57 protein-coding genes (1 of these 57 cut by a window edge) are annotated in these 57,671 nt (G+C 34.8%); 23 read left to right on the top strand and 34 right to left on the bottom strand.

What is annotated here, in order from left to right:
* The 11 genes from MKY81_RS11360 to MKY81_RS11310 form a co-directional block, all read right to left on the bottom strand.
* Positions 1 to 120: the 5' end (the start) of a hypothetical protein gene (locus tag MKY81_RS11360; RefSeq protein WP_107921366.1), read on the bottom strand. The gene continues 654 nt to the left of window position 1, outside the view; the window shows 120 of its 774 coding nt (coding positions 1–120); it begins with the start codon at positions 118 to 120; the stop codon falls past the left edge of the window.
* Positions 120 to 1,724 (bottom strand): T7SS effector LXG polymorphic toxin, encoded by a 1,605-nt coding sequence (locus tag MKY81_RS11355; protein ID WP_341117840.1) that lies wholly within the window; start codon positions 1,722 to 1,724, stop codon positions 120 to 122. The genes MKY81_RS11360 and MKY81_RS11355 overlap by 1 nt, the downstream gene beginning before the upstream one ends.
* Before the next feature lie 22 nt (positions 1,725 to 1,746).
* The gene (locus MKY81_RS11350) at positions 1,747 to 2,022 is read right to left on the bottom strand and encodes a TIGR04197 family type VII secretion effector (protein WP_108071840.1); all 276 of its coding nucleotides are present in this window, start codon (positions 2,020 to 2,022) and stop codon (positions 1,747 to 1,749) included.
* A 7-nt stretch (positions 2,023 to 2,029) separates the two neighbouring features.
* Positions 2,030 to 2,440 (bottom strand): DUF5082 domain-containing protein, encoded by a 411-nt coding sequence (locus MKY81_RS11345; RefSeq protein WP_066234216.1) that lies wholly within the window; start codon positions 2,438 to 2,440, stop codon positions 2,030 to 2,032.
* 250 nt (positions 2,441 to 2,690) lie between these two features.
* The gene (locus MKY81_RS11340) at positions 2,691 to 3,950 is read right to left on the bottom strand and encodes a M48 family metallopeptidase (RefSeq protein WP_341117838.1); all 1,260 of its coding nucleotides are present in this window, start codon (positions 3,948 to 3,950) and stop codon (positions 2,691 to 2,693) included.
* Between the two features lie 168 nt (positions 3,951 to 4,118).
* On the bottom strand, positions 4,119 to 4,757 hold the full coding sequence (locus tag MKY81_RS11335; RefSeq protein ID WP_181294648.1) for a GDSL-type esterase/lipase family protein: 639 nt from the start codon (positions 4,755 to 4,757) through the stop codon (positions 4,119 to 4,121).
* Between the two features lie 91 nt (positions 4,758 to 4,848).
* The gene (locus tag MKY81_RS11330) at positions 4,849 to 5,625 is read right to left on the bottom strand and encodes an enoyl-CoA hydratase-related protein (protein WP_108071845.1); all 777 of its coding nucleotides are present in this window, start codon (positions 5,623 to 5,625) and stop codon (positions 4,849 to 4,851) included.
* A gap of 132 nt (positions 5,626 to 5,757) precedes the next feature.
* Entirely contained in the window at positions 5,758 to 7,296 is a 1,539-nt protein-coding gene (locus MKY81_RS11325; protein ID WP_108071847.1) for a fatty acid--CoA ligase family protein, read from the bottom strand.
* 308 nt (positions 7,297 to 7,604) lie between these two features.
* A complete protein-coding gene (locus tag MKY81_RS11320) occupies positions 7,605 to 8,594 on the bottom strand; it encodes a lipoate--protein ligase (RefSeq protein WP_066233968.1) in 990 nt (329 codons plus the stop codon).
* 35 nt (positions 8,595 to 8,629) lie between these two features.
* The gene (locus tag MKY81_RS11315) at positions 8,630 to 9,367 is read right to left on the bottom strand and encodes an MBL fold metallo-hydrolase (protein ID WP_108071849.1); all 738 of its coding nucleotides are present in this window, start codon (positions 9,365 to 9,367) and stop codon (positions 8,630 to 8,632) included.
* A gap of 119 nt (positions 9,368 to 9,486) precedes the next feature.
* Positions 9,487 to 10,230: a FixH family protein gene (locus MKY81_RS11310; protein WP_341117835.1), complete on the bottom strand. Its 744-nt coding sequence runs from the start codon at positions 10,228 to 10,230 to the stop codon at positions 9,487 to 9,489.
* A gap of 213 nt (positions 10,231 to 10,443) precedes the next feature.
* Between MKY81_RS11310 and MKY81_RS11305 the strand changes: the two genes are divergently transcribed.
* The gene (locus tag MKY81_RS11305) at positions 10,444 to 11,019 is read left to right on the top strand and encodes an SCO family protein (protein ID WP_066233957.1); all 576 of its coding nucleotides are present in this window, start codon (positions 10,444 to 10,446) and stop codon (positions 11,017 to 11,019) included.
* Positions 11,020 to 11,057: 38 nt separating this feature from the next.
* Here MKY81_RS11305 and MKY81_RS11300 read toward each other — a convergent pair whose 3' ends face one another.
* The 5 genes from MKY81_RS11300 to hemE all read right to left on the bottom strand — a co-directional run bounded on the left by MKY81_RS11300 (position 11,058) and on the right by hemE (position 17,728).
* Positions 11,058 to 13,433: a YhgE/Pip domain-containing protein gene (locus MKY81_RS11300; protein WP_341117832.1), complete on the bottom strand. Its 2,376-nt coding sequence runs from the start codon at positions 13,431 to 13,433 to the stop codon at positions 11,058 to 11,060.
* Between the two features lie 72 nt (positions 13,434 to 13,505).
* Positions 13,506 to 14,078, bottom strand: coding sequence for a TetR/AcrR family transcriptional regulator (locus tag MKY81_RS11295; RefSeq protein WP_341117830.1), 573 nt, complete (start codon positions 14,076 to 14,078; stop codon positions 13,506 to 13,508).
* 114 nt (positions 14,079 to 14,192) lie between these two features.
* Positions 14,193 to 15,614 (bottom strand): protoporphyrinogen oxidase, encoded by a 1,422-nt coding sequence (gene hemY, locus MKY81_RS11290; RefSeq protein WP_341117829.1) that lies wholly within the window; start codon positions 15,612 to 15,614, stop codon positions 14,193 to 14,195.
* 94 nt (positions 15,615 to 15,708) lie between these two features.
* A complete protein-coding gene (gene hemH, locus MKY81_RS11285) occupies positions 15,709 to 16,647 on the bottom strand; it encodes a ferrochelatase (protein WP_066233945.1) in 939 nt (312 codons plus the stop codon).
* 46 nt (positions 16,648 to 16,693) lie between these two features.
* Positions 16,694 to 17,728, bottom strand: coding sequence for a uroporphyrinogen decarboxylase (hemE, locus tag MKY81_RS11280; protein ID WP_108071857.1), 1,035 nt, complete (start codon positions 17,726 to 17,728; stop codon positions 16,694 to 16,696).
* Between the two features lie 280 nt (positions 17,729 to 18,008).
* Between hemE and MKY81_RS11275 the strand changes: the two genes are divergently transcribed.
* Positions 18,009 to 18,521 carry an antibiotic biosynthesis monooxygenase family protein gene (locus tag MKY81_RS11275; RefSeq protein ID WP_341117827.1) on the top strand — a complete coding sequence of 171 codons (513 nt, stop codon included), beginning with the start codon at positions 18,009 to 18,011 and terminating at the stop codon, positions 18,519 to 18,521.
* A 117-nt stretch (positions 18,522 to 18,638) separates the two neighbouring features.
* Here the strand turns inward: MKY81_RS11275 and MKY81_RS11270 are convergent, their stop codons facing one another.
* Positions 18,639 to 20,033, bottom strand: a complete 1,395-nt coding sequence (locus tag MKY81_RS11270; protein ID WP_341117826.1) for a hypothetical protein — start codon at positions 20,031 to 20,033, stop codon at positions 18,639 to 18,641.
* A 256-nt stretch (positions 20,034 to 20,289) separates the two neighbouring features.
* Here MKY81_RS11270 and MKY81_RS11265 point away from each other — a divergent pair, with 256 nt between their 5' ends.
* Positions 20,290 to 21,492, top strand: a complete 1,203-nt coding sequence (locus tag MKY81_RS11265) for a M20 family metallopeptidase (protein ID WP_341117825.1) — start codon at positions 20,290 to 20,292, stop codon at positions 21,490 to 21,492.
* Positions 21,493 to 21,601: 109 nt separating this feature from the next.
* Here the strand turns inward: MKY81_RS11265 and MKY81_RS11260 are convergent, their stop codons facing one another.
* The gene (locus tag MKY81_RS11260) at positions 21,602 to 22,828 is read right to left on the bottom strand and encodes an ABC transporter permease (RefSeq protein WP_341117824.1); all 1,227 of its coding nucleotides are present in this window, start codon (positions 22,826 to 22,828) and stop codon (positions 21,602 to 21,604) included.
* Positions 22,815 to 23,561 carry an ABC transporter ATP-binding protein gene (locus MKY81_RS11255; protein WP_341117823.1) on the bottom strand — a complete coding sequence of 249 codons (747 nt, stop codon included), beginning with the start codon at positions 23,559 to 23,561 and terminating at the stop codon, positions 22,815 to 22,817. The genes MKY81_RS11260 and MKY81_RS11255 overlap by 14 nt, the downstream gene beginning before the upstream one ends.
* Before the next feature lie 510 nt (positions 23,562 to 24,071).
* Between MKY81_RS11255 and MKY81_RS11250 the strand changes: the two genes are divergently transcribed.
* From MKY81_RS11250 to MKY81_RS11240, 3 genes are all read left to right on the top strand, one after another.
* Positions 24,072 to 24,494: an HIT family protein gene (locus tag MKY81_RS11250; protein WP_341117822.1), complete on the top strand. Its 423-nt coding sequence runs from the start codon at positions 24,072 to 24,074 to the stop codon at positions 24,492 to 24,494.
* Positions 24,495 to 25,003: 509 nt separating this feature from the next.
* The gene (locus tag MKY81_RS11245) at positions 25,004 to 25,372 is read left to right on the top strand and encodes a YtxH domain-containing protein (RefSeq protein ID WP_341117821.1); all 369 of its coding nucleotides are present in this window, start codon (positions 25,004 to 25,006) and stop codon (positions 25,370 to 25,372) included.
* Between the two features lie 116 nt (positions 25,373 to 25,488).
* Positions 25,489 to 26,070, top strand: coding sequence for an HTH-type transcriptional regulator Hpr (locus MKY81_RS11240; protein ID WP_341117819.1), 582 nt, complete (start codon positions 25,489 to 25,491; stop codon positions 26,068 to 26,070).
* Here MKY81_RS11240 and MKY81_RS11235 read toward each other — a convergent pair.
* The gene (locus MKY81_RS11235; RefSeq protein WP_341117818.1) at positions 26,067 to 26,399 is read right to left on the bottom strand and encodes a DUF1878 family protein; all 333 of its coding nucleotides are present in this window, start codon (positions 26,397 to 26,399) and stop codon (positions 26,067 to 26,069) included. The two genes, MKY81_RS11240 and MKY81_RS11235, sit on opposite strands and share 4 nt — an antisense overlap.
* A 295-nt stretch (positions 26,400 to 26,694) precedes the next feature.
* Between MKY81_RS11235 and MKY81_RS11230 the strand changes: the two genes are divergently transcribed.
* The 3 genes from MKY81_RS11230 to MKY81_RS11220 all read left to right on the top strand — a co-directional run bounded on the left by MKY81_RS11230 (position 26,695) and on the right by MKY81_RS11220 (position 29,795).
* On the top strand, positions 26,695 to 26,874 hold the full coding sequence (locus MKY81_RS11230; protein ID WP_328018889.1) for a hypothetical protein: 180 nt from the start codon (positions 26,695 to 26,697) through the stop codon (positions 26,872 to 26,874).
* A gap of 192 nt (positions 26,875 to 27,066) precedes the next feature.
* Positions 27,067 to 28,479: an FAD-binding oxidoreductase gene (locus MKY81_RS11225; RefSeq protein ID WP_341117817.1), complete on the top strand. Its 1,413-nt coding sequence runs from the start codon at positions 27,067 to 27,069 to the stop codon at positions 28,477 to 28,479.
* The gene (locus tag MKY81_RS11220; protein WP_341117816.1) at positions 28,476 to 29,795 is read left to right on the top strand and encodes a (Fe-S)-binding protein; all 1,320 of its coding nucleotides are present in this window, start codon (positions 28,476 to 28,478) and stop codon (positions 29,793 to 29,795) included. Before MKY81_RS11225 ends, MKY81_RS11220 begins: the two co-directional genes overlap by 4 nt.
* A gap of 76 nt (positions 29,796 to 29,871) precedes the next feature.
* On the opposite strand, the gene MKY81_RS11215 is transcribed toward MKY81_RS11220, so the two are convergent.
* Positions 29,872 to 29,961: a YjcZ family sporulation protein gene (locus tag MKY81_RS11215; RefSeq protein WP_341117814.1), complete on the bottom strand. Its 90-nt coding sequence runs from the start codon at positions 29,959 to 29,961 to the stop codon at positions 29,872 to 29,874.
* Between the two features lie 74 nt (positions 29,962 to 30,035).
* Entirely contained in the window at positions 30,036 to 30,122 is an 87-nt protein-coding gene (locus MKY81_RS11210; RefSeq protein ID WP_066233910.1) for a YjcZ family sporulation protein, read from the bottom strand.
* A gap of 242 nt (positions 30,123 to 30,364) precedes the next feature.
* Here MKY81_RS11210 and MKY81_RS11205 point away from each other — a divergent pair, with 242 nt between their 5' ends.
* Complete coding sequence (locus MKY81_RS11205) at positions 30,365 to 31,249, top strand: peptidylprolyl isomerase (protein WP_341117812.1); 885 nt, start codon at positions 30,365 to 30,367, stop codon at positions 31,247 to 31,249.
* 53 nt (positions 31,250 to 31,302) lie between these two features.
* Here MKY81_RS11205 and MKY81_RS11200 read toward each other — a convergent pair whose 3' ends face one another.
* The 6 genes from MKY81_RS11200 to MKY81_RS11175 form a co-directional block, all read right to left on the bottom strand.
* A complete protein-coding gene (locus MKY81_RS11200) occupies positions 31,303 to 31,488 on the bottom strand; it encodes a sporulation YhaL family protein (RefSeq protein WP_066233904.1) in 186 nt (61 codons plus the stop codon).
* 130 nt (positions 31,489 to 31,618) lie between these two features.
* A complete protein-coding gene (gene yhaM, locus MKY81_RS11195) occupies positions 31,619 to 32,563 on the bottom strand; it encodes a 3'-5' exoribonuclease YhaM (protein ID WP_341117811.1) in 945 nt (314 codons plus the stop codon).
* A gap of 80 nt (positions 32,564 to 32,643) precedes the next feature.
* Complete coding sequence (locus tag MKY81_RS11190) at positions 32,644 to 35,583, bottom strand: ATP-binding protein (RefSeq protein WP_341117810.1); 2,940 nt, start codon at positions 35,581 to 35,583, stop codon at positions 32,644 to 32,646.
* A gap of 134 nt (positions 35,584 to 35,717) precedes the next feature.
* The gene (locus MKY81_RS11185; protein ID WP_107920822.1) at positions 35,718 to 36,950 is read right to left on the bottom strand and encodes a metallophosphoesterase family protein; all 1,233 of its coding nucleotides are present in this window, start codon (positions 36,948 to 36,950) and stop codon (positions 35,718 to 35,720) included.
* A gap of 104 nt (positions 36,951 to 37,054) precedes the next feature.
* Positions 37,055 to 38,308, bottom strand: a complete 1,254-nt coding sequence (locus MKY81_RS11180) for an ABC transporter permease (RefSeq protein WP_066233892.1) — start codon at positions 38,306 to 38,308, stop codon at positions 37,055 to 37,057.
* Positions 38,301 to 39,200 (bottom strand): ABC transporter ATP-binding protein, encoded by a 900-nt coding sequence (locus tag MKY81_RS11175; RefSeq protein ID WP_066233889.1) that lies wholly within the window; start codon positions 39,198 to 39,200, stop codon positions 38,301 to 38,303. Before MKY81_RS11175 ends, MKY81_RS11180 begins: the two co-directional genes overlap by 8 nt.
* 185 nt (positions 39,201 to 39,385) lie before the next feature.
* On the opposite strand from MKY81_RS11175, the gene MKY81_RS11170 reads away from it, so the two are divergent.
* Both MKY81_RS11170 and MKY81_RS11165 read left to right on the top strand, forming a co-directional pair.
* A complete protein-coding gene (locus MKY81_RS11170; protein WP_107920820.1) occupies positions 39,386 to 40,108 on the top strand; it encodes a TerC family protein in 723 nt (240 codons plus the stop codon).
* 26 nt (positions 40,109 to 40,134) lie between these two features.
* On the top strand, positions 40,135 to 40,320 hold the full coding sequence (locus MKY81_RS11165) for a YhzD family protein (protein ID WP_066233883.1): 186 nt from the start codon (positions 40,135 to 40,137) through the stop codon (positions 40,318 to 40,320).
* 118 nt (positions 40,321 to 40,438) lie between these two features.
* Here MKY81_RS11165 and MKY81_RS11160 read toward each other — a convergent pair whose 3' ends face one another.
* Positions 40,439 to 41,218, bottom strand: a complete 780-nt coding sequence (locus MKY81_RS11160) for an enoyl-CoA hydratase (RefSeq protein ID WP_066233880.1) — start codon at positions 41,216 to 41,218, stop codon at positions 40,439 to 40,441.
* 234 nt (positions 41,219 to 41,452) lie between these two features.
* Between MKY81_RS11160 and MKY81_RS11155 the strand changes: the two genes are divergently transcribed.
* Positions 41,453 to 42,034: a TetR/AcrR family transcriptional regulator gene (locus MKY81_RS11155; protein ID WP_066233877.1), complete on the top strand. Its 582-nt coding sequence runs from the start codon at positions 41,453 to 41,455 to the stop codon at positions 42,032 to 42,034.
* Between the two features lie 28 nt (positions 42,035 to 42,062).
* Positions 42,063 to 43,265: an MFS transporter gene (locus tag MKY81_RS11150; RefSeq protein ID WP_108071869.1), complete on the top strand. Its 1,203-nt coding sequence runs from the start codon at positions 42,063 to 42,065 to the stop codon at positions 43,263 to 43,265.
* A 53-nt stretch (positions 43,266 to 43,318) separates the two neighbouring features.
* On the opposite strand, the gene MKY81_RS11145 is transcribed toward MKY81_RS11150, so the two are convergent.
* Complete coding sequence (locus MKY81_RS11145) at positions 43,319 to 44,185, bottom strand: Cof-type HAD-IIB family hydrolase (RefSeq protein ID WP_108071871.1); 867 nt, start codon at positions 44,183 to 44,185, stop codon at positions 43,319 to 43,321.
* 144 nt (positions 44,186 to 44,329) lie between these two features.
* Positions 44,330 to 44,683 carry a YlbF family regulator gene (locus tag MKY81_RS11140; protein ID WP_341117805.1) on the bottom strand — a complete coding sequence of 118 codons (354 nt, stop codon included), beginning with the start codon at positions 44,681 to 44,683 and terminating at the stop codon, positions 44,330 to 44,332.
* A gap of 283 nt (positions 44,684 to 44,966) precedes the next feature.
* Here MKY81_RS11140 and MKY81_RS11135 point away from each other — a divergent pair, with 283 nt between their 5' ends.
* The 8 genes from MKY81_RS11135 to MKY81_RS11100 all read left to right on the top strand — a co-directional run bounded on the left by MKY81_RS11135 (position 44,967) and on the right by MKY81_RS11100 (position 52,872).
* Positions 44,967 to 46,349 carry a YheC/YheD family endospore coat-associated protein gene (locus MKY81_RS11135; RefSeq protein ID WP_341117804.1) on the top strand — a complete coding sequence of 461 codons (1,383 nt, stop codon included), beginning with the start codon at positions 44,967 to 44,969 and terminating at the stop codon, positions 46,347 to 46,349.
* Positions 46,312 to 47,400, top strand: coding sequence for a YheC/YheD family endospore coat-associated protein (locus tag MKY81_RS11130; RefSeq protein ID WP_341117802.1), 1,089 nt, complete (start codon positions 46,312 to 46,314; stop codon positions 47,398 to 47,400). The genes MKY81_RS11135 and MKY81_RS11130 overlap by 38 nt, the downstream gene beginning before the upstream one ends.
* A gap of 14 nt (positions 47,401 to 47,414) precedes the next feature.
* The gene (locus MKY81_RS11125) at positions 47,415 to 48,776 is read left to right on the top strand and encodes a YheC/YheD family endospore coat-associated protein (protein ID WP_108071879.1); all 1,362 of its coding nucleotides are present in this window, start codon (positions 47,415 to 47,417) and stop codon (positions 48,774 to 48,776) included.
* The gene (locus tag MKY81_RS11120; RefSeq protein WP_108071881.1) at positions 48,773 to 49,960 is read left to right on the top strand and encodes a YheC/YheD family endospore coat-associated protein; all 1,188 of its coding nucleotides are present in this window, start codon (positions 48,773 to 48,775) and stop codon (positions 49,958 to 49,960) included. Before MKY81_RS11125 ends, MKY81_RS11120 begins: the two co-directional genes overlap by 4 nt.
* Positions 49,961 to 50,044: 84 nt before the next feature.
* Entirely contained in the window at positions 50,045 to 50,263 is a 219-nt protein-coding gene (locus MKY81_RS11115) for a YheE family protein (protein ID WP_066233854.1), read from the top strand.
* A gap of 88 nt (positions 50,264 to 50,351) precedes the next feature.
* Positions 50,352 to 50,543, top strand: coding sequence for a hypothetical protein (locus MKY81_RS11110; RefSeq protein ID WP_108071884.1), 192 nt, complete (start codon positions 50,352 to 50,354; stop codon positions 50,541 to 50,543).
* A 211-nt stretch (positions 50,544 to 50,754) separates the two neighbouring features.
* Positions 50,755 to 51,660 carry a PucR family transcriptional regulator gene (locus MKY81_RS11105; RefSeq protein ID WP_066233848.1) on the top strand — a complete coding sequence of 302 codons (906 nt, stop codon included), beginning with the start codon at positions 50,755 to 50,757 and terminating at the stop codon, positions 51,658 to 51,660.
* A 111-nt stretch (positions 51,661 to 51,771) separates the two neighbouring features.
* Positions 51,772 to 52,872, top strand: coding sequence for an ABC transporter ATP-binding protein (locus MKY81_RS11100; protein WP_107920516.1), 1,101 nt, complete (start codon positions 51,772 to 51,774; stop codon positions 52,870 to 52,872).
* A 242-nt stretch (positions 52,873 to 53,114) separates the two neighbouring features.
* Here MKY81_RS11100 and MKY81_RS11095 read toward each other — a convergent pair whose 3' ends face one another.
* Positions 53,115 to 53,453, bottom strand: a complete 339-nt coding sequence (locus tag MKY81_RS11095; protein WP_235598353.1) for a hypothetical protein — start codon at positions 53,451 to 53,453, stop codon at positions 53,115 to 53,117.
* Between the two features lie 177 nt (positions 53,454 to 53,630).
* Between MKY81_RS11095 and MKY81_RS11090 the strand changes: the two genes are divergently transcribed.
* A complete protein-coding gene (locus MKY81_RS11090) occupies positions 53,631 to 53,840 on the top strand; it encodes an alpha/beta-type small acid-soluble spore protein (protein ID WP_066233841.1) in 210 nt (69 codons plus the stop codon).
* Between the two features lie 70 nt (positions 53,841 to 53,910).
* On the opposite strand, the gene fumC is transcribed toward MKY81_RS11090, so the two are convergent.
* Together fumC and MKY81_RS11080 are read right to left on the bottom strand one after the other, a co-directional pair.
* Positions 53,911 to 55,302 (bottom strand): class II fumarate hydratase, encoded by a 1,392-nt coding sequence (fumC, locus tag MKY81_RS11085; RefSeq protein ID WP_341117798.1) that lies wholly within the window; start codon positions 55,300 to 55,302, stop codon positions 53,911 to 53,913.
* Between the two features lie 148 nt (positions 55,303 to 55,450).
* Positions 55,451 to 57,526 carry a PBP1A family penicillin-binding protein gene (locus tag MKY81_RS11080; RefSeq protein ID WP_108071888.1) on the bottom strand — a complete coding sequence of 692 codons (2,076 nt, stop codon included), beginning with the start codon at positions 57,524 to 57,526 and terminating at the stop codon, positions 55,451 to 55,453.
* Positions 57,527 to 57,671: the final 145 nt, after the last annotated feature.

Here is a 57,671-nt window from a genome sequence, read left to right as displayed (position 1 = left end):
TAAGAATGTACCGATATTAAATACAAACATCCCACTATTATCAAGTCGTCCTTCGGTAATATCTTTAAAATCTGCAAAGTATTTTTCATCTAGTCTGTTCATAGTTTCATCCTTCTTCATTATTTAAACCAACTGGAAATTTTTGAGCCAATTTTTTTACACGTTTTGGAAACTGAATCTACCTTTTTATTAACAAAGTCTTTTGTTCTTTCAGTTAAACTTTTTGGTGGATTACCACCCTTCATATTTAATCCCGAACTAACAAGCATTCCAACCCCTGCCCCAACAACAGTCCCAATTGGAGGGAAAAACGCAGATCCAACAGCGGCTCCTATGGCTGTTGCTCCAGCACTATATACGCCATCCACCGCCGTACCTACCACAACTTTTTGGGTATCTCCTTTATAGGTATTATAATTATCTGCCGCAATGATCCCCATGCCGAGTGGTCCTAGTCCTTTTCCTACCACCTTCATACTTTTTCCTAATGAATTCATTCCCTTTGTACTTTCTTTAAAGTTTTCTACAGCATTTTTGTAGGCAACCTTTGGATCCTTCCAATTTGGCAATGAGTTTATCGCCTTTTTTGTTGCGGTGTATTTCTTTCCTACTAATTCATCACTGAATGTGGTAGCCATTTTCAAGGCTTTTTTGGAATGTGATAGCTTTTTAAATTCTCTATATTTATCTAATCCATATAATTCTTCAAACTCGCGCATCATGGCAAGTTTTCCGCGTTCTTTGCCGTATACTTCCAGGTTTTCTAGCAATTTTGGCAAGTTGTCTTTCGTAAATGCCTTTGATTTATACTGATCTAGATGGCGATAGAATTCTTTCGTTTTAATTTTATATAGTGTAGAAGATAAATAGTTATTAAATGTTCGATACTGTTCCTTTGTAAATGCATGTATTCCTTTTTTTCTAAAATTTATACGTGCTTCTTTATCCTTAAGCTTGTAATAAACATAAGCCTGTGCCATTACAGTGGAAAGAGTATTCGCTTTATTAATATTCTTTAAAACTTTAACAAAGGATTTACTACCGATTGCCATCGTAACTAACACGGCTGCTAAATGGGATGAATCGTTTTGCTCCTTATTCCCTAAATCATCTGGATTAAATTTAGCGACATCACTAGACCCCACTACACTATTCGCGGCATGTTCGCCAATTTTCTTCATTACCTTTTCCACTTCATGTTTCGTCTCTTGGACAATTTGTAATGCCCTTTGGTCGAAAGCGTGTAATTTTTTATTAACCTCTGTAACATGCTTCTGAGAATCGTGGACACTGTTCGTAAATGGTGAAATAGTTGGAACATTAAGTGATACGATGTCCGAAACGTTCCTAATAATTTGTTCTCCCTCATGGTGTGTGTCTAAAACACCATTCTTTATGGTTTGTACCTCTTTATTCAAATCATGTAAATAATCTTCCGTAATGATCGCACTATTCGATTGATCTACCGTATGTTGAAACTCTGAAATGATTTTGGAAAAATTCTTCTGTAGTTGTTGGGCCACTGCTTTTAAATCCTCCACAGATTGACCATGAACCGTTTGGAAATATTGTTTTGCCGTACTAGCGGCTTTTCCTTGAAAAGATGCTAATTTGCTAATATTATCCGTCTTTTGTTTGATCGTATCGAGCTTAGCTGTGATATTTTTCATACTATCATTTAACTCTGACTCAAGACCCAACAATTCCTCCATCGCTACCTTCATATTTATCAACTCCTTTCCACACTTAATTTTTTAATGGACCCCCAAGAAGTTCATCTTGTTGTACCATGGAATTACCCATATTTTGCAACTTGTTTAAATCTAGATCAAGCAATTCGTTGTACAAGGTTAATACATTTTGAAAATCCTTTATGACGTCAATTTGCTGTTGTATGCTCTTTAAATTGGTTTCTTTTAATGAGAGATCTATTGCTTTAATTCCTTCTAAAGCTGATTTTGCTGTTTTGGCATGATTAACCACTGAGTCAAAAACTGTTTTATTAATTGAAATTTGGCCCATGGTTCCATCACCCTTCCTTCGCTATTTGTATTGAGTAAGTTAGGTTTGAGATATTTGAATTTAAAAAGGAAATGTCACTATGACACCGATCCAGTTGATTAGATAATCTTTGAATTTCCTCATTCATTCTGTCTTCCACTCGCCCTAAATGATGAACATACTCATTCAAGGACTGTTCCATATGATGAGTCAATGTTTCATATTTATTTTGAGTTGTTCCTCTCCAAAGTGAGGAATCCGTATCAAAAGACTTAATTTTTCTTTGATACTGTTTAGAGTCATGAATGACACTAATTAATCTTACCTTTGCCGATTTAAGACGTTCCAGCTTTCCCGATAAAATAGTAATCTGCTGACGCTTCTGGGCAAGCTGTCCTTGCATATTTGACCTTCTGCGAATAAGTTCAGCTTTATCCACCAATACACACCCACCTTCACACTCACACTATATATAATATTTTCCAATATTGACACATAATCTATCAAGCATTTTCCAAATAACAGAACTAAATACCTACTATTATTAGCGTCTAATTACCTAACGCAACTGACAAATTCATGAATATTTTCCTATTCCCGATCTCATAATGTAAGTTTTCTAGCATAAAAAAGGAAATCATTTTTGAATAAAGTTCAAAAAATGATTTCCCTTCGATGTTTTGGATTCATTATTTTTTCTTAAAATCCTCAACCATCCTAATCCTTTCTAGCATTGTTGGATGACCATAACGGAAAATTTTCACTAAAAACGGTGGATTTACTTGACTCAGGCCGGATTTCGTTAAGTCTTGGAATGTTTGAACAGCCGCTTTTTTGTCATTTGTCATTTCCATTCCGTAGCGGTCTGCCCTCATTTCTTCATAACGAGATACCCAATTCGTAATCGGACTCGCAGCAAAAAGTAAAACGGAAGTAATTAATAAAAATAATGGGAGTGAACTCAAACTGGAAACCGCTGTAACTTTCAACTCTGTTCCTTTTTTCCTAACTAGTCTATTCATTACCCCTGCGGTAATCCATAAGCCAATCCCGGTAAGGATAATATATCCAGCGATTCCAAAGTAAATATGTTTTTCTACATAGTGTCCCATTTCATGTGCCATGATAAAAAGGATTTCCTTCTCATTTAATTGCTCCAATGTCGTATCCCATAAGACAATTCTCGCATTTAATCCAATTCCTGTAACATAAGCATTTAGTGCATTCGTTTTTTCCGACATATTCACTTCATATACATGTTCAGCTGGAATATTGGCTTTCTCCGCTAACGCTAAAATTTTTGTTTCTAAGTCCTTATTTTTTAAAGGATAGAAATCATTATATAAAGGATCAATAACGACAGGCTGAATAAACATCATGAAGATCATAAATGGAATCGATAGGAGCCAAGCTGGAACCCACCATCTTCTTTTAAAGCGTTTCATCAGCCAGTATAGCACCGTTACGATAATAAACATTTCGATAAAATTCACCCAAAAATCAATTACTTCATCTTTCATCCATAGTGAAAAGGTTTGTGTTGAAATATTGTAGGCTTTTGAAAACCGATACGAAATATAACTTAACGGAAACGTGACAACGAATGAAATGACTGATAACAAAAATAAATAGATGGCGGATTGTATGATATGTAACCTTGATGTACTTTCCGCCCAGCGTTCAAATCCTTTTGATATTCCAAAGATAAGGATTAAAAAGTAGAACAGCCACTCATATGGAGTAGAAATGAAATATAATAAGTTCCTGATTTTAGAGTATTCTTCACTTAGCATAATTTCCCTACTATTTAAGAACGTTGCAGGATCGACACTTGTCCCTTTAAGATGATCTGGAACAGTAGATCCCGCTAAATAAAATAGGTAAACATAAACTGCGATTCCAATTAGCAAATAGGCGATGACTGCGCGAAATGTCCATTTTCTTAACAAATTATCTCTCCCTCCTTGTCCTCTTTATAAATGTAGTAACATAAGAAAATTTTAGAACGGAAACTTTTATCATAGTAAAAATATGCCCATTTTTACCGGGGTTTATTTTTTACCCCTTAAAACAATGATCGGTTATCCCTTTTCAGAGATAACCGAATCAATGTTTTTTTATAATGGGTCATAGCCTAGTTTTGCGAGGGCATTAGCAATCAGACAATACCCACGGTGGTTCGGATGAATATGATCTGAGGATAGTACTTCCTTCTCTCTACCAATAAAAAGCTGATGAATATCCGCAACTTTGATAAGTGATGATTTTGTAAGACTTTCTATATTATGATTAAATGCTTCAACCCACTTATCAACACCATTTATTTCGGGAAAAGGATTATAAAGATTCATCATACGAATAATATATCGTTGATCATTTTGTTTAAATTCAGTTATTTGCTTGATGATATTGTCTAGGTTTCGCTTCCCTTTTTCTAATGCAATGAAAAAATCTGCTTCCTTTTTATCCTGTAAAAACTTTTTCGCGGCATCTATCAAATCATTTCCGCCAGCCGTAATAGTGATAATATCTGCTTCTTTAATACCTTTATATAGAAATGGATGATTCAAACTCTTTAAAATGTCGCCAGTCGTTGCCCCTGTTTTTCCAAAAACAGCCGGATGTACCCGTGTGTTTAAAGCTTGGCGTGTTAAATATACATATCTCGTAATAAAGCCTTTTGAAAATATGTCCGAACCAATTCCAACAGTTAGAGAATCCCCAATTGCACAATAACGAATAATCCTGCGTTCCATCCCTTCACCCCGACAAATAAGTATTACTACCATGTTTATTCAATTACAAGGGATTTGGAGATAGCGTTATTGCTGAGGGTTTCTAACTATTTTATTTTCCTTTAAAATTTGGCTTTCTTTTTTCGGAAAAAGCTTGAAGCGCCTCAACACGGTCCTCAGTAGGAATCGTTATTTCATAGGCTTTTCGCTCGATTTCTAAACCGGTATGTAAATCGACATTCATTCCATTTTTGATAGCAAATTTCGCTTGTTGTATGGCAATTGGTCCATTCGCTTGAATTTCACCCACGAATTCGTTTACTTCTTCAAGAAAACGAGCCCGCTCGACTACCTTTGTCACAACACCGTATTGATACGCTTCATCAGCTGTCATTCTTTTCGCTGTTAAAATTAATTCCATCGCCTTTGCTTCACCAATCAACCGAGGCAATCTCTGTGTTCCGCCTGCTCCAGGAATTATTGCTAAACTAGTTTCTGTAAGGCCCATGACTGCATCAGAAACAGCAATCCGAAAATCACAGGATAAAGCAAGTTCCATCCCGCCACCAAATGCATAACCGTTCATTGCGGCAATTGTTGGTTGCGGCAGATTTGCAATCGATTCAAAAACTTCACCGATTTTATAAACATTTCTTCGCACTTCCTGTTCAGATAATGTTTTTCTCTCCTTTAAATCAGCTCCAACACTAAACGCCTTTTCACCAGCACCTAAAAAAACCAACGCGCGAACTTCCGAATTCGTTCTGATTGATTCTACAACACTTGCAAGCTCACAAAGTGTTTCGTAATTAAACGCATTCATTGCCTTTTCACGGTTCAGTGTAACAAAACCAACATAGTTTTTAACCTCAAATAAAATATTCTTCATGATTCCCCTCCTCGTACTGATTACATTATTATTTCAACAAAGCTTATGAAAACCCTTTCCAATTTATTATTTTCCGATATAAGAATGTGAAAAAATACAGACTGACATCTGTATTTTTCGTAATCTCCATTTTTAATTTTGCAATAATTGATCCTTTAATGCCCGTCTTAAAATTTTCCCAGTTGTATTTTTCGGAAGTTCTTCGATAAATTCAATCGAATGTGGCAGTTTATATTTGGCTAGATGCTGTTTACAGTATTCCATTAAATCGGCTTCTGTTAGTGTTGTATCTTTACGCACGACAAAGCATTTAACGACTTCGCCTTGTTCAGGATCGGGTACGCCGATGACAGCAGCTTCGACTACGTCCGGATGTTCATAGAGAACTTCCTCTACTTCCCTTGGATATACATTAAAGCCGCCGACAATCACCATATCCTTTTTTCGATCGACAATATAAAAATATCCTTCTTCATCCATTTTCGCTAAATCTCCCGTGTAAAGCCATCCATCACGAATCGCAACAGCTGTCTCTTCCGGCATTTTGTAATAGCCTTTCATGACATTTGGACCACGGACAATCAACTCACCAACTTGTCCAGGAGGCAGCTCCTCCCCTAGTTCATTCACAACTTTATTCTCGACATGAATAATGTTTGTCCCAATTGACCCGGGTTTCCGTGGTCGATCTAACGGATTAAAGCATGTAACCGGGGATGCTTCTGACAATCCATAACCTTCGGAAACAAACACATTAAATTTCTTTTCAAAGTTTTTCAATAACGCAACAGGCAGCGAAGATCCTCCGGAAATACAAAGGCGTAACGAGGAGAAATCACTAGGGTTCCCTTCCGGATATTGATATAAATAATTGTACATTGTCGGTACACCGGCAAAAACGGTTGCTTCATATTTTTTAACTAACCTAAAAATTTCTTTTGGACTAAACTTAGGAACGATGATGATGGTCGAACCACTAATTAGTGGGGCGTTCACGACAACACTTAAGCTAAACACGTGAAACATCGGTAACGTAGTAATTACCGTGTCATCGCTATTCATTTTTAAATAATCACCAATATCTTTCGCATTTGAATAAAGATTTTTATGTGTTAACATTGCCCCTTTTGGCCTGCCCGTTGTTCCCGAAGTATACAAGATGACTGCAACATCATCCTCTAAAAGCTCAGGTCCTTCAAATGCGATACTTCCCGAGGAAACAATACTTGAAAACGATTTCATTTTTGAGTTCGCTGGAATCTCCATTTTCTTCGTAGGATCTGACTCACAAATAATATAATGTTCCACCTGCGGAAGCAAGGAACCCATTTTCTCAGCCAATGGAACGAGTAAATCTAAGGCAACAACAACTTTCACATCACCATTAGTTAATATGTAACCAATTTCATCCGGTGTGTAAATCGGATTAATTGGGATGACAGTCGCCCCTAAACGCATCGCACCATATAACGCAATAACAAAATGTGGAGAGTTACCTAATAATAATGCAATATGATCACCTTTTTGTACCCCTAATTGTTCCAACCCACTTGCAAATTTTGTTACAGCTCCATCAAATTCAGCATATGACACAGGCTGATCCATAAAAAAATAAGCCGTTTTTTCTGCATTTTCCTTCGCTGTAAATTTCAAATGTGAAGATAAATTCATATTCCCTCCCCCTTCTGAATGAATAGTCATTCATAAAAATATTCTAAATTTATTATATAAAAAGAATATTAGTCATTCAAGTATTATGAAAAAATTAAAACATAATTAATTATAAAACTTAGAAATTATCAAACGTTTTTGAAAAGAGGATCATGATCCACAAATGACTTTGTATGACGTACTAAATATTTCAATAACGAAATAGAGCATAAAAAACGAGTATGGAACCTTAGCGATTTCATACTCGTTTTCGAATGCTATTTCTATTTTCTGAACTACTCCGAAGAACTTTATTTTTTAATGCAACATTAATAAATCAAATCAATTAATTCCTCTTTTGTAATATTACCAAAATAATGTTTTACATCAATATCAGTAAGTGCTTTTTCAATTTCAGAACGTTCATAGCGTATTCCGGTCAGCTTTTCCTCAATATCACTTACGTTTCCAACACCGAAGAAATCACCGTAGATTTTACAATTTTCGATTATTCCTTTGTTCACTTCTAGCCGCACGTCTATCCCGCCAACTGGAAAACGATGTGTATGCTGCAAATTGAATTTTGGTGATTTCCCATAATTCCATTCCCAGTTTTGATAACGTTCTTCAGAAATTTTATGAATTTTTGCCCAGTCATCGTCTGTTAGTTTGTACTCTTGAATATTCTCACTGCCGCCAAAAATATGTTTTAAGATTAATTGACGAAATTCCTCCATCGTTAACTTTTCTTCGAGAAACTCGGAGATATTCGCTACACGGCTACGAATAGATTTAATGCCTTTTGATTCAATTTTGTCTTTTTTCACTTTTAATGCTGAAACAACATTTTCAATTTCAGAATCTAACATTAGTGTACCGTGGCTGAACATTCTACCTTTTGTGGAAAATTGAGCATTCCCGGATATTTTTCGTCCACCTACTTGGATGTCATTTCTGCCGCTTAATTCAGCATTTACCCCAAGTTTTTGCAATGCTTCAATAACAGGCTCCGTAAACTTCAAAAAGTTGTGGAAGCTTTCCCCATCATCTTTCGTAATAAAGCTGAAATTAAGATTTCCTAAGTCATGATAAACCGCTCCGCCACCAGATAAGCGACGTACGACAATAATATTATTTTTATCTACGTATTCTGTATTGATTTCTTCAATTGTATTTTGGTTTCTTCCAATAATAATTGAAGGCTGATTAATATAAAATAATAAATACGTTTCATTAATATCTAAATGATTCAATGCATACTCTTCGATCGCTAAATTAATTTGTGGATCGGTAATCCCGTTATTATCAATAAACAACATCTTAATTTCCCTCCTGAATCAAAACTAATAAAATTCTACGACAAATCGACAACTAGACCTTCCTCTGCAATGAAAATAGTACCTGAAAACTTTTCGGCTGCTTCACTCTTCAATTGATTCAAGTCTCCATATTGTGGTAAATGGGTAAGGATTAAATTTTTTACTTGGGCTGCTCTTGCGATTTCTCCTGCTTCATAACTTGTCATATGTCCAGCCGCCGAACCATCCATATCTCCATAAAAATTACTTTCACATAAAAAGATGTCTGCATTAGCAGCGAATGAAGCAAAGGAATCTAAATAGGATGAATCTGCTGTGAAAACGAAAATAGCGTCTCCTGCTTCAATCCTCATAGCAAAACAAGGTACGGGGTGCTTCGTTCTTAAAAACGTGACTTTGAAAGGGCCAATAGATACTTCTTCATTTTCCTCATAAGGCACACCTTTTGTAACATCATCAAAAAATAATGACTGGAACCCATGCTCGTCTTCGTTATGTCCGTATATTGGCAGCGTTTTTATGTTCTTGTCCATATATTTCCCGATAATTAATGCATGCTGAAGTACACCAATATCAGCAATATGGTCTGGATGATAATGTGAAACAATCACTGCATCTAACTGTTCCGGATTTATGTATTGTTGAAGTTTAGATAGTACAGCACTGCCGCAATCGACTAAAAGATGAAATCCTTCATGCTCAAGCAAATAGCCTGCGCTCGCACCATTTACTTTTGGGTAACCTCCCCAAGGACCGATGACCGTTAGCTTCATATATATCACTCCTAAATTATAATCTATCTAATCTATGTTATCAATTTCACTATACTCCTTTTTACCCATATATCGCAAAAAAGTTGTCCATATAAATGAACAACTTTTAGTGTAACTATTTATTTTACTTCATAATCAAATACTTGATGTTCATGTAAACCTTCATTATTTTCTACATGAACTTTAAATTGATAGTTTCCCGCTTCTTTAAATGTATGTGTACCGGAGTATTCACCCTTAGCTGTTTCTTTCATTGGAATCCACTCATGTTTCTTTTCATTTGCTTTGTTCCATACTTCAATTTGCACTTGGGCATTTGTTAATGTTTCATTGTGCTTAGTCATATGGATGTTGAAATCAGCCTTTTCACCTACTTTGGCTGTTTTAGGACTCATGACATGCATCACAACTGAACTTTCTTCATGATGCTCCCCTTCCTCAGCCGATTTCATTTTGGATGGATCTGGATTCCCAACTATTACTGATTTTTTTGGCATCATATGCATGTCTCTTGCCGTTACATGAACTTGGATCGTATAAACACCATCATGGTCAAAAGCCACTTTTCCTGTATACTTCCCATTTTTTTCATTCGTTGCTTTGATCATCTTACTCGAATCTTTAGCGCCTTCTTCCCAAACTTCATATTCAACTTTCGCTGCATCAGCTACTTTTTCTTTTCCTTGTGTTACTGTCGCACTTAAAGGAATATTTTCATTCACTTTCGCTTTTTCTTGTAAATCTAATACTACATTTATTGGTTCAACACTTTTTTCATTTGAACCGTTCCCGTTATCTTTTGTCCCGCAACCGGCAATAATAAGTGTTGAAATAAACAATATAGATAATAGTATTTTCTTCATCTATGATTCCTCCTAAACTAACATGTCTCCATCATAACACTTGAATCCAAAAATAAATTTTACTATTTGTTAATAAGTATTGACGATTATGTGAAAATAATATGTTAGGAAGATAAAATAATTATGTCTTTTTATTGAAAAAAAACTAATTGTCCAATACTCCGTGTCAATATCATTTATAATTAAAAGAAAAAGAAAGTGGGTGGGTACATAATGAAACATTTCCGCCTTTCATTATTATTGATAGCCGCTATTATTTTAACAAGTCTTAGTGCATGTTCAAATGTTAATAAAAATGGACATAAAATAGAAAATTTCACATTTACTGACCAAAACGGAGAGAAATTAGGTCTGAAGGATTTGAAAGGAAATGTATGGGTCGCTGATTTTATGTTTACGAGCTGTGCCGATATTTGTCCCCAATTAACAAAATATATGAGGGATCTCCAAAAGGAAATTAAGAAAAAAGGCTATGATGACGTTCATTTTGTTTCATTTAGTGTAGACCCAGAGGTAGATAAACCAAAAGCTTTAAAAAACTATGCTTCGAAATTTGAAGCGGACTTTTCAACATGGCATCTATTAACCGGATATTCACAAGATAAAATTAAAGACTTTGCAATGGATAATTTTAAAAATATAATCGTTAAACCGGAAAATGATACACAAGTTGTCCATGGAACAAGTTTTTATCTAGTCAATAAAGATGGAGAAGTTGTCAAAGATTATTCAACGCAAAATGGTTTTCCTTTAAGTGAAATTGTAAAAGATATTAAAGCATTACGATAAAAAAATGGGAGCTATGATACAATCATAGCTCCCATTTTTTATGCGATAACTTCTTCATTTGTTTTTGTTTTATCCATTTTTTTTGACTTAAAGATAAAATATCCTAATGTTAAAATCAAGAAGCTTACTAGATAGATAGCAAGTATTCCTAAGTTATGCCACATTAATGAATAATCTCCATTTGAGATAACTGCCCTGAAAGCTTGAAGAGAATAAGTCATTGGCAATGCTTCATGAATCGGTTTTAATGCATTAGGTAATAACTCTAGTGGGAAAGTTCCCGCACTAGATGTTAATTGCAAGATTAAAACGATAATCGCAATATAGCGACCCGGATTATCCAGTGCTGCAACGAAAAAGTGAATAATTGCCATAAATGTTAGACTTGTAACGATCGCTGCCACGATAAATAATGGCACGCTTTTCACATCTACTCCAATCATACCGACGATAATCCAAACAGCAATTAGCGCTTGAAAAATACCGACGATAGCCATGATACCGTATTTCCCCAAGAACCAAGAAAAAGCATTTTTCGGCTCTGTAGCAGGTTCACGAACATTGAAAATGATTGTTAACAATAGTCCTCCGACAAATAATCCGAGTGATAAGAAATAAGGAGTCAATCCTGTTCCATAGTTAGGGACATGATTAACGACATCTTTTTTAAGATGGATCGGATCACTCATCATATCATACTGTTTATCATTCCCTTTAACGGAGTTTGCATCCTTTGATGCATCAGATAATTTTCCTTTCATTTCTTTCGTTCCGTCTTTTAAATCATTTGTACCGTCATCCAATTTTTTTGAACCGTCAGCAAGTTTATGACTGCCGTCTTTTATTTGTGTTGACCCATCAGCAAGCTGATTCAATCCATTATTGAGCGTTTTTGCTCCTTCGGATAATTTGTTGGCACCAGTTGCGGCATCATTCATTTTGCTAGTAAATAAGCCTAAACTCTCAATATATTGATTTTGACCGTTTTGTAATTTAGCAGCACCATTACTTAGTAATGTCGAACCGTTTGCAAGCTGTTCAATACCCTTTTGAACTTTTACTTGGTTTTTATTAATAGTAGTGACACCAGCTATTAATTTATCAAATTGCGGATCGGTTTGCTCTTTTATTTGTTTTGTAATTTGATCTTTATTGCCTGTCATTTGTTGATTTACTTGTTTTTTGAATTCAGTGAATCCTTGATCCATTCCTTGATGGATCCCTTGTGCTAACTGTTGCTCCATTTCCTTGGCTTGGTCTTGAGCATTTGCTGTCAATTGTTGCTGGAGTTGTTGAAGCGTTTGATCATCAACTTTTCCTTTAAGTGCAGCAAATAGTTGTTCCATTTGTTTAGTTTGCTTATCTTTAATTTGTTTTGCAATCCCAGCTGTTAGCTGTTTCTCCATTCCACTTTGCAATTGATCAACACCTTGATTTATCCCTTTAACACCTTCAGTTAACTGGGATGAAAAGGCATTAGCTATTGCAGGAGGGAGTTCATTTTTGAATTGCTCAAGCCCACCTTGAACTTTCTTGGTACCATCGACAAGTGCAGGCATTCCTTTATTTAATGCTCCAAGCCCTTCACTCGCCTGGTTAATCCCTTTTGTTAATTCCTTTGTGCCGTTTTGCATATCTTTTGAGGCATTATATAATTGATTGCTTCCATCATTCAGCTGATTTAAACCATTTGCTAAATCATTCGATCCTTTTGATAGATCTCCGGCACCTGATTTAGCTTTCACTACTCCGTCATTAAATGTAATCGAATTTTTTGCGAGTAGTTCAAGATTTTCCTTTAGCGATTTCGTTCCATCACCTAATTTTTTTGCACCATCGTATAATTTAGATGCGCCGTCACTTGCTGTATTAAACCCATCCCCCATTTTTTTAATCGCATCAAACATTTCTTCTGCATACGTAGTGGACACTTCTTTTGATACAGCATCTTTTATTTTAGTCATGGCTGATTCGCCAATTTTTGAGGATGTATAGTTTGCACTTTGATTTTGTACATATTTTAATTGTAGTCGTTTTGGATCTTTATCGAGTAAAGTTGTCGCATTTGCAGAGAAGTTTTCCGGAATCTCGATGACCATATAGTATTTTTGATTTTCCAATCCTTTATAGGCCGCGTCTTTTGAGACGAAATGGAAATTCATGCTTTTCTTCTCTTTTAGATTATCAATTAGTTTATCACCAATCTCGATTTTTTCATCCTGCATTACCGATCCTTTATCCTCATTTACAACGGCAACCGGCAATTTCTCTAATCGTCCATAAGGATCCCAAAACGCCCATATAAACATCCCTGCATAAAGAATCGGGACTAATATAATAGCCAGAACTTGTATTAAGGACATCGGATGGCGGACAATTCCTTTTAATTCGGCTAAAAATAATGAACCTTTCATATAATTAATTCGCTCCTTTCTAATTGACTGAATTGTTCAACTGGTCAGTTTTGTTTAAAAATATGAGGATCATCATATTGACAATCCCTTAAATAAGTAAGATTCAAACAGATCTGCAATTTCCTCTTTTTCAAGGGGACGATGGTGCTTTTCCCAGTCAAATATTAATGAAATATAAAGCTTTAAAATAATAAATGCTGTGATTTCAGGATCACATTTTTTTATTTCTCCCTTATCCATTGCACCTTGAATGATTCCCATAATATAATTTAAGACTGCAGTTTCCACTTTTTGAATGACTTCAGACACAGCAGGTGTTCCCATATCTTTTTCTTCTTGAAAAAGTTTAATCGTTAGTTGATGATTTTTACGAAACTCTAATATTCGAAATAGTACGTTGTGCACATTCTCAAAGAAAGAAAGATTAGGATCCATTGCTTCTTCTGCAGATTCTTTCATATCCTTAATAAGGGTTGTCACAATTTCATCAAACAATTCGTCTTTGTTCTTGAAAAAAGTGTAGATTGTGCCCTTTCCGACATTGGCAAGTTTCGCAACTTGATCCATTGTCGTAGCTTTGTAGCCAAATAATGAAAAGGATTTTGTAGCTGCATCTATAATTAGTTGTTTACGATCAATCGCCAAAGTACTTCACCCCAATCCGCAAAATGACCAAATGAGGAAAATGGTCAATAAGTTCACAAAAAGTAATTTAACATACTCTCTAAAAAAAAACAAGTGAATAATTCTACAATAGAATTATTCACTAATCACTTCCTGCTTAGACGTATTTAATTTTCTTAAATACTGCAAAACATCTTTCACTATGGATTCACCTTGACTAATACAATCCGGTACACTAATTCCTTCAAATGAACTTCCACCAATAATAACACCCGGCAGATTTTTCACGATATTGTCTTTTAATGCTTTTACTCTTTCTTCATGCCCAATTGTGTATTGTGGCATTGCATTTTTCCATCTTGATACGATTGTAAAGTCGGGTTTATCAGAGAGTTCGACTAATCTATTTAAATCATCGAAAACAATTTGCTCAATTTCTGCGTCTGATAAATCGACGACTGTTTCATCCCCAGCTCTGCCAATATAATTGCGAAGCAGTACTTTACCATCAGGGGTTGAATGTGGCCATTTTTTATGTGACCATGTACAAGCATTAATTGTATAGTCGCTATTCCTCGCAACGACAAAACCAGTTCCATCAAAGTTTTTTCTAATCGCTTCTTCAGAAAACGCCATCGCGACTGTAGCAACTGATGTAGCCGGAACCTTGGAAAGTGGTTCAAAAAAATCATACCTCGGAAATATATTTGGCAGTAAATAATGTGGGAGCGCAATAATCACACTATCTGCTTCGAGATGCTCACCATTATTTAGGGAAATTTCATAATCTTGGTCCCTTGATGACTTTTCAACCTTAACAACCCGAATACCCTTCATTATTGAACTTTCCTCAAGCTTTTCTTCCATGGATTCCACGATTGATTCCAGCCCATTCCTTAAGGTTAGGAATCTATTTGAATAGGTCTTGTCCCTTTTTGTTCCTATTATTAAACTACGATATCTTTTTTCCACCTCATAGAATTGCGGAAAAATTGCCTTTAAGCTTAATTGATCAATATCACCTGCATATATCCCTGAAAGTAACGGTTCAATGAGATTTTCTACTACTTCATCACCAAATCGTCTGCGAAAAAATTGCCCAATTGAAACATCTTTTTTTTCTTTTAATCGTGGAATAATTAAATCAGCTGCAGCCCTTACTTTGCCAGAAAACGAAAATAAACTAGAAAGAATAAACGGACTTATTTGAGTGGGGATTCCTACCACTGCTCCTTCAGGAATTAAATAAAGCTTATCATTCGATATTACATATGTTTTATCAGTTTCACTTTCAATTAACTCTTGTTGGATACCTAATTTTTCTACTAGTTTAGTAAAGCTTTCGTTTTTTGTTAAAAGAGAGTCAGGGCCTGTTTCTATAACAAAGCCGTCTTTTCGGACAGTTTTGATTTTCCCGCCTAATCTTCTACTGGCTTCTACTAGTTTAAATTCAATAGGTAAATTATTTTGTTTTATTTCATTCTGTAAATAAAATGCTGAAGTTAAACCGGTAATCCCGCCACCGATAATAACTACTTTATGTTTTTTACCCGACACTGGGAATCACCTTCTTCGGCAATGATCATTATTTTATATTTTTTGAAAAGTCTATAGTGCAATAAAGTAACACCAGGGATAATCCCTGATGTCGTTAATTATTTACATTTAGTTTTTTTAAAACTACCGTTGCTAGTGCATCAATAAATTGAGGTTGTGAATTTGGCATTGGAGGTCGATAGTAGCTTGCACCCACTTCCTCAGTGACCACTTTACATTCGTAATCATTATCATAGAGAACTTCTAAATGTTCGGCAACAAATCCAACAGGTACGTAAACAAATGCTTTATATCCTTTTTCATTGTACAAATCACGCGTTAAATCTTGAACATCGGGTCCAAGCCATGGATCTGGAGTATTTCCAGCACTTTGCCAACCGATTGCATATTCCTTTATCCCTGCTTTACTAGCAATTAAATCAGCTGTTTCCTTAAGCTGTTCAGGATATGGGTCGCCATATTGAAGGATTTTTTCTGGTAAGCTGTGAGCAGAAACGATTAAACATGCAGCATTACGTTCATCCTCTTTCATGCTTGCATATGTTTCAGACAATCGCTCCACCCAATAGTCAATAAATTTCGGTTCCTTATACCAGCTCTCAATCGATGTAATTGTAAGCCCGCCTAACTTTTCAGCTGTTTCTTTCGCACGTTCATTATAAGACTTAACACTAAATGTTGAGAAATGTGGTGCTAATACAAGTGACACCGCTTCTTTGATTCCATCATTATGCATTTGCTCAACCGCATCTTCAATAAATGGTTCAATATGTTTCAAGCCAATATATGCTTGAAATTCTACATCATCTTGGATTTCATTTAAACGGTTCTGAAGACCATATGCTTGTTCTTCAGTAATTTTCGCTAACGGAGAGATTCCTCCGATTGCTTTGTAACGGCTACGTAAGTCCTCTAACATCTCTTCAGAAGGTTTACGTCCATGTCTTATATGTGTGTAGTATCTTTCAATGTCTGCTTCTTCATATGGCGTTCCGTAGGCCATGACGAGAAGCCCTACTTTTTTCTTCGTCATTTGTTAAACCTCTTTCTAATTCTCGTATATCTAGCTCCAGCGTTTTTTATTTTGCACTATATTCGTGAATGAATGATGTTAATCTTTTTAGTGTTTCGGGATTGACTTGAGGGAATACACCATGTCCTAAATTAAAGATATAGCCTGGTGTTTTCATTCCTTGGTCCAAAATAGACTTCGTTTTTTCTTCAAGTACTTCCCATGGTGCTAATAATAGAGCTGGATCCAAGTTCCCTTGAACAGCTTTCGTAATACCTTTTTGTCTTGCCTCTTGAATTGGTAATCTCCAATCAAGACCTACAACATCTAATGGAAGATCATGCCACTCTAGTGCAAGATGGCTCGCACCAACTCCGAACATAATAAGTGGAACATTTTCTTTTCTTAACTCACTAAAGATTCTTTCCATAACAGGCTTAATATATATCCGATAATCCTCCACATTTAATGCGCCGACCCAAGAATCAAAAATTTGGATCGCACTTGCTCCAGCTTTTATTTGTGCACGTACATATGCAATGGTCATGTCAGCAAGCTTATCCATCAAGGCAAACCATGCTTTCGGCTCCGAATACATAAATGCTTTCGTTTTTTTATAATCTTTTGAAGGTCTCCCTTCAATCATATAGCTCGAAACGGTGAATGGAGCTCCTGCAAAACCAATCAGCGGTACTGTCAATTGTTCATTAGTTAACAATTTAATCGTATCTAACACATAAGGAACATCTTCTTCAGGTGTTATTTTCCCCAACTTTTCCACATCTGCAAGTGATTGGATTGGATTATTGATAACCGGACCAATTCCAGATTGGATTTCAACATCAACACCAATCGCAGGAAGAGGCGACATAATATCTTTATATAAAATAGCTGCATCTACATCATATTGCTCTACAGGCAATCGAGTGACATATGCACATAATTCAGGCTGATGGGTAATCTCAAATAAGGAATACTTTTCCTTCAAGGCACGATATTCTGGTTGTGAGCGTCCCGCTTGACGCATAAACCAAACTGGAACATGGCTTGTTTGTTCACCTTTTGCCGCTCTCAAAAGGGTATCATTCGTAATTCTAGTCATATGTAATATGTCCACCTTTCAAAACTATCTTTTCATATTATATAATAATAATTATAAAAAGAGAAAAGTTCTAGTTCGTTCTTCCTTCTTAATATGTAATCAATATAGACTTTTTCATTCCAAATGTATAGTTCGCCTAACGAAATGTCATAAATTCTCCCTTTTTCTCGTCTTAAAATCGTCAAAAGTTAAAATTTCTCCGTATATACTATTAATTAATTTTCAGAAAATTACTTTTTACTGTTCTTTTGATGGGTATAATAATAATGAGGTGATGAAAATGAATCTTTATATTACGACCGGAACTTATGAGTTTCTTATAAAAATATTGAATAAATATAAGGATGAACAAATGCTCTTAATGCAAAATGCACAAAACTGCCTAATCATTCATGAAACGATGAAGAAATCTGTATTTGGTTCACCGAGAACTTATGAAATAATTGATGGAAATGGAAATTTTCCGCAAGAAGGATACAGTGTTTTCTATAATATTCCCATTTCCGATGAAGGCAAGCCGGTTTTTGAGTATCATTTGCAAAATAATAGTCAGTTGATACAAACGGCTTCTGGTATTCGCGCTTTTCGTTTTTTGAAACCGAAAAAAGGTGATACGTATATTATTTTAACGATGTGGGAAGACGAAAAAGATTTTTCTAAATGGAAATTAACAGATTCTTACAAAACGATTATAAACACGCCAACAGTCAGTGTTCCATTATCCAGCAATACAATTTTTAATGGCTCACCATATGAGTCGTACTACACAATCGTAAAAGATGAAAAAAAATAAAGCGCAGTATTTGCGCTTATTTTTACACAATTTCAACAACCAGCATAAAAGGTATAAACTTGACAAAAAACTCTCTTATTTCCGAGGAAATGACATGTACATCAATAGACAGGAGCATTACAGTAAAAACATAGCAACTATTGTAGTTACTACCATCCCGATTATTACCGGTTTGAGATTTCTTCTTGCTAGTTCAAATGGATCAACACCGCAAATTGCTGCAGCTGGTATAAGCGCCCAAGGGACAAGCGTACCTCCACCAACCCAAATTGCCATTATTTGGCCGAGAGATGTCAATGTTGCAACACTTGATTCAATTCCATGTGAAAATAACTTAGCGACAGATCCAACAAGCGATAGTCCTGAAAAACCCGATCCATCTAACCCTGTTATAATACCAACTCCAGTTGCAGTAATTGCACCAACTTCCTTCGTTACTGGTACAAGATTTGCTAATGCCGCACCTAAATCATTTACAATTCCTTGAGATGTCTTCGGCAAATAATCACCAATCATCGATTGGAACCCCGCATCCCCTAAATAGAAAAATGCGGCGATTGGGATGACAGGACCAAACACTTTAAAGCCAAATTGCAGCCCTTCGATTAAATATTTTGTCGTTTGCTCAAGCGCTTTATTTTTATATCCCGCAAACGTAATTAATAATAAAATCAAAATGGAGGTACCTCCGACAAGGGCAGTAGCATCTCCCCCTTGAAGATGGAAAGCAACCATTGCAACAATATCGAGAATAAAAAAGATTGGAATTAGCAACGCAAAGAGTCGTTTAAAAAAAGGAGTTAGCTTGGTAACCTCTTTCTTTTCAGTTTCCAGCGGCACATTGAAATGATTATTTACCTTTAATTTTCCATTTTTCATATCGCGTTTTAAAAAGTAAAACGCAGTTATTGTGGTAACAAATCCCATTATAATGACAAGCGGGATACTTGCATGTAACACATCATTTACTGGAATACCTGCACCATCGGCAGCAATCTTTGGTGCCCCTTGGATAATATAATCCCCTGATAAAGCAATTCCATGACCGAATAAATTCATAGCGATCGCAGCCCCAATAGCAGGCAAGCCTACTCTTATCGCTACTGGAAGCAATACCGCCCCCATTAAAGCAACAGCTGGTGAGGGCCAGAAAAATAAGGAAATGAGCATCATAACAATACCAATCGTCCAATAAGCTAAGGAAGGGGTTTTAATTAGTTTAGCAAAAGGTGAAATCATCACATCATTGATCCCTGTAGCCATCAAACTTTTACTCATTGATACAATTAGTGAAATAACTAAAATTATCGCTAACAACTCGGTAATTGCATAAATGAAGCTTGTAAAAACCCCACTAATTGATGCCGTAATAGAACCGGTTGCTGTCAAGGCAATAAGAAAAATTCCCACTATACAGATGATCGTTGTATCTCTCCTTAAAATCATGAAGCCGATAATTAGCACTATAAACACAATATAAATCCAATGAATTGCTGTAAGATCAACCGACACATAAATTCCTCCTTACAGTTTAAAAGGATGCACTTCTTGTTGGGAAAGCGTTAATAATCGAGGGAGAAAATAGGCTAATAACCACTTAGAATAAAATATGTGAAAGCAAAAAATGAGTGAGGAATTAAAAAAAATCTTTTTAAGAGATTCTTTCTTAAATTTTGTACAAACGACTACCATTTTCACAAAATTCAAATATGTACTATAATAAAAATAGTTAGTATTAATTTTTCAAAGAGGAGATGCATGGCTAGCAATGACACTTCAAACATTAGCTCAAAAACTAGAACAATCATTTGATGAAATGGTAAGTATTCGAAGATATTTACATCAGCATCCGGAATTATCCTTTCAAGAAGTTCAAACAGCTAAATATATCGCCGATTTCTATAAAGAACGAGGAATTGAAGTTAAAGAAAATGTTGGCGGAAATGGAGTTGTTGCAAAAATAAAAGGAAAGTTTCCCGGAAAAACAGTGGCACTGCGGGCTGATTTTGATGCATTGCCAATTAATGAAGAAACAGATGTACCATATAAATCCAAGGTACCCGGAGTGATGCATGCTTGTGGGCATGACGGTCATACGGCAACACTGCTCGTCCTTGCGAAAACGTTAAATGAAATGAAGGAAGAATTAGCAGGTGAATATGTGATGATTCATCAGCATGCAGAAGAATATGCCCCAGGTGGAGCAATTTCAATGATTCGGGATGGATGCCTGGAAGGTGTAGACGTTATTTTCGGAACCCATTTATGGTCTCCTTTGGAATGTGGCACGATATCCTATCGAAAAGGTCCAATAATGGCAGCTGCTGATCGCTTTGAAATCAAAATCAAAGGGTATGGCGGTCATGGTGCCCAACCACATAAAACGAAAGATGCGATTGTTATCGCCTCGCAATTAGTGATGAACCTCCAACAAATTGTGAGCAGACGCGTCGATCCAATTGATTCTGCTGTAGTAACTGTAGGGTCTTTCGTTGCAGAAAATGCATTTAATGTGATTGCGGATTCTGCAAAATTGTCTGGGACAGTTCGGACCTTTAATGAAGACGTTCGTGATTTCATCGAGGAAGAAATTGATCGTATCGTTCGGGGTACATGCTTAGCAGCAGGTTGTGAATTTGAGTATGAATACCATCGAGGCTACCCGGCGGTTGTCAATCATGATGAGGAAACTGACTTTTTGGCAGATTGTACAAGTCAGGTTTCCGATGTTCTTCATACTGAAATCGCTGCTCCTGAAATGGGTGGCGAGGATTTTTCCTATTATTTGCAACATGTAAAAGGAACGTTTTTCTTTACCGGGGCGAAGCCTGACGATGTTGAGGTTCCTTATCCACACCACCACCCAAAATTTGAAATTAATGAAAAAGCATTGCTTATTGCCGCAAAAACGTTAGGCACAGCTGCGTTAAATTATCAAAATGTTGAAGAACAAAATTCAGTTGAAGTATAAAAAGAAAATCCCACTTGAATTCAAGTGGGACTTTCTTTTTGTAAACGGTTTTGATTCAACTAACGAATAGGCATTTTTAACGTCTCCTCTAATTAATTGTGGAGAAATTTCATAAACTCCGACTCATTTTCCGAAGCCTAACTGGAACATATGATTTAGTAAAAATGACAGAGAACAGGATGCCAACTAAACATACAATAAGCCCATTTAGCAACGATTGGCTAAATAGAACAATGACTCCGAAAAATAGAGACTGAATAAAGATGGAAGCTGTTAAAATGGTTAAAAATGATTTTTCCTTATATGATTGATCTATCGGATATAGGTACTGCCAAATTTTCAATTCATGATAATTCACCATAGGTATTAGCTGAAAGGCTGTTAAAAAAAGAAATAAGATCGATATTCCGATCGACAAGTACAGTTGATTACTGAAATAAAGAAAGATCGCACCAATGATTGATAATCTCATGTATAATCCGAAAAATTCACTTGAACGAATCAATGTTCGGGCAAATAGAAACGTATATGTGTTTTTTTGCTCGTATGAAATCAATTGAAAAATCCAATCCAACCATTTTCTCCGTTTAACCTGACCTTTTAGTTTTGGAACATCTGTAAATAGATTTGCAAACCGATAAAATGCACTTAATCTTTTTTGTTCCTTATCAATTAATACATCCCATTTTAACGTTTTCCCTTTTACAAAACTGTGATAAAAAGCAAATAATGCTAAATAAAGAATAATAAACAATCCATAAATCCATGGATTCGCTCTTTCGATAATAAAATAAATAAAACAACTATTTAATACGAAACGGATCAACCAATCAAAAATGGCTGTTCTTTGATCTTGAATTTTCAACATATCCCATTGTAAGTAAAGATTCCATACTTTTAATATAAATAGGACGATTAGGATATAGAGAAACGATTGAAATCCATTCCCGCTTGCTTGTACATACATAGGCATACAAACAGCAAGGATCATTAGTAATAAATAGGCTTGTATTATAAAACTAAATAAAATCGATTTACGAAAATAAGACGCCATTTTCATTTCTATCGGCAGCAAATACACTTTATCTGCTTCTTTTAATAATGTATAAATCGGACTCATCGTTAAAAAAAGGCCCAATAAGATCCCCATAACTAAACCGATAGGAAAACTCTCATCCAATGTTTTTACCCATCCGTTATAATAATAAGCACCTGCACCTAATGCAAAAATGGCTACAAATAATAAATGATCATTAAATATATACTTTAAATATTTTCTTAATTCAAGAATATATAGTTGGACTCGTTCTCTCCATAAACTCTCAATTTGTTTCATCGTTATCTTCCTTCGTTAACTGGATATATATATCATCTAATGTAGCACCTGGCATATTAAATTCATCTTGAAGTTCTTTCAGCGTTCCTTTTGCACGTATATGTCCATTATGTAAAATGATAAATCCGTCACAATATCTTTCTGCTGTCGCAAGAATATGAGTTGAAATAAGAATTCCTGCCCCATTCTCTTTCATTTTCTTCATTAAATCCAATAATGATTGAATGCCGAGAGGATCCAGACCAACGAATGGTTCATCTATAATATATAAATCAGGTTCCACTAAAAAAGCGGACATAATCATTACTTTTTGTTTCATTCCTTTAGAAAAATGAGCAGGAAACCAACTTAGTTTTTTTTCTAAACGAAACTCTTTTAATAATGGAGTAATCCTTGTTTGAAATGTTTCCTGATTTATTCCGTAAGCCATTGCGGTAAGCTTAAGATGCTCGTCCAATGTTAACTCATCATATAAAATTGGGGATTCCGGAATATAAGAAAATTGTTTTCGATATTCATCAGGGCCATTTCGAAGCTCGAGATCGTTGATTTGAATCTTTCCTTTTTTCGGTTCCATCAATCCAATAATATGCTTGATTGTAGTACTTTTACCAGCCCCATTTAAACCGATTAACCCAATCATTTGTTTTTTTTCGATTGTAAACGAAACATCTTTTAAAACAGGTTTTTTCGTATAACCACCGGTAAGATTTTGTACTTCGAGTAGTGACATATGTATACGTCCTTTCTTTTTCTTAATCCACATCATTAAAAGCTTAAAAATTTATGAATACTTATTTCTATATTGTACATGATAATAAGCGAAGGGGTTAACTAACGCAATTAATCGGGGTGGTTACTAAAGACCGAAACCGTAAAAGCGATTAGGGCAGGTCTAGGATATGGCAACAACGTTACAAATACACTTATCATAAATGAGGTGTTTGTCGAAGATCACTTACTGTTTTAAACGTTGAATAAATGTTAAAACAATAAGGGGATGATCGCGTTGAACAAAGGTCATTTACTCCGTTAAATTTGAAATAACACTCTTATTATAAATGAGGTGTTTATCAAAGGCAGACCAATGATTTTTTAAACCCTTAAGTACCCCTTCAATCGGGACGGGATTTCATCGGAATTCCCCGTCCCTTTTCTTTTTCTGTCCAGCGCTTACGCTTTTCTTATTCCATTATTAGCCATTATAAGTTATACTAATTACAAAATCGAAAGGTGGGATAGTATGAGTGATTGTATTTTTTGTAAAATTATAAATGGTGAACTTCCATCCGCAAAAGTATTTGAAAATGAACATGTTCTTGCTTTTCTTGATATTAGTCAAGTAACAAAGGGTCATACATTAATCATTCCAAAAGTACATAAAGAAAACGTTTTTAAATTGACTCCAGAAATCGCTAAGAATATTTTTGAAGTGGCACCTATGATTGCAAATGCCTTGAAAGCTGAATTTAATCCGATCGGTATGAATCTTGTTAATAATAATGGTGAGCATGCTGGTCAATCTGTTTTCCACTTTCATTTACACCTAATCCCACGTTATGGTAAAGGTGATGGCTTTGGTGCCGTTTGGAAAAATAATCAAAGCGAATACACACAAGATGATTATAAAAAAATCGCCGAAGCAATATCCAAAAATATTCAATAAATGCTAAGTAAAATCCTGCTTATCACGCAGGATTTTTTATGTCATTATTAACAATATAACAAATAATAATAAAGAGATAATCCCTCCACTGCCAAAAAACAATATCCTTTGTTTTAAAATTTTTTTAGGTGGATAGACCCCCGGTCTTTGGTACTTTAAAAAAGTATAAATTGATCCTATCAAAAAGCAAATACATATAAGGAGGAGGCAAAAAATGATTCCACTCAATATCCACACCTCTTTCTCCATTTTGATTGAACAATTCCCTCGTTGATTCATTATATTTTTAAAATACTTCACACGATAAAAATATGCAAAATAAGCGAACTTCATGATTCTTAATTCCAATAAAATGTTAATAAAATAGTTAATTTCAGTGCATTTTTTTAAAAATTGTACTATAATTTAAATATTCATGCAGGATTTTGCAAATTATTGTAGAAAAATAGATTATGAGGTATGCGAAAAATTCTTAATAATCACTTTATATTATAAAATGGGGTGTTGTCATGAACAAAAAAATGTTTGCTTATGGGATTATCGTCGGAGGAATTGCTGGTACACTTTCCGCCTTACTAACAGCTCCTACATCAGGTAAAAAATTAAGAAAACAATTATCAGATCAAACAAATGATTGGATGTCATCTGCAAAAGATATAACGAAAAATGTGCAGGAACTAAAAAACTCAATTCATGTATTATCATCGGAAGGTAAAGACATCGCAATGAAGTTCGTTTCTGATATTAAATCAGCGATATCAGAATGGCAAAATAATATTGAGGGAAATAAAGAAAATATCCTTAATGAAGTACAAGCATTGAAGGATTCAATTGATGAGTTAGAATCAAAAATTCAAGAGCGACCTAAATCTCATTAATTTCAATGTTTTTCTGAAACGAAAATTTTTGTCTAAAAATTTTGTTAATTTATATCTTTATTAATCTTTATTTTATTGGCATAATAAATATATATATATATAAAGTGGGTGAAGTAATGACAGAAAGTTCTTATTCTATAAAAGAAGCCTTGCTGTTCAGTCAAAAAATTACGCAAATTAGCAAAGCAATTTGGAAAATGATTGAAAAGGATTGGCAGCAATGGATAAAACCATATGATTTGAACATTAATGAACACCATATTCTTTGGATTGCCTACCATTTAAAGGGTGCATCCATATCGGATGTAGCCAAATTTGGAGTCATGCATGTTTCAACAGCTTTTAATTTTTCGAAAAAATTAGAAGAACGGGAATTACTGGAGTTTTCTAAGAAGGAAAATGACAAAAGAAACACCTATATTCAATTAACAAAAAAAGGGGAAGCTTTATTACTCGCTTCAATGGAATCCTTTAATCCTTCAAATAGCGTCGTTTTAAACGGTGCATTGCCTATTAAAAATTTGTATGGCAAATTTCCTGAATTTATCGAATTAATGGCCATTATTCGTAATATATATGGAGAAGATTTTATGGAAATATTCGAAACTTCCTTTCATAATATTGAAACAGAATTTATTGAAGAAAACGGAAATGTTAAAAAGCTTCCAACAGAGAGTGAAAGCTTGAGTAATTTTTAAGATAAATTTTTATTTAGGATTTCCATAAGCTCCGGAAAAATATTTTGTTTTAAACATGCTTGAATAACTTGTTCGGGATCTAAGTTCGGATGAAGTTCTTCTTTAAATTTTTTGAAAAGTGGAGAAAAAAAGACGAATTTATCTGCTTTTTGTTCTTCACTTTCTTTATGTAATGTTTCACAGAGTTTATAGAAATCTTCCACATCTTTTTCCTGTAGTTGATTTTCAATGACGATTCGATAAAAATCATATTGACTTTCAGAAATCATTTTTAATAGTAATTTTTGGTGAAACTCTATACGTTCAAGTCTTTGTTCTATTGATTCCATATCATTTCACCTCATTTGATCTTTTCGAAGAAGAATTTACCAAGTTTGTATTTTCCGTTATCGTAGGCTTTTATCAGTATAATACCATTTTGCCTTTTCATATTCATCACATTAGGTAATAAAAAGACGGATTTTTATTTTTTAAGTTGTATTCTTCTATTTTACAGTTTAATTACTATTTTCCAAAAGTAAAATACCATTTATTTGATTCTGTTATCTCTTAAAATAGCTATCTTTTTAATTTAAAATTTGGTATCTTTAGCATAAACATTTGGAAATACGGGAGGAATTGATAGTGATCTCCATTTTTATTATATTTGCAATTATTATTGTTTACCTAATAAACAATATGACTAATTCACTTTGTATACAAAAAGAGATCCCTGAAGAAAGACAACCAAAGGTATTTAGAACCATTAATATACTCGTTACTATTTTACTTCTTTCTTCATATGTAGAGATCCTATATACATAAAAGCAACAGAGATTACAACCACTCATGTGCACAAAAATAAACCAAGGAGATCCAAACTCCTTGGTTTAAAACTATAAATAAATTTTAATTATAGATTCTAATTATAAGAAGAACCTCCAGTCTGTAACAGTGTCTCAAAATTATCGATCTCCCATAAAATAATCCACAATTCATATTAGGTGTTGATAAACAATGAGTAAAATCAATGAACAAATACTAGATGAATTAAGAAAAATTGTTCAAAATGATAGAATCCTTACTAAAAAGGGGGATTTATACTCGTTTAGCTATGATGCTTCTTTTGGTGAATATTTGCCTGACATTGTCCTTCAACCTCAATCAAAGGAGGAAGTTAGTAAAATCATTTTATTAGCAAATACTTATCGAATTCCTGTCTATCCTAGAGGATCGGCTACTTCTTTAAGTGGAGGCCCCTTACCGATATTAGGTGGAATCGTTTTGGACATGTCACAATATCCAAAATCCTTAACGATTGATAAAGAAAATATGCTCGCAATCGTAACACCAAGTGTAATTACATCCAGTATACATGAAGAAGCAGAAAAAGAAGGATTATTTTACCCCCCAGATCCGAGCAGTTCCAACGTATCAACAATTGGCGGGAATATTCTTGAAAATTCTAGCGGACCAAAAGGATTAAAATATGGGACAACAAAGGAATATGTAATTGGATTAGAAGTAGTCACACCTACAGGAGATATTATCCGTACAGGTGGAAAAACAGTTAAAAATGTGACTGGATTTGACTTGACGAGACTTATAGTAGGTTCGGAGGGACTTCTTGGAGTCGTTACTGAAATTACTTTACGGCTAATACCGAAACCAGCATACAAAATGACATTACTCGCTTCCTTCCAAAGAGTTGTTGATTCCGGAAAGGCGATTACGTCAATTTTATCCTCAGGAGTGTTACCTGCTGCACTTGAGCTAATGGATAAATACTGTATTGAGGCTGTTGAACATTATCAGCCATCAGGTCTTCCCCTTGATGCTGAAGCGATCGTCATTATTGAACTAGATGGACATGAAGCGGCTGTAAGGGAAGAAATAGCTCAATGCTCGGAAATTTGCAAATCCTTTTCCGGTTCGAAAGTGCTAGTCGCGAAATCAGAAGAAGAGCGAACAACAATTTGGAAAGCCCGAAAGATGGTCTCTCCAGCGATTACTCAGTTAGGTCCAACAAAAATTTCAGAAGATGCGACAGTGCCCCGAAGTAAAATTCCGGAAATGATTGAAAAGCTTCATATTATTCGCGATAAGTATAAGCTGAATTTAGTTGTTTTCGGTCATGCCGGGGATGGAAATTTGCATCCAAACATAATAACAGATAAGCGTAATATCGAGGAAATGAAAAAAGCAGAACTCGCTGTTGGGGAAATATTTCAAGCAGCTATTGATCTAGGCGGAACCCTTTCCGGTGAGCACGGTATCGGTATTTTAAAAGCTCCTTACATGCGAAAAGAGTTGGGTTTAACGCTCGATTTAATGAAAAAGATCAAAGAAGCTTGGGATCCGAATAATATTTTGAATCCTGGTAAGATGTTTCCACAAAAAGGGCAAACAAAGGTGGTGTTGACTCAGTGAATAACGCTGACTCAATAACAAACACTCTTTATAAAAAAACCTATGATGAAGTCAATCAGTGTATACAATGCGGCTACTGTCTTCCGGCATGTCCTACTTACGCATCGATGGAGAAAGAAAGTGCTTCTCCAAGAGGAAGGATTAATCTTGTCAAAATGGCCGCAGAAGGCAAAATAGATATTTTAGAAGACTTAAAAGAGCCAATTGACCTTTGTCTCGGTTGCCGTGCCTGTGAGGTTGCCTGCCCTGTCAATGTTCCATATGGTTCAATCCTAGAACATGCGAAAGAAGCTATTAATGACGCAGAAGTTCGTACTAGGAAAAGCCATACATTTAAAGACTTTGCCTTAAACCACCTTTTCATGAAACCAAAAACGATGAAGCTTTCTAGTAATATGTATTTTCTCTATCAAAAAAGCGGGCTGCAAAGAGTTGTTCGGGAAACAAACCTTTCTGAAAAGCTTGTAAAAAAAGCGGGGAAATTCGAAAAAGCTCTGCCTAAAGTTCCCTCGATGAAATACCGGATTCAAAGAGGAAAACTGTATAAAGCGAAAACAGAAAAAACGGTTAAAACAGTTGCCTTATTTCTAGGTTGCATAAACGACGCAATCTTCTATCATGTCAACTACTATACACTTGAGCTCTTAAGGATGTCCGGAAGTGATGTATATGTTCCTAAAGAACAAACATGCTGTGGTGCACTTCACGCACACCAAGGGCAAATGGAGCATTCGCGACAATTAGCCATGGAAAATCTAAAGGCCTTTGATCAATACGAAGTCGAGGCTATTATTACCAACGCGGGAGGCTGTGGAGCTATCCTCCAAGAATATGATCAGTTGTTAAAAGAAGAAAACGGTACTGAATTGGGACGAGTTGCGGAAAAATTCACGAAAAAGATTAAAGATATATCCGAAGTACTCTTCTCATTGGATTCGCTGCCATTTTCAAAAGAGATTGAAAAAGTTGTTACCTATCAGCCTTCTTGCCATTTATCTAATGTTCAGAAAGCAGGCGATTATCCGGAGAAATTGCTTAAAAAAATTCCGGGAATTAAATATGTCGAATTACCAGGCAAAAATACGTGCTGTGCATCCGGAGGAATTTACAACATTCAACAATACGACGAATCAATGAAAATACTAAGGAAAAAGATGGATGAAGTAAATAACATTCAGCCTGAAATAGTTGTAACATCAAACCCCGGTTGTTTAATTCAAATGACTCACGGAGTCAACACCTTTGGTAAAAAACCTTCAGAATCAATTCATTTAGTAGAATTATTGGCAAGAGCTTGCGGAATCGAAACCCTTTAGATTATTAAAATCCGGAGTACAACTATTCTGAGCATAAACAAAAAATCAGGTTCGCCGCGAACCTGATTTTTTTGCACTAACATATCCAAGATGCACCGATTATAATGAGCAAAATAAATAATACAACGAGTAACGCAAATCCGCTGCCGTATGCTGCACCACCCATAATAGTCACCTCCCTAACAGAAATAGTATATTCTATTCATTTTTAGTTGCGATGTTAAAACTGGACTGCCTAAATTAACAAATAAATGCTGCACCTACAATAATCAAAAGAATGAACAATACGACAATTAGGGCAAATCCGCCTCCGTAAGCAAATCCCATTTTGAATACCTCCTTTTTTCTTTTCAATATATCCTATGTACAAACGGCTATTGTTGACTAGAGCAAATGCCTAGATTTTCATAATGGATTTTACACTTTATCAAAAAAGTTAAGATTTGATGAGAATTCCTTAAAAATACCATAAGTCTTCCGTATTATGTTTCTTTTCCGATAAATTTTGTGGTATAGTAGGTTTTGTAAGTTTTAATTGGACGATTAATTAGATAGGGAGTTGTTAATTGATGAAAAAATGGGTATTATCCCTTTCATTAGCAGCAGGAGTTATTGGACTAGCTGCATGTGGCAATAATGGAGATGTTGTTGTAAAAACAAAAGCTGGAAATGTAACAAAAGATGAACTATATGAGGCAATGAAAGATAAAGTTGGAGACCAAGTCGTACAACAACTTGTTTTTGAAAAAGTTCTTTCTGATAAATATAAAGTTTCAGATAAAGAAATTGATAAACAAGTGGATCAAGCAAAAAAACAACTTGGTGATCAATTTGAAATGGCCCTTCAACAAGCAGGTTTTAAAAATGAAAAAGACTACCGTAATAACGTAAAACTTGGTCTTTTACAAGAAAAAGCTGCAACAAAGGACATAAAAATTTCAGATAAAGATATAAAAGACTATTATGACAAAGAAATTAAGCCTGATATTAAAGCTAGCCATATTCTTATAGCTGATGAAAAAACAGCAAAAGAAGTTGAAGCTAAACTTAAAAAAGGTGAAAAGTTTGAGGATTTAGCGAAGAAATATTCTACTGATGGTACTGCTCAAAAAGGCGGAGACCTTGGTTGGTTTAATACGGGTAAAATGGATCCAACATTTGAAGCTGCTGCATATAAATTAAAGGTAAATGAAGTGAGTGAACCAGTAAAAACTCAATTCGGTTACCATATCATTAAGAAAACCGGTGAAAAAGATAAAGCACCATTTGATGATAAAATGAAAAAAGAAATCAAAGAAAAAATTAAAGCATCTAAAGTAGATCAAACAAAACTTGCTGAGGTTATGAAAAAAGAAATTAAAGATGCTAAATTAGATATTAAAGATAAAGATTTGAAAAAATCATTTGATAATGTGTTAAATGCAGATACTTCAAGTTCTACATCTAAAAAGTAATAGTAAATAAAATGGGCTTGTCTTAGAGACAAGCCCATTTTATTTGCATCAATTTAACCCGCTTCTTTTACATTTTTTCTTTTTTCTTTTTCTATTTCCATCCGTTCGATGTATTCTTCCCCTTCTTTTTCTATCCACTCTTGTTCAAGTTTTCGGTCTTCTCTCGCTGTTTTAACCGCCATAAAAGCACTAACTGCAATTCCAGCAATGACGAAGTAAATCCAAATTGGCAATGACATGTGCTTCTCCCCTTTTTAAGTTTGTCCTTTTTTACAATGTATGCAAAAATACGAATAAAATGACTAAATTATCGAGACTTTCAACAAAAAAACACGTACGGAAATTAAATTTTCCATACGTGTTTTTACCTTAATTATGAAAACTTGGTTTATAGAATGAACGATTTTCCAATGCGAAGACTCGTTCGGTGAATTCACCTGGTTTCACATGGCGTAGTGCTCGGTCCATCATGTTCATTTTCGCATCAAGATTATCGATATAATGAAGAATTTCTGCTTCTTTAATCATTGGTGGTTTTGCACTTCCCCATTCGGGTTTCCCATGGTGACTCAAAACTAGATGTTTCAATACCATAACTTCTTCGCCATGAATGCCTAACTCATCTGCTGCCTTCCCAATTTCATTTACCATAATCGTTATATGTCCTAATAAATTTCCTTCTACTGTATATGAGGTGGAAATTGGACCTGATAATTCTGTGACCTTTCCTAAATCGTGAAGAATAATTCCGGCATATAGTAAATCACGATCCAAGGAAGGATAAAGACTAGTAATTGCTTTGGCCAAATCGAGCATGGAAACGACATGATAAGCCAAACCAGATACAAATTCATGATGGTTCTTGGTAGCAGCCGGATAAACAAGAAAATCACTATTAAACTTTTTTAATAGATGTCTAGTGATTCTTTGGATATTTGGATTCTTCATTTCAAAAATATATTGTGTTATCTTGCTCGTCATTTCATCTTGACTTACTGGTGCGGTTTCGAGAAAGTCGGAAATCGAGACACCATCTTGGTCCATGGCAGGACGTATTTGACGAATTCGTAATTGCAAACGACCGCGATAATTTTGAATATCGCCCGCCACCTTTACGATTGTTTCAGCTTTATAAGTTTGTGCATCCGATTCAGAAACATCCCAAAGCTTTGCTTCTATATCTCCAGTTTTATCTTGTAAGTTTAAAGATAAAAACGGCTTCCCATTACTAGCAATTCCTTTAGTACTATTTTTTATTAACAGAAATAGCTCAATTTGTTCCCCGACATCAAATTGCAAAAGTCCTTTTGTCATTATCGTTATCCCTCATTTTCTTCAAAATTTTATTTTCAAAGACTCTAGTTATTTCATATATTACAAGTATAGCATGTGTCCTATTTTAACATGGAATAACGATGTTCCTCATTAAGCATATAGATATTTTTTTGAGGAAATAACTGCAATATATGTTGATGGCATGTAAAATATAATATTTGTGAGGTTTGGCTTCTAGATAATAAAAGTTGTACAATTCGTTTCGTTCGTTCATTATCAAAGTTAACAAAACCATCATCAATAATAAGCGGAAATGGATACTCGTCTTGTAATACTTCAACAAGTGCCAGTCGCAACGCAACATACACTTGTTCAGCAGTTGCTTGACTTAATTCATCGGGTTCAAAAGACAACTGATCAACTCTTTCAACTAAAAATTGACCTGTCGGCTTTAAGAAAAGGCGAATATATTCACCATCAGTAAGATAATTAAGAAATTCCTCCGCTTTTTCCAACACCTTTGGGAAGCGTTCCTTTTTCATCCGTTCCATCGTCCGATGAATGATTTCCTTTGCCAAGGCAATTTTTGCCCATTCTTTTGCTTTATCATTAAATATGGATTTCGATCGATAGAATTCGTGTAATTTCTCGGTAAATGTTCCTCCATCCTCCAGCTGCTCGATCTCATACTTTACTGCAGCTAGATTTTTATGAAGTTGAGAAAGTTTTTCGTTATTATTTTTTACATTATTTTTATTGATTGACAACTTTTCCTCCACCTCATTTAGCGAAGAAAACTGATCAAAAATCGATATATTTTCAATACTTATTTTGTTATTTATCATTTTGAGATTTGCTTGGAGGGATTGAATTTCTTCATAATCCTTACCACGTTTTCGAAAATCTTCGTTGTTCTCCACTCCCGCTTCATGTAAAAGATCTTTAATTGCTATTTCAATTGCCTTGTATTCATTTTTCCATTTTAAGTACTCGGTTTCTACATCTTCATTTTTATTGATGATTTCACGGTAAATCAGTTTATTTTCCCTTTCTTTCAATAAACTATTTTTGAGACGGATGATTCCTTCTTCAGTTGATAATCCATCGATTTGAAGGATACCTAATATGTCCTTTAAATCACATTCCCAATTGGCAACTTTCTTAAGTAATTCGGTTTTTAGTGACTCTGAACGTTTTAAATGATTATCAAGTGCTGCCAATTCATTAAGTAATTCAAACGCATAGGAAAGCTGTTCCGGAGAGAAATCCTTTTGCAAACCAAGTTGTTCTTTAATCTTTCCTAGCTCCTCTTCAACCTTCTTCCAATCCCTTTGCCAAACAGTTACGTTCTGTTCCTTTTCTTGACAGCGGGTCTGTTGATTTTCGATTTCGAGAACGAGCCCTTTCCATTGTTGTCGCAATTTTTGTTGTTCGTCAAATAACTGTCCCTTATCACCTATTTTATTCATTTCTGTTAAAATCTTTTCTGCCTCTAATACATGATTTTTCTGACTCACATTATGTTCATTCGTTTTTTTATGATTTATCCAAACCGAATAGCTGAGAATGATGATACCAATTAATGCCCCTATCATATAGACAAATTGATTTGTCGAAATACTCCATCCAAAAAATCCGATAAATAATAGGTAAAAAAGAACAGTTGGAAGATAATTTTCCTTTTGTTTCGGTTTCTTTGCCAGCTTAATGAACTTCATTTGATCTTGAAGATGTTGATATTCCTTTTGGAGACTTATATATTTTTGTTGATTTTCCGATAATGCGCGATACTCGTCTTCATTTAACAGTGCGGTTTCTAAATTTATGCACTGATTCTCAAGTTCTTGAAGTCTTCTATTTTCTATTTCTAATTGTTTGTCTAATTCTTTTTGCAGAGATTTTAAATAATAGTAGTCTTTTGTAGCTGATCGAATACGTTCTTTCATATCGATACTTAAATCGAGAAAAGGAAGATCACTCATATCGTGAATATGAATTTTCCTTTTTATTACTTTCCTTTGTTCATTCCATTTGATGATTTCTTCTTCACGTCTAATAATTTCCTCTTGCCACTTGACAATTTGGGGCCATTTTTCAATCAGTAATTGTATGTTTTCTTCGTGCTCTGCAATCAATTTATTAGGGAGCACCTGTGTCAATTCTTTTTCGTACTCACTTTTTCTTACATCTAAAACGTATAATTGATTTGCGGCTACTTGAAGTTGATCTTCCAACTTTTCCATTCTTTTGAGCCCATCAATTGGAAATGTGACTTCTCCGATGTTGTTCAAACTCTGTAAAATTTCTTTTCTCTCTTTTAACAATACCCAATCCTGTTTCAATTGCTCTAATTTTTGAATTTCCAGTTGGGAAGCCGCTACTTTTTCCTGTAGTTCATTTATATCTTGAACGAGATTTTGATTATCAAGTTGCAATTTTTCGTATGTTTGATTATATTGCATGCTTTTTTTTAATTCTTTCTCTTGATCTTTTAATGTTTGGAGCATTTCATTTAATTCTGGTTTCCGCCCACTCGGCTTGAATAAACGATCAAGTTCTTTTTGGAGCTGTTGTTCCGATTTTACAATTGCATCCGTTCCAATCGTACCGGCAGCGATCAGGTACGTTCCAATGTCTTCTCCTTTTAGTTGGCTGACTCCTTGAATTCCATGGATATTGAAAGAAAAAATGCTTTTGTACAACGCTTTATCCATATGTTTTAATAGATCTTTAAGTAATTCTTCCCCGCCCTGGGTTCCATCTGAAAGTCTTACAGTAACGTCCCCTACTGCTTTTCCCTTTACCCTTTCAACCCATATATCACCGGATTTAGTTTCAAGCGTAATGTTGCCGCCATATTTCGTTCCTACCTTTGGTTCATAGCGAAGTTCTGATTGTTGTTTAGTAGGAAAGCCGAATAAAATTCCGTGAATAAAGGCCATTAGTGTAGACTTTCCAGCTTCATTTACACCATAAATTACTTGTATTGAAGAAGATAAATTCATCTTCACATCGGAAAGCTTTCCAAATCCATATATATGTAGATTTTTTATTTTCAATTCTCATCCCCCATTTAAGAGTTTATTGATATTGGGATTAAACCTGAACCGTTCCTTTCCGCTGCAGGCACTTGCTTTCCGCTCCAATCCACTCAGCATGTTTATATTAAAATCAACAATTCTATAGAAAAAGCCTAAGTGTTTGATTGTAAGAGTTCATAAACCATTTGTTCGGCTTCATTGATCAACTCCTTCTTTTCTTCTTCTGAAAGAGTATCCAAATATCTGCTGCTGAGAATGTGGCCGAATAAATCGGTCGTCGCTTCGTCAAATACTTCCACCCTATTTAATTCAGCTATCGTTACCTCCAGTTCTTGTTTAAATGCTGATTCAACTTCCGTTACTAAATGATTGTCTAAATAATCTATTCGATAAGTCCAGACAAAGGATTCCTCATATTCTTCTCCATCTTGCAAAACCTCTAGCAATTCTCCATTTCGTATTTTATTAAGAGCATCCTTTTCTAATCCATCAATGTTCTCAATGTCAATTTGTAAAAGCATACCTTGTGTCGGTAAACGCAGATTTTCGATTTCCTTTTTACAAAGTCCGTATAAATCCGAAAACGTTTTAATCGATGTTGCATCAAGGGTAAGATTCTCCCAAATAATATCTGCCGTTTCTATTTGCTTAAATGTTGTTTCATGCTCGGACAATTCCACGGCAAGACAGCCTTTTTTTCCTGATTCTTTTTTATGTCTTCCTTGAATATTACCCGGATAGACGATATAAGGATTATGTTCTGTATGGAGTACTTGCTGTTTATGTATATGGCCTAATGCCCAATAATCCAGCTTTTTTTCTATTAAATCGGAAATCGAAAAAGGTGCATATGGTTGATGTGCTGTGCTGCTTCCTTCACAATGACCATGTAACATGCCAATATGAAGATCAGCTCCATCAATTTTTTTATAATCATTAATTCTCTTTTCTTTGACATGTCTCTCAGGATAACTAAACCCATATATATGTACTTTCACACCATCTTTCGAAATATATGATTTCATTTCCACTTCCGAAGAGAATAGATGAACATTTGGCGGCATTTCAATTGTCGTCCAGTTCCCGCCTAAATGGTCATGATTGCCATATAACACAAATGCCTCAATCCCTGCTGTTTGCAGTCTTTCCATTTGTCTTCTTAACCTTGCTTGGGCTTTAATACTGCGATCCTCACCATCATATAAGTCGCCACATATTAGTACAAAGTCCACATTCATAGAAATGGCGCTATCGACTATTTTTGTGAATGCGGAAAAGGTGCTTTCTTGAATTCGTTTAAAAATTGATTTAGGTAAATATTGCAAGCCTTTAAACGGGCTATCTAAATGAAGATCTGCAGTATGGATAAATCGAATTTTCTTCATCATCTCACCACCAACGAATATATGTTCTTATATCTATTATAAACGATTTTTGTGAATATAAAAGGATAAAAAAACACCCTCAAAATTGAGGGGTTTTGGTAAGGTTATTCATTTTTAGATAATTGTAATGCTTTTTTTATGTTTTTCAATGAATTCGATTTGCCATACATGAGAACTCCGCCACGATAAATCCGTGCTCCGATAATCGCCATAATGATAATTGATATAATTAATACGGCAACTCCAGATAATCCTACCCATAATGGTAAGTCGAGCATACCTACACGTAAAAACATAATCATCGGTGTAAAAAATGGGATATACGATGTTACCGTTACAAAGCCTGCAGAGGGATTGTTTAATCCGGACATTGCGATAAAAAATCCAATCATAACGATAAATGTCATTGGCATCATCATTTGTTGGGCATCTTCAATCCGACTAACCAATGAACCTAGGAATGCGGCCAATGTAGCAAACAGCAAATAACCTAATAAGAAAAAGACGATGGCATAGATGATCGTTGAAGCCTTAATATCTGAGAAACCAAAGAATTCAAAGAATCCACCTTCCATTTCTCCTAGATTTTGCTTGATTGTAAAATAAGCAACCGCCAGCAAAAAGGCCATTTGTGTCAAGCCAAGCAACGCTCCACCAATAATTTTCGCAAACATTTGCTGTGTTGGTGAGGCACTTGATATAAGAATTTCCATGACACGAGATGCTTTTTCCGTAGCAATTTCCATTCCAACCATCGAAGCGTAAAAGATAACGGAAAAATAAATAGCAAATAATAATATATATACGAGTCCTCTTGCTTGCGCTAACTCTTCGGCTGATTTTGCATTGTTTTCAAGACTTACCTCTTTAAATGCAACCGGGCTATTTAAAAGGGCCAATTTATCAGCTGATAAGTTCAGTTGGGCCGCAGCCATACTTGCTTTTACCGTTTGTAATGCTTGCGCTAGCTGACCGGATAATTCTGTATTCGTTAAGGTAGGTGCCTTGTAAACCGCTTTAGGTAATTGAGATTGATCAAGTGAGATTATTAAATACGCTTTATATTTCTTATTATTTACCGCCTTTTGTAGATCTGCTTCGCTTTTATCAACTTTAATTAACTGTATATCTTTATTAATCGATTTTAATTGTTGTTGAAGAGGATCAAAAACAGTGCTTGATTCATCAATGACTGCAATTTTATCTTTTGTATCCCCTCCTGAGAATAGATCGATTATTCGATTCATATTTCCCAAAATTAACACGCCGATTAACATAATGACGGTTGTGATGATAAATGATTTAGATTTTAATTTAGACATATATGCATGACCAAGCATAATTCCAAATCTATTCATAAGAAGCACCTACCTTTTCAATGAATATATCATTTAAGGACGGCTCTTCTAATTCAAATTTACGAATAAATCCTTTCCCATTGATTTCATTTAAAATCTGTTGAGCCGAATCTTCATTACTAATTTGTAAAAGAACGCCCTCAGCTGTTTTTTTACTTTTAACTACTCCAGGATAATTTTCTAAAAATGTTAAGTCAAAATCCGCATGAATCGTTATATTCTTCTTACCGAAAGATTTTTTTATTTCTCTTAATCCCCCATGGACTACAGGCTTTCCATGATGCATAATGCATAAATTTTCGCATAGTTCCTCAACGTGTTCCATTCGATGGCTTGAAAAAACAATTGTTGAGCCATTATCTCTTAATTCCGTAACTGCAGACTTTAAACTTTCTACATTTACCGGATCAAGGCCACTAAATGGTTCATCGAGAATTAATAGTTTTGGCTTATGTAAAACAGCTGCGATAAATTGAATCTTCTGCTGATTCCCTTTGGATAATTCCTCTACCTTTTTGTCCATGTATTCTGGAACTTTAAATCGATCGAGCCAAATTGTCAATTCATTTAGTGCGTCTTGCTTACTCATTCCTCTTAATCTAGCTAAATAGACGAGCTGATCTTTTACCTTGAGCTTCGGATACAAGCCTCTTTCCTCTGGTAAATAACCGATAAAAGGGCTTGTAGAATAGTCAATCTTTTTTCCATTCCAAGTAATACTTCCTTCGTTTGCATCCATTAATCCCAAGATCATCCGAAAGGTCGTTGTTTTTCCGGCACCATTCGCACCTAAAAAACCAAACATTTCTTTTTCCGGAATCGTAATGGATAGATCATTGACCGCGGTAAATGACCCGAATCTTTTTGTAACATGACTTAAAGACAGTGACAATTTTTTACCCCCCTATTGATAAATATATCTTTTCATTGCATACCTATTTCTTATACGACCACGTAAGAAAAAAGTTCCAAATATTTTTTTATTTCCATTACCGACTTGTGATTTTCTATCAAATATGATGAATTATATGATAAGATATTAATAGATTCTTATCTACCAAATGGAAGGGGTTAACAATGGAAAATTTTTTTCCTATCGGTCTCGCATTTTCTTCAGGTGCACTTATCGTATTATTAAAAATCATTGCAATTGATATTATTCTTTCTGGTGATAATGCTGTTGTTATTGCAATGGCGACAAGAAATCTACCAAAAGAACAACAAAATAAAGCTATTTTCTGGGGAACCGGCGGAGCGGTTATTTTACGGATTATCTTTGCCATTATTATCGTTCAACTTTTAAAAATTCCTTATGTTGAAATTGTCGGCGGACTTTTACTTCTTTGGATTGCCTTTAAAGTGCTTATCGGTGGAGAAGAAGACGTTCATGTAAAATCACAAAGCGGTGTGATGAAAGCGATTGGAACAATCATTTTAGCCGATGCCATTATGAGCTTGGATAATGTTGTAGCGCTAGCAGGTGCTGCAAATAATCACATAGGTTTAATCGCTGCAGGGGTTGCGATTAGCATTCCTGTTATGATCTTTGGATCAAAAATGATTGTTAAAGCTATGAATAGATTTAGCTGGATTGCATATATTGGGTCAGGAATTCTTGCATGGACTGCCGGAGAAATGTTAATGAAAGATGAAAAACTTTTGCAGCTTTTAAATATTTCTCACGGACCAATCACATATATTATTTCAGCACTTATTACAATCTTTATATTAGCGGCAGGGTATACCGTTAATCGTATCATTGATGCAAAAAGAGAGATGCAACACCAACACGTGCATTAATATTTAAAAAGATGGGAGAGTTTATTATGGGGATTTATAAATTAACTGCTTTTGAACCAAATGGAGAGAAAATACTTGATGAATCATTTGAAGCGTCAAATGACAACGAGGCAAAGTCAAAAGGGGAAACGTTACTGAAAGAAAAAGGTGCGATTGAAAAAACGCATCGTTGTACATCATCACAAGGTAAATTAATTTTATTTCATAGATAAAGAAAACAAAGCACCCATTGTGGGTGCTTTATTTTAAAAGAAAAGAAAGTATAAACTTTTTATGTCATCAGTCTTACAAAGTGTCCTGCAATGTCCAGCTCCAGCGCTTCCGCTTTTCTTACTCCCCGATAAAATTCGGCTTTCTTTTTTCTACAAAAGCTTTTATTCCTTCTTGGTGATCTTTCGTTTGCCTCATTTTCCATTGCGCTTGTTTTTCTAATTCCAAAGCTTTAAGCAAATTTTGCCGTTTCAATTCAGTGTATATTTTTTTTGTTTTAATCATCGCTTGTAATGGTTTGGCATTCCATTGATGAAGTTTTCTTTCTAATGCTTCCGGTAAATTATCTGTTATTTCATCAATTAATTCGCGTTCTAGTGCTTCTTGGGCAGAAAGCACTTTTCCTTCCCAAATCAGTTGTTTTGCTTTATTTTCTCCGATTCTCCGTTTTAGAAGAAAATGTCCTCCCCCATCTGGAATTAAACCAATCCCAATAAAATTCATGGCAATCTTACTATTTATATCAGAGATGATATAATCTGTTGCTAAAGCTATACTTAGACCTAGACCTGCTGCAGCCCCTTCAATTGCTGCGATTGTTAATTTCGGCATATTATATAGTGTCGAAATCAGTTCATTAATTTGATCCATCGCAGAAAAAAATGGTTCTTCACCGTGTATTTGGAGCATCTCTTTAATGTCTCCTCCAGAAGAAAACGCTTTCCCCTTTCCTTGTAAAACAACAATTTTTATTGATTCTTTCAAAGTAATTTCCTTTAAACATTCTACTAAATCCTTAATTAAAAGAGTATTTAATGCATTTAATGAATCCGGTCGATTGAAGCGAATATAGGCTATATTTCCTGTTTGTTCTATTTCAAGCGTATGATAAATTGACAATTTTTATTTCTCCCTCCAGATTAGTTTTCATTACTATAAGCATAACTGAATGGCTATTCATTCACAATAAAAAATATTAAAAATTTGACTTTCATATACTAAGAATTTGTATAAAAATCAGCGATGAACCTTAACATAACAAAAAAAGTAATTAAAGTAAGCTTTCCACTTGCTAATATTTTTTTAATTTGTTAATATAACTTACGAACGTTCGTTAATTAAGAGGTGATTTCAATGACAAGTGATGCAATTAAAGAGGCAGCTCTAAAATATTTCACTATTCATGGTTATGAGGGAGCTTCCCTTTCTCTAATAGCTGAGGAAGTTGGCATGAAAAAGCAATCCATTTACGCCCATTTTAAAGGAAAGGATGATCTTTTTCTCCAAGTTTTACGGGATGCAAAAGAGGTTGAGCTATCTTCGAAGCTAAAGTACTTCAGTAAAATTGGTTCACAAAATCCTGAAAAAGATTTATACGGATATCTACAATTGGGAATCGATCTTTTTCAAAAAAATGAACATTTAAAGTTTTGGCTGCGTATGTCTTTCTTTCCTCCTGCACATCTTGCGAAAGCAATTGAAATAGAAGTAATTGACCTCGAAGAGAAAGTGCAGGCGCTGTTGGAAAGTAAATTTCAGGATTGGATTGATGCCAACGTAATTGTTGGAGATGTAGCAAAAACTCCGACATTAGCATTCTTAGGAGTTGTCGATTCCATTATGTTGGAACTTGTTTACGGTAATGATGAAAAACGACTGATGGATAAATTAGAAGCCTCTTGGACAGTATTTTGGAGAGGAATTTCACATCATTGATTTTTTTACTAAAAAGAGGTGTTAATACATGAAGAAAACAATAAAAGAACAAAAAACAGTATTATTTATTCTTCTAAGCAATATATTCATTGCATTTCTCGGAATTGGTCTCATCATCCCGGTTATGCCATCCTTTATTAATATCATGCATTTATCGGGGAAAACGATGGGTTATCTTGTCGCGGCATTTGCGTTGGCGCAACTGATTATGTCACCAATATCTGGGAAATGGGTTGACCGTTACGGCAGAAAGAAAATTATCATCATTGGCTTATTTCTTTTTGGTATTGCGGAACTTATCTTTGGTTTAGGTACGCATGTATCAGTACTTTATTTATCCAGGATACTAGGGGGATTTAGTGCCGCTTTTATTATGCCAGCCGTTACTGCATATGTTGCAGATATTACATCCGTTCAGGAACGGCCAAAAGCGATGGGCTATATTTCCGCTGCCATTAGTATTGGCTTTATTATCGGACCTGGCATCGGTGGTTTTATTGGCGAATATGGTATACGTATGCCTTTTTTCTTTGCGGCAGCTATTGCTTTTATAGCATGCATTTTATCAATGTTTATTTTAAAAGAATCATTAACAAAGGAACAGCTTGCAGAAATTTCTGCTAATGCAAAGCAAACAAACTTTTTCAGTGATTTAAAAAGATCGCTTAATCCAATTTACATTATTGCATTTATACTTGTATTTGTACTGGCATTCGGTTTATCGGCTTATGAAACTGTTTTTAGCCTATTTTCTGATCATAAATTTGGCTTTACGCCGAAGGATATTGCCCTCATTATTACAATAAGCTCAATCTTCGGTGTTGTTGTGCAAATATTATTGTTTGGAAAAATGGTAGACAAACTCGGTGAAAAGAAACTAATTCAACTCTGTTTAATTATTGGTGCAATATTTGCGGTCGTGTCCACCGTAATCTCAAGCTTTTTGGCAGTGTTGGTCGTAACTTGCTTCATCTTTCTCGCGTTCGACTTGCTTCGTCCTGCATTGACGACTTTTTTATCAAGAGCAGCAGGAAAAGAGCAAGGGTTTGTTGCTGGAATGAACTCAACTTACACGAGCTTAGGAAATATCGTCGGACCAGCGATTGGCGGAATACTATTTGATGTAAATATCCACTATCCTTATCTTTTCGCGGCTGTCATTATGGTCGTTGGCCTTAGTATTTCAGTCATATGGAAAGAAAAGCGACTAACCCAAACACTAGCTGAATAATAAAAAAGGTACTCGCTTCTTAATAATCGAGTACCTTTTTTTTAGCCCCTCATTTATTTAATCAAATTCATTTTCTTCAAAAATTCAATTGGTTGTTGTTTACGGAAATGTTCTTTAACCATGTAAGAAACGCCATTTTCATTGTTTGAACGTGTGATCCAGTCAGCAGCATGCTTTAACTTAGCAGATGCATTACCCATGGCTACACCGAGCCCTGCCCACTCAATCAATGGAAGATCATCTTTACCCGAACCAATCATAACGACTTCTTCTCGTTGGATATTAAAACGATCACATAAATACAAAACCCCTTTTAATTTTGATGTTCCTTGAGGGACAATTTCTAATAAATGTTTATCGTTTTCTATACAATTAACTTCATGAAACATTTCTTGTATCGCTTTTCTAGCATCAAATAAATCGATATTATTATCAAATATTACTTCAATTTTTGGTGGTGAAACCGGAGTTTCCTCCAGTTTATCGATTAAGGAATCCACATAGGATTCGGCATAAGAATTCCGATTACCCGTTTGTATGACCAATTTCCCCATAATATTCGTTGGGAGTTTTTTCTTATTTGCAATAGTATAACGTTCGTGAACTAACCGAATATGGCAATTAAATGCCTCTAGAAATCGTACTAAATCATTTGTTACTTCCTCGGTGATTCTTTTAACTAAAATAGGTTTATCTAAATCACTTGCAACAAATGAACCTTGATGAGTAACTAAGCATGTCTCCAGTTTTAATTCTTTTGCTACTCTAGTTGCTGAAGAAAAGTTTCTTGAGGTAACAAGTGTCACCTTTATTCCTTTTCCAACAGCGAATTCGATTGCTTCTTTCGTTGCTTTATTTAAACGTCCATTGTCTTGCAACAAGGTACCATCAATATTTAATGCTAACATTTTGTAGATCATAGGTGTTCCCCCTTCACAGATGTCATGTCCAGTTAAATGAAATGATAATCCTTTCTATAGTTTTATGAATAGGACAAAATGTATAGAACAAAAGCAAAGCAATAACCTCTTATTGACAAAAAAAGAATCGGCTTTCGCCGACTCTTATTTATTCATTGATCCGTATAGTTCATCAAGTGGTCTCATTATGATTTTATTTAATTCATTAATAGACATACTCATACGTTGTTCCGCTTCCATTAACTTTACAATTTTTGGGTTCTGTTGAACTTGTGCAGCAAAGCTTTGGGCTTTCTGTACTTCTTGTTCTGTAATATCCTGTCCTGTCATTTGTTTTTCTTGTAACGTCATTTGAATCATTCTAAATTCATCGAACATCTTTTTTGAAGGTGGATCCTTCAGAACGGCTTCATACATGGCTTTTAAACTAGTATATTCCTCACTTTTCCGTAATGCTTTCTCTAATTCGTACGCATAATCATAAAAACTTGTTGGCACAATATACCCTCCTCAAATTTACCTTCAACGAAGAATTTCTTTTACCACTATAACAAAGTATGGGTATTAATGCGAATCTGACACAAAAAAGCAGTAGGCATTGTTGATTTTAACAATATTAAAAGCGCAGAGTGGATTGGAGCGGAAAGGAACGGTTCATTCCCTCCCGCAATCCTTTTTACCATCAATGAAATAGACTTAATTTCCCCATTGAAGAACCAAATGCGCCTAAATATCATACGATGAATTCAAAAGAGCCTAGATTTACAAATGGGGATTGTTTATGATAAGCCAAGTTTCTATTCAACCTTCATTCACTTTAGATGAAGATTTTCCGATCGTTGAGATTTCGAGTCTTTTACTTAAAAAATTTTATATTCGTGAAAATGAAAAAATAACTATTCAGATAGGGCAAAAACAAATCGATGCTCATTGTAACGTAACTAATGAAGCTGATATTGAAACGATTTATTTAAATCAATCATGCTTAAATCATTTAAATCTTCCACCGAGAACAATAAAATTACAAGCAATCAATCATCAAAATTGTTTAATACTCGGTCCCATTGTTGCCGTTATGACTGAAATAAAAATGACTGAAGAAAAGACACCACTCTTCCCTGCTATTCAAACGTTTTGTCAAGAACTCCATGAATACAGTCAAGAGCATGGAGGTTTGTTTTTTGTCACAAATGTATCATGTTTTACAAATAAAGGATTTTATTATCAAACCGGCTGGGAAGAAGATGTAATACCAACTTGCGATATCATTTATAATCGTATCCATTCTAGACAAGTAGAGAAAAACCCTAATTTTCAACGTTTAAAAAATACATGGAAAAATAATGGTCTATTACTCTTTAATGATCGTTATTTTTCAAAGTGGGAAATCCATGAAATGCTCTTATCAAAAAAATCACTTCAGTCCTATTTGCCATCTACGATTATTTTTACTGAAGAAAATTTGCAACAATGGTTGAAAAAGTATAATGATTTTTATTTAAAACCAGATTTAGGGAGTCAAGGTCGACAAATTATTCATTACTTTATGAAAGACAATCGCTTTCAACTTGAACAAACTTCTTTTTCCAGTAAATCGTTATATACATTTGAAACGTTAGGTGAAGCAGCGAGCCAAATAAAGAAATGGATTCAATCAAAAGGATTTATTATACAACGAACGATTCCCCTCATACATGTGGACGAAAGAAAAATAGATTTCCGATTTCTTTGTCATAAAACATTGAAGGATAGATGGACAATTACATCCGCAGTCGGAAGATTGTCTGAAGAAAAAAACTTTGTATCGAATATCGCCCAAGGAGGATCAATCATCCGCCCCGAAAAAATGATTAATACATTATTTGAAAAAGAAAAGGCAAAACAAATACTTGATTTAATGAAAGAATTAGCTATTGAAATCGCTACAACCATTAGTAGTGAAGTGGAAGGTTTAATTGGCGAGCTTGGCATCGACATCGGTGTTGATTTTAGCGGTAAGCCGTGGTTAATAGAAGTAAATTCAAAGCCTTCAAAACAGAATAGCAATGATTCACTAGTAATCCGCCCATCAGCAAAGGCAATCGTTAATTATTGTACAAATTTATGGATTGAAAGGAGTACATTACATGACAAGACTAGGAATATTAACAATGATACCTTTTGAAAGCAATTCATATTTTGATGAAATGGCTAAACGAGCAAAAGAATATCAGATTGTTTTATTTTTATTTTCTCCATTGTCGATTAAACCTGCGACGGAAATGGTCGAAGGGTTGCGCTATGATACTGTTTCCGACAAATGGGAAGTTGACCAGTTTACAATACCGGAATATTTATATGACCGTTGCTTCTATGGAGAAGATCGAAAATCAGCAGAAGCCAGATCAATCGTTTCTTGGTTAAAATCAAATAAAAATATTCAATTTCTCGGTTACGGACTACCTAATAAATGGAGATTATACGAAACACTAAAAGACGTCCCTGCAATCTCTCCCTATTTACCAAAAACAAAAAAAGCCTCAAGTCCTGAAAAAATATTAGAGGAACTTAAAAAACATGATGAAATTATTATAAAACCGATTGATGGAGCACATGGTTTCGCCGTTTACTCGATACAAGAAATCAATAAAAAAATTAAAATAAGAACGACGAAACAAGGAAATATCATCGAGAAACTCTTTGACAATGTATCAAGTGTCACTTCATGGCTTGAAAGCCTACTAAGTAAACAAATTTTTTTAATTCAACCAAGACTAAATAATTTTAACTCGATGAATGAACCATATGATCTTCGCGTGTTTTTACAGAAAAATGAGGAAGGGAAATGGGAAGAAAAAGCAAAAGCAATACGGGCGGGAAAAAAACATGGATTATTAACAAATATCAGTGCAGGAGCTAAGGTTTATTCTTTTCAAAATTTGAAAGATTTCACACCCCATTTAAACCATAATTATATTCAGCAAGAATTAAATGACATATTAAAAACCCTCCCGGAAATACTTGAGGATAAATTCCATCCATTATTTGAACTAGGAATAGATATTATTATTGCAAAAGATCAATCCCTTTGGATATTAGATATGAACTCTAAACCGGGAAGAAAAATAGTCAAAATGATTGATCCTAATAAGCTCGAATCACTTTATTCAGCTCCTCTTGCCTATTGTTCATATCTTGCCTCACAAAACAAAAATGTATTATCAAATCAAAACTAAGCGGGGTGTTCCAAATGCCTAAGCGATATAAAATTGAATTTTTTGAACAAAAGGACTTTGTTTGTTATTATCCTACAGGTTTTACAACAATCGATACTCACCATGAAATCTCTTTTGGATCAAAAGTGGTTAAAGCGATTTGTAAAAAGCAGCCAAATGGCAGAAACATTATTTCGATTAGCAGCGCTTTAGCAAAACAACTTTATCTTCCTACATTTATTTCAACAATCACACTTTTTGAAAATGATATACGTCTTGTCATCGGCCCATTAATAGGGATTTTCTCATCCGGGTTCACTAATTTCCCGGTAAAACCAATTGGAGAACGCTCTGCCGTATTTTCTAAACTATTATCGATGCATTCCTCCGTCGGCGTCGTGCCCTTTCTTTTTGGCCAAGAACATATTGATTGGAATCAAAAATTAATAAAAGGATTTTTCTTTACGAAGGAGGGGTGGACGCAAATGACCGTTCCTTTTCCAAATGTAATTTATGATCGACTTCCGAATAGAAGAAGTGAAAAGTTGAAAACATCTATGAAGGTTAAGGATAAATTAGAAAAAGAGAATTTTATTCCATGGTACAATCCCGGATTCTTTAATAAATTAGACGTATATGAACGCTTATTTAATGACCGAAAAGCATTATTATACTTACCAGAAACAGCGCCATTTATTTCTTTCGATCAAATCGAAAGGATGCTATCTAAATACGGCCATATTTATATCAAGCCAATGAATGGAAGTTTAGGCTTAGGGGTCCACCAAATCATTTTTGATAAAATGAAGAATGCGTATTATTGCCGGTACCATGATTCAAAAAATCATTTATTAAAATTCCAAACATTGGAATCACTAATTAATCATGTATTTGCTAATAAAAATTTAGATCGGATGATTGTACAGCAAGGAATATCCTTATTAAGAGAAAACAATCGGCCAATTGATTTTCGCGTACATGCGAATAAAAATGAACATGGGAATTGGAAAATAACTGCAATTGCTGCTAAAGTTGCCGGACTTGGAAGCCCAACTACCCATGTTAAAAATGGTGGTGAAATCAAAACAATTGAAGAAGTTTTCAAAGATAAAGAGGAACAAATAAAATACAAAAAGAAACTTGAATATGCTGCACTCGATATAGCAAATTCAATTGAAAAACATTTAGATGGAATTATTGGCGAAATTGGGTTTGATTTTGGCATTGATACAAAAGGAAACGTTTGGCTCTTTGAGGCAAACTCGAAACCTGGCAGATCAATCTTCTCGCATCCAAACCTTAGAGAATTCGATTTTTTAACAAGAAAATTGACCCTTTCCTACTCTATTTTTTTAACAGAGAAATTTTTAAATAAATATAAGGAATTATCAGTATGAATATTTATTTCGATAAAAAGAGAGGGGTTTTTTTTCATAATAAAAAGGCGAATTCACCATTATTTTGGGGGATGTTTGATGAATTACTTCCACTTTCAGCTGAGAAAACAGACTCATCACTCGTAAAAATAAATGTAAAAAAAAATGGATGCAGGATCGGACCGCTTGTTGGAATTTTGACTAGTAAAACAAAAGATGGAGATGTTATCGGGAGTAAAGACGTATTTATTAGTATTCAAAAGCAACTACAGCTTTGTGGCGGGCTCTCGTTTATCTATACTATGGAAGATTGCAATGAACAGTTTATAGATGGAACATTTTTTGTTGAGGAGGAAAACTCATGGTTTAAAGCCTCCTTCCCCTATCCGAATATTATTTATAATCGATTATCTGCAAGAAGCGATGAAAAGTCCGAGCAATTTATTAATCATACAAACAAACTGAATCATCATCAAATTTTTTTCTTTAATCCGTCTTTTATTGATAAATATTCGATGTATCAGTTGTTTTCAAAAAATCCTTTACTCCATCCATTATTACCTTCCACCCGACTGATTAAGGAAAAAGAGGATTTATTAGAATTTTTAGAGGCATATTCAATTATTTATTTAAAACCAACCATTCGCTCCCAAGGAAAAGGAATTTTTCATATTAAAAGAGAGGAAGACGCAACCTTTATTTGTAAAAATGCAAAAAAGACCTATACTTTTTCATCCTTTATAGAATTGTGGAGCTTTATCGAAAAGGCAATTCAAAAAAATTCATATATTGCTCAAGTTGATATCGAAAGTGCAAAAATCTCTGAAAATAAATATGATTATCGGATCTTAAGCCATTATGTTAATGATGAATATCAACTAACAGGAGTTGGCATAAGAGTAGCTGAAGCAGGAAAGATAACGACTCATTTATCAAAGGGTGGATCCATCTTTCCTTATGAAAAGGTCAAAAAAAAATCATTAGAAAAAGTGTTCCATTGGATTATTCAAGAATGTGGAAAAACTTTATCGAAAGAATACGGAAACTTCGCCGAGTTCACAATTGATATGGGCAGAGATCAAAGTGGAAAGTTATGGATTTATGAGGTCAATTCAAAACCAATGTCCTTTGATGAAGAGGATATTGAAAAAAAGAGAATAAAAAATCTCATACAAATTTTTTATAATCAAACGATTTTCAACTGACTAATAGGGTCAGTTTTTTCTTTATCCATTATTTAAATAAGTTATAATATACTTAACATTTATCATTTGGAGGGTAAAGGTCCCATGATCCAGCATTTTCAATATAAATCACTATATAAGAATCAACAGTTACCTGGTTGGTATATTAGCTTTTATCATCAAAAGGAAAAACATGAAGGCGTCTATCATCCAGATGGAAAAATAGAATGGACAAGTTCATATTCTTTCGATACCGAAACAGAAAAAAATGTAAAAAAACAAATTCACGAGCTGATGCTTTATCATGTTTATGATAATCGTTAATTATTACCAAACATACTCCTGCATGTTATGAACCTCAAATTGCCAAACTAAAATAGTGTAAATACGCTATTTTAGGAGGAGACCATACATGGATAAGAAAAAGGATGCAGAATTTCTTCCGGATACACATTATGAAGGCAAAGATAACTTTTACTTAGATGTCGATCGCATGGTGAATGAAGGCATGTCCGGCGGATCCGTCCACATGCGTGCCGATTCAACCAATATAGAAGAAGCGGTCGATTTCTTTCCAGAAGATCCACCAAAAGAAATTGAATAATTTCATAATAAAGGCTGCCTTTTAGGTGGCCTTTTTTAGGATGTTTTTGAATGAACAATAGACACTTTCACTCACCTTTCACTCACTTTGCGCTTTTAATTTTGTTTAAGAAGAAATCATTTTTAAGAATTTCTTCCAAAGTAAAAAAATTGATTGAATTCAGCAAGTTTTATAAAATAAATTTAAGTAAAGACAAAAGAAGGAATTGTATATGCTTAAAAAATTAAAAATACGCTATCCAAACGCTGAAATAAAAACGTCTCCTACAAATCTTTCTAATATGATTTGGTTTTTTATTGATGAGGATCAAAAATATTTCGGCATCCCTTTAAACGAAATAACACCATCAGAAATAGAACTATTAAAAGCACTATTTCCAACTACTCACAACCGGATAGATTTAAATACGTCCTGCCAATCAAAAAAATGGTTTGACTATTTATTTAATGATCATCCCGCTTTACCGGATGAAGATGTAAAAAAATCCTTTCGAATCATTCAATTTTCCATTTCACAATCTGAAGAAACTCTAGATGTAAAAAGCTGGGAAGAAGCAATAAAGGCACTGTTTCCCCATGAAGTAGCCATTGTGTTTTCTTCTGAAAAGGAAGGAATCATTATTGAAGAAAAAAAAGCTTACATCCTCTCTCTACAAGAATTGCAAACATCGATCAAAACATTAGAAAGTGATTTCTTTTTTGCTATTCATTTTTACCTAGGCGGCTTTTATTCAATATACGATTTAAAATCAATGTTTCAATTAGAGCAATCGTTTTTTCGTTTTGCACATAAAGAAATGACAAGGGAGCGAATTTTTTCGCTTACAAATGTTTTGCCATTATATTTATTAAAAAATACTCCCAATAAGCTTCGTGCATCTTTTTTTGCCTCAATATTTGAAATTTTTAAAGAGGATAAGGAATTGCGAAGAACAATCAAACTGTACATAGAAAATAATTCAAATGCTAGTTTGACCGCAAAACAGTTATTTTTACATCGGAATAGTTTACAATATCGTATCGATAAATTTGTTGAAAAAACAGGGTTTGATTTAAAATCCTTTCCAAATGTCTTAATCGTTTATCTTGCTTGCATTGACTTTGAATATCTCCAATGAACGATTACAGGTTGCACAATATTCTGGCCTCCTTTTTTGTGCAGGCTGACCATACCTATTTGTAAGGGCTTTCTTTATTATTGGTAGTAAGAAATAGAGGAGGTTCTATTAATGGCTGAAATTAAATTAGAACATGTTTATAAAATTTACGATAATAAAGTAACCGCTGTAACTGATTTCAATCTTCATATCCAGGATAAAGAATTTATCGTCTTTGTTGGTCCTTCCGGTTGCGGTAAATCAACTACTCTTCGAATGATTGCAGGCTTAGAGGAAATATCAAAAGGTGATTTTTATATTGATGGCAAGCGTGTGAATGATGTTCCACCGAAAGACCGCGATATTGCCATGGTATTCCAAAACTACGCATTATACCCACATATGACTGTCTATGATAATATGGCGTTTGGCCTTAAGCTAAGAAAGGTTCCAAAACCTGAAATCGATAAACGTGTCAAAGAAGCTGCGAAAATTCTTGGACTTGAAGAGTATTTAAAGCGCAAACCGAAAGCATTATCCGGTGGACAAAGACAACGTGTTGCACTTGGACGAGCAATTGTCAGGGATCCGAAAGTTTTCTTAATGGATGAACCACTTTCCAATCTCGATGCAAAGCTTCGTGTTCAAATGCGAGCGGAAATCGCTAAGCTGCATCAACGCTTACAGCCAACGACGATTTATGTAACTCATGACCAAACAGAGGCAATGACAATGGCGACAAGAATTGTCGTTATGAAAGATGGAGTCATTCAACAAGTTGGTACACCAAAAGAAGTGTATGATCATCCAAAAAATGTATTTGTTGCAGGATTTATTGGCTCACCAGCAATGAACTTCTTTAATGGTAAAATTGAAGATGGGCATTTTACAATAAACGAAACATTAAAATTCGCAATACCTGATGGAAAAATGAAGGTGTTACGTGAACAAAACCTTGTTGGGAAAAATATTATTTTCGGTATACGTCCGGAAGATATCCATGACGAACCATTATTTATCAACTCATCACCTGGTACTAAATTTACGACAACGATTGATGTTTCTGAATTAACCGGTGCAGAAACGATGTTATACTCTCAACTCGGTGGACAAGAATTTATTTCTCGTGTTGATTCGCGATCTGACATTAAACCTGGCGACAAACTTGACTTTGCCTTCGATATGAATAAAGGGCATTTCTTTAACCCAGATACAGAGGAAAGAATTGGATAGAGTTCTAGTCTGCTAAAATTTGTTTTAGAAGGCAATCGGGTTTCCGATTGCTTTTTATTATGCTTTGGTAAAGTTCAGTTTTGATATCATAATGTTGATTGGAGCGGAAGGTGCGAGACTCCTGCGGGATTAGCTGGACAGATGAGACCCTGCAGGGAGCGAAGCGATGAGGAGGCTCATCGCAGAACCGCGAAAAAGCGAGTACCTGCAGCGGAAATCAACATTCTAGTTAAACATAGCTTTTAATAAGTAATCTTTTTTGGTAAATCAACCCCACAATTACTACATTTAAATAAATGAACACATTCATTCCGCTTTGAACTATTTGGTACTCCATCCGCTAACTTGATTAAATCAATATCCATATAGGGGCTATAATCATCGTAATAATCATAGATTCTTCCTTGATCCAGCATCCGTCCATCACATGCCGGACATAATAAACGTTCATCGTTTACTCCATTACAAAGTGGACACCAATCCCAATCCATTTCATCACCATCTTTAAATTGAATCTTCTTTATATGAGTTTGTGAATAATGGATAATAATATTCTTTTCTTTCTTAGTTAATTTCGGCAAAAATTACCTGTTTACAAGGTTGTATATTTTAGTTTTAAAAAAACATAATACTTAGTACAAAGCAAGTAACATCCACTTCTATCAATGGGTTACTCCAATAGAGGAACACTTTAACAGTGTTGCTGGTGCAATTCCAGCTAACCCAACCATAAAAAAACAACGAGGAGGACTTAAATCATGGCAAACAACAACAACTCAAACCAATTAGTAGCTCCAGGAGCGCAACAAGCAATTGATCAAATGAAATATGAAATTGCTCAAGAATTTGGTGTAAACCTTGGTGCAGACACAACTTCTCGCGCTAACGGATCTGTAGGGGGAGAAATCACAAAACGCTTAGTTCAAATGGCTGAACAACAACTTGGCGGCGGATTCTCTCAACGTTAATCAATTTATTGTCACATTTAACTAAATATAATGGATTGAAAGGAGACACAAATTTGTGTCTCCTTTCCTATTATTTATTCTTCAAATTCACCATTTTTTTCGGATCAATCCATTGGTCGTACTGTTCTTCGGTAACATATCCAGTTTTTATCGCCGCTTCCTTCAGGGTCGAACCTTCTTTAAAAGCAAGTTTTGCTATTTCAGCCGCTTTCTCATAGCCAATATAAGGATTTAATGCAGTTACGAGCATTAAAGAGCGATTAACATTTTCTTCGATAACCTCTTTATTTGGTTCAATACCAACAGCGCAGTTTTTATTAAATGAAATAAGACTATCAGCTAATAAATTAACGGATTGCAGGAAATTGTATATAATCACCGGTTTAAAGACGTTTAGCTCAAAATTCCCCTGACTTGCAGCAAAACCAATCGCAGCATCATTACCAAATACTTGTGTTGCAACCATTGTTAATGCTTCACTTTGTGTAGGGTTAACTTTTCCTGGCATGATTGAGCTTCCTGGTTCATTTGCCGGGATGCTAATCTCGCCTATTCCACTCCTTGGACCACTTGCAAGCCATCTCACATCATTGGCAATTTTCATCGCATCTGCTGCTAAAGCCTTCAATGTTCCATGGACATGAACAATTTCATCATGACTAGTCAACGCATGAAATTTATTATTAGATGAACGGAAAGGAAATCCTGTTAGGTTCTTTAATTCCTGTGCAACTTTCTCACCAAAAGTAGGATCCGCATTAATTCCGGTACCAACAGCAGTACCGCCTATTGCCAAATTTAATAGATGTTCAGCACTTTCATGAATCATTTTTTCACTTTTTTCCAGCATTGCCCTCCAACCGCTAATTTCTTGACCAAGTGTTAAAGGTGTTGCATCTTGTAAATGTGTTCGACCTATTTTAATCATGTCCATAAATTCATTTTCTTTTTGTAAAAATGTGTCTGTTAATTTATTTATTGCTGGTATTAGTTTTTCTTGAATGACACTATATGCTGCAATATGCATTGCAGTTGGAAAGGTATCGTTTGAACTTTGGGACATATTGATATCATCATTTGGATGAATATGTTCCTTCGATTCATTTTTTTGTAAGATCTCATTTGCCCTTCTAGCAATTACTTCATTTACGTTCATATTCGATTGGGTTCCACTTCCTGTTTGCCAAACAACAAGCGGAAAATGATCATCGAAACGACCTTCTAACACCTCGTCACAAGCTTCTACTATTGCCTGTTTCTTCGCATCCGATAGCTTTCCTAAATTATGATTGGCAACTGCTGCAGCTTTTTTTAATTGTACAAAGGCTCGAATGACCTCCATTGGCATTTTTTCTGAGCCAATTTTAAAGTTTTCTTTGCTTCGCTGTGTTTGTGCTCCCCAATATTTGTCAACAGGGACTTTCATTTCACCAAGTGTATCTTTTTCGATTCGGAATTGCATTTTACCACTCCTTATCTCAATATACTTTTATTTTCCCATAAATTCAAAAAATCTTCATGCTTAATGCATTACTCTCATCATTATGTACTTTTTTTAAAAAATAAAAAAGCAATTCCAAAAAGGAACTGCTAATTAATAAGTTTGGAGGTTATTCTCCTTTGAATTGTTTCAGTTTATCTTTTATTTTCTCTTCGAGGATTTTCCATTTGCTTTTTCCATCTTCTAGTTTTTCTTTGAGTTTTTCTGTACCTTGTTTCAACTTTTCATTTAGTTCTTTTGCTTTTGTTTTAAACGGGTGGTCTGACTCATATTTTTTTTGCATTTGGCTATTGATCGATTCCGTTTCAAATTTTTCTGCTTTCGTGTATTTTAACGTATTTTGCATAATTGATTGAAAAACGGGAACCACGCCTTGTGCACTTAACCCATATAAATAATGCTCCCGATCGGTTTTATCATAGCCGATCCAAACAGCACCGACAAGATTAGGGGTATAACCGACAAACCATTGGTCAGCCGTTCCGTCAATATTATTAAAAGGAACTTGTGTTGATCCCGTCTTACCGGCAATTTGATAACCTGAAACATTAGCACCTTTACCTGTCCCAGTTTCCATCACGTTTAAAAGCATTGATGTCATTTCATTGGCCGTTTTCTTATCCGTAACTTTTGTTACTTTCGGTTTTCTTTCAACAATGATTTTCCCTGTTGGTCCAACAATTTTAGTAATGATATGCCCATCTTCACGTTTTCCTTCATTGGCGAAAGCCGAATATGCTTCTGCCATTTGTAAAGGGGATACCCCTTTTCTTAAACCTCCAAGTGCAATGCTTAAATTTCGATCTTTATCTGTTAATGGAATACCGAATCTCTTAACGGCATCCATTCCTTTATCAATACCAATCTCATTTAATAACCAAACGGCCGGAATATTAATCGAGTTTTCGATCGCTTTATACATTGGTACTTCACCTTGATATTGGCCATTATAATTTTTCGGTGAATAATTATGACCAAATGTCATTTTTTCATCCTTTAACATTGAATCAGGCTTGTATCCTTCCTCTAAAGCTGGTGTATACACCGCTAAAGGTTTAAAGGTCGATCCGGGTGATCGTTTTAATTGTGTCGCGCGATTAAATCCTCGAAAAACCTTTTCCCCTCTACCGCCGACTAACCCACGAATCCCACCGGTTTTTGGATCAAGTAGTATTGACCCGCTTTGGACGATCTGTCCTCCTCTTCCTTGAGGAAAGTTATAATTATTGTTATATACATTTTCCAATGCAGATTGGATATTTTGGTCCATTTCTGTATAAATTCGATAGCCACGCGTCATAATCTCATCTTGCGTCAATCCGAATTTCTCAGTTGCTTCTGCTAATACCGCATCAACATAATAAGGATATTTACCTTTCATTGGATCTTTCTGTTGATCATTAAGAACTAATTGTTCCTTTTTAGCGTCGTCGAATTGTTTTTTCGTGATGTAGCCATATTGTTTCATTGCCCCAAGAACGACATTTCTGCGCTTAATCGTTCGATCCATATGATAATAAGGATCAAGTGCAGATGGCGCATTTACAATTCCAGCAAGTGCAGCGGCTTCACTAAGATTAATATCTTCTACATCTTTACCAAAATATCGTTGGGCCGCTTTTTGAACTCCCCATGCACCATGTCCAAAATAAACTTGATTTAAATACATTTCTAAAATATCGTCTTTAGTGTATTTTTTTTCAATTTCAATGGCTAAAAATAATTCTTCGATTTTCCGTTTAAATGTTCTTTCATCCGATAGCAAAGCATTTTTCGTTAGCTGTTGGGTAATTGTACTTCCGCCCGCTGTTATCCCGCCGGCAGTTATATTTTTAAAGAGTGCGCTCGTTATTCCTTTCACATCGAATCCACCATGTTGGTAAAAACGATGGTCTTCAATAGCAACAATTGCATCTTTTAAATGTTGGGGCATTTTTTTAATCGAGACGCCTTCTGTTCGGTTTGCGGAAATTTTGCTTGCGACATCTCCGTCTTTATCGTAAATAACAGTCGATTGTGCTAAGCCCTTTTTCAAAGACTCAACATTTGCCGTTGCTGCAAAATATCCAAAAAAGGCAAGAAACGCTAATAGGGTTACTGATCCTCCTAGAATAATTATTTGATTCATATGTGCCTTTTTCCAAAATTTCTTTACAGCTCCACGAAATCGCTGTAACCATTCCATACTTTTCCCTGCCTTCAATTAGTTAAAATTGATACTACCTATTTCTAACGTAAAGCATATTATGTTAGGTAAGAAAAATCAATGAAAATTATTTTACTTTGTAATGTTTTTGTAATATAAGTCATTCGTTTGTTTGTTATTTGCA

The sequence above is a fragment of the Heyndrickxia sp. FSL W8-0423 genome (assembly GCF_038009395.1).
GTDB classification, from domain to species: Bacteria; Bacillota; Bacilli; order Bacillales; family Bacillaceae_C; genus Heyndrickxia; species Heyndrickxia sporothermodurans.
This window is presented reverse-complemented; position numbering and strand designations above follow the sequence as displayed.

Excerpts from the sequence above, each read along its gene's own strand:
- MKY81_RS11330 (WP_108071845.1), bottom strand. The coding sequence starts at position 5,625 with ATGAAGAATATTTTATTTGAGGTTAAAAACTATGTTGGTTTTGTTACA.
- MKY81_RS11090 (WP_066233841.1), top strand. The coding sequence starts at position 53,631 with ATGGCAAACAACAACAACTCAAACCAATTAGTAGCTCCAGGAGCGCAA.
- MKY81_RS11255 (WP_341117823.1), bottom strand. The coding sequence starts at position 23,561 with ATGTCACTACTCGAAGTACAAAATCTTACCGGTGGTTATACGAAAAAA.
- MKY81_RS11205 (WP_341117812.1), top strand. The coding sequence starts at position 30,365 with ATGAAAAAATGGGTATTATCCCTTTCATTAGCAGCAGGAGTTATTGGA.
- MKY81_RS11355 (WP_341117840.1), bottom strand. The coding sequence starts at position 1,724 with ATGAAGGTAGCGATGGAGGAATTGTTGGGTCTTGAGTCAGAGTTAAAT.
- MKY81_RS11170 (WP_107920820.1), top strand. The coding sequence starts at position 39,386 with ATGGAAAATTTTTTTCCTATCGGTCTCGCATTTTCTTCAGGTGCACTT.
- MKY81_RS11145 (WP_108071871.1), bottom strand. The coding sequence starts at position 44,185 with ATGATCTACAAAATGTTAGCATTAAATATTGATGGTACCTTGTTGCAA.
- MKY81_RS11305 (WP_066233957.1), top strand. The coding sequence starts at position 10,444 with ATGAAACATTTCCGCCTTTCATTATTATTGATAGCCGCTATTATTTTA.
- MKY81_RS11105 (WP_066233848.1), top strand. The coding sequence starts at position 50,755 with ATGCTTAAAAAATTAAAAATACGCTATCCAAACGCTGAAATAAAAACG.
- MKY81_RS11210 (WP_066233910.1), bottom strand. The coding sequence starts at position 30,122 with ATGGGATTTGCTTACGGAGGCGGATTTGCCCTAATTGTCGTATTGTTC.
- MKY81_RS11155 (WP_066233877.1), top strand. The coding sequence starts at position 41,453 with ATGACAAGTGATGCAATTAAAGAGGCAGCTCTAAAATATTTCACTATT.
- MKY81_RS11260 (WP_341117824.1), bottom strand. The coding sequence starts at position 22,828 with ATGAAACAAATTGAGAGTTTATGGAGAGAACGAGTCCAACTATATATT.
- hemH (WP_066233945.1), bottom strand. The coding sequence starts at position 16,647 with ATGACGAAGAAAAAAGTAGGGCTTCTCGTCATGGCCTACGGAACGCCA.
- MKY81_RS11135 (WP_341117804.1), top strand. The coding sequence starts at position 44,967 with ATGATAAGCCAAGTTTCTATTCAACCTTCATTCACTTTAGATGAAGAT.
- MKY81_RS11310 (WP_341117835.1), bottom strand. The coding sequence starts at position 10,230 with ATGAAGAAAATACTATTATCTATATTGTTTATTTCAACACTTATTATT.
- MKY81_RS11185 (WP_107920822.1), bottom strand. The coding sequence starts at position 36,950 with ATGAAGAAAATTCGATTTATCCATACTGCAGATCTTCATTTAGATAGC.
- MKY81_RS11100 (WP_107920516.1), top strand. The coding sequence starts at position 51,772 with ATGGCTGAAATTAAATTAGAACATGTTTATAAAATTTACGATAATAAA.
- MKY81_RS11325 (WP_108071847.1), bottom strand. The coding sequence starts at position 7,296 with ATGAATTTATCTTCACATTTGAAATTTACAGCGAAGGAAAATGCAGAA.
- MKY81_RS11315 (WP_108071849.1), bottom strand. The coding sequence starts at position 9,367 with ATGAAGCTAACGGTCATCGGTCCTTGGGGAGGTTACCCAAAAGTAAAT.
- fumC (WP_341117798.1), bottom strand. The coding sequence starts at position 55,302 with ATGCAATTCCGAATCGAAAAAGATACACTTGGTGAAATGAAAGTCCCT.
- MKY81_RS11125 (WP_108071879.1), top strand. The coding sequence starts at position 47,415 with ATGCCTAAGCGATATAAAATTGAATTTTTTGAACAAAAGGACTTTGTT.
- MKY81_RS11130 (WP_341117802.1), top strand. The coding sequence starts at position 46,312 with ATGACAAGACTAGGAATATTAACAATGATACCTTTTGAAAGCAATTCA.
- MKY81_RS11350 (WP_108071840.1), bottom strand. The coding sequence starts at position 2,022 with ATGGGCCAAATTTCAATTAATAAAACAGTTTTTGACTCAGTGGTTAAT.
- MKY81_RS11150 (WP_108071869.1), top strand. The coding sequence starts at position 42,063 with ATGAAGAAAACAATAAAAGAACAAAAAACAGTATTATTTATTCTTCTA.
- MKY81_RS11300 (WP_341117832.1), bottom strand. The coding sequence starts at position 13,433 with ATGAAAGGTTCATTATTTTTAGCCGAATTAAAAGGAATTGTCCGCCAT.
- MKY81_RS11165 (WP_066233883.1), top strand. The coding sequence starts at position 40,135 with ATGGGGATTTATAAATTAACTGCTTTTGAACCAAATGGAGAGAAAATA.
- MKY81_RS11225 (WP_341117817.1), top strand. The coding sequence starts at position 27,067 with ATGAGTAAAATCAATGAACAAATACTAGATGAATTAAGAAAAATTGTT.
- MKY81_RS11275 (WP_341117827.1), top strand. The coding sequence starts at position 18,009 with ATGAATCTTTATATTACGACCGGAACTTATGAGTTTCTTATAAAAATA.
- MKY81_RS11110 (WP_108071884.1), top strand. The coding sequence starts at position 50,352 with ATGGATAAGAAAAAGGATGCAGAATTTCTTCCGGATACACATTATGAA.
- MKY81_RS11265 (WP_341117825.1), top strand. The coding sequence starts at position 20,290 with ATGACACTTCAAACATTAGCTCAAAAACTAGAACAATCATTTGATGAA.
- MKY81_RS11115 (WP_066233854.1), top strand. The coding sequence starts at position 50,045 with ATGATCCAGCATTTTCAATATAAATCACTATATAAGAATCAACAGTTA.
- MKY81_RS11240 (WP_341117819.1), top strand. The coding sequence starts at position 25,489 with ATGACAGAAAGTTCTTATTCTATAAAAGAAGCCTTGCTGTTCAGTCAA.
- MKY81_RS11235 (WP_341117818.1), bottom strand. The coding sequence starts at position 26,399 with ATGGAATCAATAGAACAAAGACTTGAACGTATAGAGTTTCACCAAAAA.
- MKY81_RS11200 (WP_066233904.1), bottom strand. The coding sequence starts at position 31,488 with ATGTCATTGCCAATTTGGATTTACTTCGTCATTGCTGGAATTGCAGTT.
- MKY81_RS11250 (WP_341117822.1), top strand. The coding sequence starts at position 24,072 with ATGAGTGATTGTATTTTTTGTAAAATTATAAATGGTGAACTTCCATCC.
- MKY81_RS11320 (WP_066233968.1), bottom strand. The coding sequence starts at position 8,594 with ATGTTGTTTATTGATAATAACGGGATTACCGATCCACAAATTAATTTA.
- MKY81_RS11215 (WP_341117814.1), bottom strand. The coding sequence starts at position 29,961 with ATGGGTGGTGCAGCATACGGCAGCGGATTTGCGTTACTCGTTGTATTA.
- MKY81_RS11335 (WP_181294648.1), bottom strand. The coding sequence starts at position 4,757 with ATGGAACGCAGGATTATTCGTTATTGTGCAATTGGGGATTCTCTAACT.
- yhaM (WP_341117811.1), bottom strand. The coding sequence starts at position 32,563 with ATGACAAAAGGACTTTTGCAATTTGATGTCGGGGAACAAATTGAGCTA.
- MKY81_RS11180 (WP_066233892.1), bottom strand. The coding sequence starts at position 38,308 with ATGAATAGATTTGGAATTATGCTTGGTCATGCATATATGTCTAAATTA.
- MKY81_RS11080 (WP_108071888.1), bottom strand. The coding sequence starts at position 57,526 with ATGGAATGGTTACAGCGATTTCGTGGAGCTGTAAAGAAATTTTGGAAA.
- hemE (WP_108071857.1), bottom strand. The coding sequence starts at position 17,728 with ATGACTAGAATTACGAATGATACCCTTTTGAGAGCGGCAAAAGGTGAA.
- MKY81_RS11245 (WP_341117821.1), top strand. The coding sequence starts at position 25,004 with ATGAACAAAAAAATGTTTGCTTATGGGATTATCGTCGGAGGAATTGCT.
- MKY81_RS11120 (WP_108071881.1), top strand. The coding sequence starts at position 48,773 with ATGAATATTTATTTCGATAAAAAGAGAGGGGTTTTTTTTCATAATAAA.